The sequence below is a fragment of the Gemmatimonas aurantiaca T-27 genome, from assembly GCF_000010305.1.
Taxonomy (GTDB): domain Bacteria; phylum Gemmatimonadota; class Gemmatimonadetes; order Gemmatimonadales; family Gemmatimonadaceae; genus Gemmatimonas; species Gemmatimonas aurantiaca.
Window position 1 is genome coordinate 402,216 of record NC_012489.1, and the last position, 57,507, is coordinate 459,722.

Consider the following 57,507-nt stretch of genomic DNA (forward strand, 5'->3'; position numbering starts at 1 on the left):
CAGGGATGCTGCTTGCTCGAACGTCATGGCGGCACTGCGCACATGGCCGCGCTGAAGCGCATCCGCGACCAGTTGCGGCAGCAGAGCGGCCAGGGCGTCAGCGGGTTGTTCGGACGGCTGGTCCGTCCAGGATGCAACCACCGGTTCGATGAGCGATGAATCCGTAGCGAACAGTGACATGGCGGCACGTAAAAGAAGTCATGGGCCGAGAGGCCGGCAGCCGCTGAAAAGCATTAACTGTGCCATCTGTAAGTCATTGCATTAAAACAACTTGAAAATCACGCCCTCGTGTACTGCTTCCCCGAGGGCGGCAAGGCATGGTCAGTCGCGGCAGGAATTGCCGGTGGTGTGACGACTCAGGCCAAGGTGTTGGAGGGAGAAATGTTCGGAGGGCTGCTCAAGGCAGCGCCCAAGGCCGCGATCGCGCCGCCCCAGTCCCCGGGGGACGGCTGTCGGATCAGGGTGGCCGTTGGGTACCAGGGGGTACGATTGGAGCGCAGACCCCAGCGCCAGTCGGGTGAATACGGGAGCAGGACCCAGGTGGGCAAGCCCAGTGCACCGGCGAGATGCGCCAGGCCGGTATCAACGGTCACGATGCCATCGATTGAAGACAGCAAAGAGGCAGTTTCAAGCCAATTTACGCTCAGTGCTGGTGCTTCAAATGATTCTGATGGTGTTTCCTCTCCCAACTGCATCCACACCCAATCGACATCGCGGATCCCCTCGATCGCTGACACCCACTCGTTCCCGATATCGCGCAGGTTGGTGGCCAGGAAGTTCGGGTTCCCCCGCAGTACCAGCCCCAACCGTCGGCGCGCGGATGCCACGCGAGGCGTCAACTCCATGTCGGTGCGCAGATAGGGCACCCGGTCACTCCCGGTCTCTCGATCGGCACCGAGCAGCAGGGGCAGCGACAGCACCGGCACCGCGTAGTCGGTGGTCGGGGCCTGACCCACCGGCACCGCATCCAGCCCAGAGGCCTGCAAGAGTGAGACAGCCGATTCCGGCGCCTCCACAATGACCCGTGCCGCGCCGCGTTCGGTCAGCAGCGGCACATAGCGCACGAAATGGAAGAGGTCGCCTATCCCCTGTTCGAACACCACTACTATAGATGAGCCAGCCAGCGGCTCACCACGCCACGCCTTGCTGCCGGCGGGAATCGCTGGCAGTCCGCGGTGTTCGAAGTCGCTCCAGCCATGCGCGGTCGCGCCACCCAAAAGCCGAGTCAACGCCCGCTGCATCCGGGTGGGACTGTGGGCTGGGCGGAGCGTTTCGGCCTTCTTGAGCAGCTTGAGGGAATCTTCGAGCTGCCCCTGGCTGTGACGCACCTGGGCCGCGGTCAGCCACAGGGCCGGGTTGTGCTTGTCGGCGCTGGTCGCCCGCTGGGCCAGGCGCCAGGCCTGGTCGAGATTCCCCATCGCGCGGTGTGCGCCCGCCTGGGCTCCGAGCACGGACGGATGATTCGGCAGCGTGCGGGCCACCAGGTCGAAGCAGTGCAGGGCCGCATCCGGTGCGCCCACATCGAGTAGTTGCGCGCCCAGGGCATGGGCGTCGTTGGGAGAGAGACGTTCGAGATTCTGGGCGTCCAATGTCGCCAGGGCGGCTCGCGCCCGACTCCGCTGACCGGCTAGCTGCCAGGCGGTCGCCACCATGCGGGCCACCGGTACCTGGTCCGGCAATGCCGCAGCCACCGGCTCGAGCAGTGTGGCCGCCTCACGATACCGACCGCTTGCCAACGCGGCTTCCCCCGCCGCGAGTTGTGCAACGAGTTGCTCGGTCAGCGGGGGCGTGTGTGGCGTCGCCAGGGGGCGATCGTCGCCGCGATGTGCGGTCTCGGTCATGCGCGGTGGTGGTGAAGGGCCATTGATGAAATGACGACGGCCCCCTGCGAAACGGCACATCCGGCGGCCCACGAACAGCATGTCAGCGGCGTGACATTTCGGGCCATTTGCGCCGTCAAGTTTTCAATGTCGCTCAAGTTCGTTTCCGCTGTGACGACACTGAGAACTGACCGCGATTCGATAGTCGAGTCCGGACGAGGCACGGATGCCTCAGCTTCATTATCAAGGAGGATAGTCTCATGCGTATCAACACCAACGTCGGCGCCCTGACCGCTTCGCGTAACGCGTTCGTCAACAACATGGCCACCGAGTCCAGCATGCGTAAGCTGAGCTCGGGTCTGCGTATCAGCCGTGCGGCTGACGACGCGGCAGGTCTTGCGATTGCGAACAAGCTCCGCGCGCAGCACCGTGGTCTCCAGGCTGCGTCGAACAACGCCGAGCAGGGCAATGCGCTCCTGCAGATCGCCGAAGGTGCAGCGTCGACCATCGAGCGTATCATCGAGCGTCAGAAGGAACTGCTGGTGCAGTCTGCTTCGGGTCAGAACGCGTCGGTGTCGTCGACGCTGACCACAGAAGTGAGCACGCTGAACACGGAAATCGGTCGTATCGTCAGCGCGGCCAAGTTCCAGGGTACGGCAGTGTTTGCGTCGCACAGCTTCGCGGTTGACGAAGATGGCGCCACGTTCGCGGTCAACGCCGCGTACACGGCTCCGGGCTCGGCTCCCACGTCGTCGACGGGCGCGGACACGAACCTGCAGTCGATCAACGACGTACTGGCCAACATCGGTGCTGGTCAGAACCGTCTCGACTACACGGTGCAGAACCTCAAGTCGGCCATCGTGAACGTCAAGGCCGCCGAATCCACCATTCGCGACGTCGACATGGCGGAAGAAATGGCCAACTTCACGAAGAACAACATCCTCACGCAGGCGGCGCAGGCGATGCTCTCGCAGGCGAATCAGGGCTCGCAGTCAGTTCTGAACATCCTCCGCTAATACCGAAGGACCCACAGCGTGATATGACCCCGGGGTCGGCGTAACAGCCGGCCCCGGGGTATGGCCTTAGGCAGACGTATCGAGGCGCCCATGACTACCCCGTTGAATTTTGGTGGCTTGAGTAGCGGCGTTCAGTGGAACGACATCGTCGACACGACGATCAAAGCCCTGGAAGCCCGTCAGGTCACACCCATCACCGACCGCATCACACTTCGCAACAAGCAGAAGGAAGCTTGGACGAAGTTGCAGGGGTTGGTGAACAACATGAACAGTGCCGCACTCGCGGTGCGTCGTGCCGGTTTCGGTGGCTTCCAGGCCACGGTTCCCACGAGCGCTTCGAGTGGGCGGAGCCTGCTCACTGCGTCCGCCACGTCAGCAGCGACCGCTGGTCGCTATCGCGTGGAAGTGTTGCAGACAGCAGATACCGCCAAGCTGGCCGGCGGTTCGGTCGCCGACACCACGGCGGCGCGCAATCTGTCGGGTTCATTCACCGTCAATGGCGCCACGATCTCTGTCGATGCGGCCGATTCACTGACCGCCATTCGCGACAAGGTCAACGGTGCGAATGCCGGCGTCACGGCCACTATCGTATCGGAAGGCGGTACGGCGGGTCGCCTGGTGCTCACGAACAATGCATCGGGTGCCACCAAGCTCGATATCGGCGATGGGGCAGAAGGTCTCGGGCGTGAGTTGGGTTTCCTCGACTCACGCTCGAAGCCCATTTCCTCTTCCACGGTGGCGGCCGCTGCCGCCATGGGGCTGGCGGTGTATCCGCAGCCGGCGTCCATTCGTGTCGGCCACGTCACCATCACTGCGGATCTGGCAACGGAATCGATCTCCTCGATTGCCGCCAAGATCAATGCGGCAGGTGGTTCGGCGTCCGTGGAATCGGAACAGTACGGCGACGAAACGCGCTATCGCCTGGTGACGGACGGCAATGTGTCCGCCGTCGGTGGTGATCCGAACTCGCAGGCCGTGATCGATGCGCTGGGGATGGCCACGGGTACCTCTGGCGCGGTGCGTCAGACGGTGCAGAGTGCCGCGTTCACCGATGGCAGCGATGCCCCGGTCTCGGCGTCCACCGCATTGACCTCACTCAAGGTCGATGGAGCTTCGGCCAATCTCGTCGTCGGCGATGCCATCAATATCCGCGGCACCCGTGGTGATGGCACCGCGGTGTCGTACGGTATCGTCATCGAGCCGGGCGACACCATGCAGTCGTTGCTCGACCGGATCAACGATGCCAGCTCGGGTTTTGGCTCCGGCAGCCGCACGGCGTCGGCCGAACTTGGGCCCGACGGGCGTATTCGCCTCACCGACGATACTGGCGGCGCCTCGCGCATGTCGTTCTCGATGAGCGTGACGCACGCCAACGGCACCACCGGTTCACTTGGCGCCACCAGCACCGCCGTCGCCGGACGCAGCCGCGAGCTGCAACAGGGTCGCGATGCCATCGTGCGCGTCGACGGACAGGAGTTCACGCGTTCGAGCAACACCTTCTCGGATGTGGTGAACGGCGTCGCCATCACGTTGCAGACAGCCGAACCCGGCACGACGATCGATCTGGCGGTGGAGCGCGATGAAAAAGGCGCGGTCGACGCGACCAAGAAGCTCGTGGATGCCTACAACGAGATCCGCAGCTTCTACGATGAGCAGCGTGCCACGGATGCGCCGCTCTACGGCGACGGCAACCTGCGTCGCGTGGTGAACACCTTCACCGAGGCCCTGCGGGCCGACGTATCGGGTACCAATGCGACCTACGGCCGCAGTGTGAACGTGGGACTGATGCTCGATCGGGCCGGCAAGCTCACGTTCAACGAAGCGGATTTCAAGAAGGCGTTTGCCGACAAGCCAGCGGAAATCGAGACCCTGTTCGGCATGTCGGGTATTGGCGGGGCCTTTGTGGTGGCCACCGACAATGCCACACGTTTCGGCGAAGGGCCGATCAGCACGTCGCTCAACAGCATTCTCGAGAACGTCAACACGCTGCAGAATCGCGAAGCCGAGCAGAAGAAGCGGCTGGAAGATCGACGCATGCAGTTGATCCAGCAGTACACGCGCATGGAAGAAGCCCTGTCCCGGCTGCAGCAGCAGAGTGGATCTTTGCTGGCTTCAGTGCAGGGACTTCAGGGAAGCAGTAACTGACCGATACTCCTACGTGTAGAGGCTGACGCCTCGCCACGATCAGATCACCGCTTCCCGTCTGCGCCGCATGTCATACACCACACTGCAGTCCAACTATCGCGAGATGGAAATCCATGCCGCCTCGCCGGAAAAGTTGCTCTGCATCGTCTTCGAGCAGTTGGTCGTCAATCTGGAACGCGCCCGCATCGCGATCGAACGCAAGGACGTCGAGCTCCGGGTCGTGGCGCTGCGCCGGGCCCGCGGCCTGGTGACCGAGTTGCTCACGACCCTCGATGTCGAAAAGGGCGGGCCGCTCGGTGTGGAGCTGGCCGGTATGTATCAGGTCATGTTGGTCGAGTTGGTGGATGTCGGGATGCGCGGTGATCTCAAGGTCATGCGCCAGCTCGTCAACATCGCCACACAACTGCGTGACGGATTTGTGGGCGCGGAGCGTCAACTGGCGGCGCAGCGTCTGAAGACCGCATGAACCGCCTGATTCCGTTCATGTCTCCCCGTGCGACTGCGGCCTCCGGTTCCGGAAGCCGCGCCGACCGCCGCGCAACGGCGGCGCGCGAAGCGCTCTCGCTGTGTGCCGACGCGGATGCGTTGGCGCGCGAAGCATCGCGCGTCTCGTCGGCCGAACAGCACCGACTGTTGGCGTTGCTCGAGCAGCGGGACGAGATCATGCAGGATCTGGCCGAACAGTTGGCCATCCTGCGGCACGAACGGCCCACGGCTGACAGCGCGCTCTTTGCCGCCACCGAACGTGTGGTGGATGAAGCGGACGCGCTGGTCGCCGAGGTCTGCGCGGCGGTCAGCACCACGCAGCGTGTCACGCTGGATCTGGCCGCACGGGTCGCCACTCGCGTCGAAGAAATTCGCGCCGAACTCGATGCCGTCCAGCGTGCCGCGCATGCCAATGTCGGCTACGCAGCGGCGTCGACCACGCGATTGGTCGACCGGGTGCGCTGATCATGTCGGCTGCCCCGGAGCGTTTTGGACAGCTTCTCCAGGAGAAGCTGGACGAACTGGATGCGGCGGCCGAACAGGAAATGCTGCTGGCCTTCGATGAGGTCGAGCAGTTGCGATTGCAGGCTGCGGCGCTGGTGACGCGGGGCGAACATCGCCCCTGGGCCACCGGCGCCAATACGAAGTACCAGCACGACCAGGTGGTGCCGGAAGCGCCACCGCCAACACTCGATATCCGTTTTCCGACCCGCCCGGCCGACAAGGACCAGGCAGGACCGGGGGATGGAGCTTCTTCGAAGCGACAGGGACGTCGCGTTCCGTAATTTGGAATATCTGGACCAGTAAAGTTACTGGCCCGGGCTGCCGATAGTCTCCTAGTGAGGAGGAGGATCCTTATATGAAGATCAACAGCTACATCGACACCCTTCGTACGACGCCGGCCAATCCCACGGCCGTTCCGCGTCCGGCGCAGGAAGTCACGCAGTCTCCGGCCACTCGGCCGGTCAAGTCGGATTCGGTCCAGATCTCGGACGCCGGTCGCCGCCTGAACGCAGAACAGCGTGAAGCGATCGACCCGGAACGGGTGGCTGAACTTCGGCAAAAAGTTCTGTCCGGCGCCTACAACACCCTCGATGTGGTGGATCAGGTCGCCCGACGCATTCTCACGCGTGGCGAGCTGTAGTCGTCGCGCCTCTCATTCCGGTCTGGTCAGGAGATTGGTGACATGAAGTTTCTTGTGGTCGACGATTCTGCGACGATGCGTCGCATCGTCATCAATTCGCTCCAGCGGATCGGGTTCAACGATACCGTCGAAGCCGGCGACGGGCAGGAAGCGCTGGCGAAGTTCGACAGTTCCATCAAGTTCATCATCACCGATTGGAACATGCCGAACATGACCGGTACCGAGTTCACGAAGGTGCTGCGGTCGCGCGATGATGGCCGGCACGTGCCGGTGCTGATGGTGACGGCACGCTCCGTGAAGGAAGACATCCTCACGGCGATGGAAGCGGGTGTCAACAACTACATCGTCAAGCCGTTCACGCCCCAGGTGCTGAAGGAGAAGATCGACGCGCTTCTGCCGGCTGCCGCAGCCTGAGGATTGACCAATGACCAGTGCTCGTGCACATGAAGTGTTGTATGAATCCGAGGCTGCGCTCCGCCTCGTTGATCAGGAGCTGACTGGACTTCACGACGTGCGTGACGTCAGTCCCGTTGTACCCACGATCTCCCTCGCCGACTTGCCGAACATTCTCGAGCAGGCGAACGCGCAGATTCTCAATGTGCTCGCGCGACTCCGCGAGAGCCGCGCCGCCCTGCAGACAACCGCTCTGGAGCGACTCCAGACCACGCACGAAAAGATCCGTGAAGTGACCACCGCGACCGAAGATGCGGCGATCAATATCATGGATGCTTGTGACCGCGCCACGCAGATGGTGGACGAACTCGATACGATCGATTCGGATGCCGCACCGGACCGCGAGAAGGCGGCGGGCATCCGGGCCACACTGCGCGATGAGCTGTTTCTCATGATGGGCGCGCTGCAGTTCCAGGACATCACGTCGCAGCAGTTGGCACACGCCTCGTCGGTGCTGGTCGATATGGAAGAGCGCCTGCTCGAGGTTGCCCGTCTATTCGATCACAACGTCGAAGACACGCAGGTGTTCCGCGCGGGCAGTGCGCCCGACGAGAAGACCTACGATCCGAATGCGACGACGAAAAACGCCGAAGGCCGTCAGGCGCTTGCCGACGAGTTGTTCACCAGCGTCAAGGCGCCAGCCGCGTAATCCCCCCGGTTGCGCGATGGTCTTTCACGGCCCGTTTCCTCGCTGAGGGAGCGGGCCGTGTGTGTTGGCGCACCGCCCGCCACCCGCGGTCGATACGTTCCGCGTCCACGAACAAGATCCGCACAAAGCGGTAAACCTGCGGACGGTCCCGACCGATACTCGATGAGGTCGCGAGTGCCATGACCGGTGCTCGCAAAAAATCAATGAGTCCTTCTACGGTCCTACCGTGTCTCCACTGAATCTCGATGATGCCGCCACGCTGCTGATGCAGCTCGAGGCGACTGACCTGGCCGACCTGGCCGTGCTTCGTGATGCGCTCACCGATCTCGCCTTCGAGAACCGGGTGCCGCTCCGGGCGCAACCGTTCGTCGCCCGTGCTGCACGTGTTCTCGGCAGTGTGGTCAATGGTTCTGCCGCCGACGCTCAGGCCGCATTCACCGAAGTGGGCCAGGCGATCGAAGAGGCCATGAAGGTGGTCGAAAAGGAAGGTGGTTCGCCCGCGCCTGTGGCTCAGGCCATGGCCAGCACGGTTGGTGGTGCGGTGGGCATCGCGATCGCTTCAGGTGCCAAGTCTTCGGTGCAGGAAACGGCAACGCCGGTCGCGGCGGTGTCCCCGACGCCGGAGCCGGTCTCAGTACCCGCACCAGTACCCGCACCAGTGGCCGCGCCGGTTGCCGTGGCGGCTGCTGCGCCGATTGCGGCTCCAGCGGCTGCCCCGGTTGCTGCCAAGCGCACGGCGGCTGAAGAACGATTGGCCGATGATGTGGACCGCGATCTGCTCTCCGATTTCATCGCCGAGAGTGGTGAATGCGTGACCAACTCAGAGTCCGCGCTGCTGCAACTGGAAGAAAATCCCACCGACGAAGAAGCCGTCAACACGGTGTTCCGTGCATTTCACACGGTGAAGGGTACGTCGGCATTCCTGGGGCTCACGCGTGTCGCCGAGTTCGCCCACGAAGCGGAGTCGTTGCTGAGCCGCGTGCGCGACAAGGAAATCTCGTACACGCGTGGTTGCGCCGATCTGTCGCTGCGGTCGGTCGATATGCTGAAGGATCTGTTGGCGGCGGTCGAGAAAGCGCTGGCCAGCGATGGTCGGTGCCTGTTGCCCGCCGGCTATGATGAATTGAAGGATGCGGTGGCCGGGTACGATCCGGCACGCGATGGCAATGGTGTGACGCTGGCGGTCGCGGCGAGTGAGGACATCTTCCCGGTGGCGCGTGACGGCGAAGCCGATGCACCGGCCGCCGCGGGACAACAAGCCAATGCCAAGGCGCGCACCGAGTCGAGTGGCGATGCCACGATCCGTGTGCGCACCGATCGCCTCGACCGACTCATCGACATGGTCGGTGAACTGGTCATCGCGCAGACCATCATCGCCGGCGACGACACGATCGACAGCACCACGCAGCATGAACTGCAGCGCAAGGTGACACACGCCGGAAAGATCGTGCGTGAGTTGCAGGACCTGTCGATGTCCATGCGCATGGTGCCGCTGCGCCCGACCTTCCAGAAGCTCGCGCGTGTCGTGCGTGATACCGCCGCCAAGGCCGGCAAGACCGTGCAGTTCATCACCGAAGGCGATGACGTCGAAATCGATCGCAACATGGTGGATCGCCTCAGTGATCCGCTCGTGCACATGGTGCGCAATGCCGTCGATCACGGTGTCGAGCCCCCGCAGGAGCGTCAGGCCAACGGCAAGGCGCCGATGGGGATCGTGCGTCTGCGCGCGTACCACGCGTCGGGCAACGTCGTCGTGGAGTTGATCGACGACGGTCGCGGATTGCACCGGGAGAAGATCGTGAAGAAGGGGCTCGAGAAGAAGCTCATCGAGACCGACAAGGGCATGAGCGACAGTGATGTCTTCAACCTCATCTTCGCGCCCGGCTTCTCGACGGCCGAAAAGGTGACGGACATCTCCGGACGTGGCGTCGGCATGGACGTCGTGCGCCGCAATCTGGAAGTCATCCGGGGCCGCATCGACATCACGTCGGCGCCCGGACATGGCACCACCTTCGCCATTCGTCTTCCGCTCACGCTGGCCGTCACCGACGGCATGCTGGTGCGTGTGGGCCAGGAACGTTTCATCGTGCCGCTCACCCACATCCACATGAGCTTCCGCCCCGAGCCGTCGATGCTGTCGACAGTGGCCGGCAAGGGCGAAGTGGTGCTGTTGCGCGGTGAACTGATGCCGATCGTGCGCTTGCACCGACTCTTCGGCGTCGATGACGCCGTGCAGTCACCGCTGGACGGTCTGTTGATGATCGTCGGCGATGGCAATCGTCGCACGGCGCTGCTCGTCGACGATCTGCTCGGTCAGCAGCAGGTGGTCGCCAAAACACTCGGCGAGGGGCTCGGCAAGGTGCCGGGGGTCAGCGGCGGCGCCATTCTCGGCGATGGTCGTGTCGGGCTCATTCTCGACGTCAATGAAACGCTGTCGCTCGTGCAGACCGACGATGACAGCGCGCATCGCCGGACCGCAGCCTAAGGCGGTGCTGGGGCGCTTGGCGGCGGGTATCATGCCGCTGGCCCCCAATATCGCATCCGCAAATCCGTAGTGAAGCTCCGCCGCCGGAGCGCCGATACTCTCAGTTCCAGGGCCATGCGTGCCCTGGCTCTCAATCTCAATCGAGTTCGCCATGAGCACGCCGCTCTCGCAGTCCGACAATGCCACCGCCACGCTGTCGCGTGCCGGCAAATACCTGACGTTCTTTCTCGCCGGCGAAGAATACGGCCTCGAGATCCTGAAGGTCAGTGAAATCATCGGCATGCAGCCGATCACCCGGGTGCCCCGCATGCCGGAATTTGTGCGGGGAGTCATCAATCTCCGCGGCAAGGTCATCCCCATCACCGATCTGCGCAGCAAGTTCGGCATGGATGTGGAGAATGCGGGAGAGAGCTGCATCATCGTGGTGCAGATGAAGGGCGTGCAGACCGGCATCGTGGTCGACCGGGTGAGCGAAGTGGTGGCGATTGCCGAGAGTGACATCGAAGACGCGCCGACCTTTGGCGCTGGCATCCGCACGGAATTCCTGCTCGGCATCGGTAAGGCCGGCGGCCGTGTGAAGCTGCTGCTCGATATCGACAAGGTGCTGGCCACGTCCGAACTTGCCGCCCTCGAAGCGGCCCAGGCGCACGCCGACTGAGTGCGCGGTACTCACGCTGTTCGCAGGACATCCCAATAATGGCTGTGACCGAGTCGCCGACCGGTTTTCTCTCGGAGTGTGAACTCACTGCCGGGCAGTTTTCCCGGATCACGCGCATGCTCCATGAGCATGCCGGGATCCGGATGCGGGAAGGGAAAGAAGGACTGGTTCGTGCGCGCCTGACGAAGCGGCTGCGCAAGCTCCAGCTCCCCGATTTCGACGCGTATCTCACGTTTGTGGAACGCGATCCGACCCGTCGCGAGTTCGCCGAGATGATCGACGTGCTCACGACCAACAAGACGAGCTTTCTGCGCGAAGCCTCGCACTTCGATTTCCTGCGCAGCGAGGTGTTTCCGAATCTGGCAGGCACCGTGCGCATCTGGAGCGCGGGCTGCTCATCCGGCGAGGAGCCCTACACGCTCGCGATGCTGTGCAACGAAGGCATTCGGGATATCGCGTCACGGGATGTACGAATCCTGGCGACCGACATCAGTCATCGCGTCCTGGCGCAAGCCAAGGCTGGAGTGTATCCCGCCGAGCAGATGAATGACGTGCCGGATGCGTGGATGCAGAAGTACTGGTCGCAGAAGCAGGACACGGCGGGTCGCACCGTTTGTGAAGCAGATCGTTCACTGCGCAAGCTGGTCCAGTTTGCGAAGCTGAATCTGATGGAACGGTGGCCGATGCAGGGACCGTTCGATGCCATTCTCTGCCGCAATGTCATGATCTACTTCGACAAGGCCACGCAGCAACAGCTCGTGGAGCGCTACTGGGCGTTGCTGCGCCCCGGTGGCCACTTCTTTGTCGGGCATTCGGAGAGTCTCACCGGCCTCACGCACCGTTTTCGGTACGTGCAGCCCGCGGTCTATGTCAAGTAAACATGGGAATCATCGCGCCGGCGCGAGCCGTGGAGCGGGTGGTCGGCGTCGCCGACCTCAAGGTGTCGAATACGGCAGGTGAGCGCATCATCACGTACGCTCTGGGCAGTTGCCTGGGGATCGTGATCCACGATCCAGTGGTGGGTGTCGCGGGCATGTTGCACGTGATGCTACCGACGGGAACGATCGATCCGGTGAAGATGCAGGACAAGCCGGCGATGTTCGTGGACAGTGGGGTGCCCATGCTGTTCAAGGAGTGCTACAAACTGGGTGCGAAGAAGGAACGCATGCAGGTGAAGGTTGCGGGTGGGGCGCACGCCGGGGCCTGTGAAGAGGATGATCGCTTCCAGATCGGCAAGCGCAACATGATCGCGCTGCGCAAGCTCCTGTGGAAGAACGGTGTGATGGTGCACGCCCATGATACGGGTGGTGTTCAGACGTCGCGCACAATGTGGGTCGATGTGACCTCGGGTGAGGTCACGCTCAAGATCAACGGTACCGAAAGCAAGCTCTGAAGAGCGGACTGACGCATGGCCTTCAACGTTCTGGTAGTGGACGACAGTGCCGTCATGAGGCAGATGGTCGTCCGGACATTGCGAATGAGTGGACTTCCCCTGGGCCAGGTGCATGAAGCCGGCAATGGTGAGGAAGGACTCTTTACGCTGCAGGAGCAGTGGGTCGACCTGCTGCTGCTGGATATCAACATGCCCGTCATGAATGGCGAGGAGATGCTGCGGCGTCTGCGTGCCAATCCCGAGACGGAGCAACTGCCGGTGATCGTGGTCTCCACGGAAGGCAGTGAAACACGATTGCATGCGCTGCAGGAACTTGGCGCCGCGATCGTGCGCAAACCCTTCGCGCCAGAGACGCTGCGCGACACCATTCTGCGTATAACGGGAGTCACCGATGTCGAATACTACGGTCCGGTCTCTGTCGCGAGCGACGATAGCGACTTTTGAGGAGCTCGCGCTCCTCTTCCCCGAGACGGAGCCGACGCCCGAACAGGCTGCGGCGCCGCTCGATGTGGCGGTGTCCGTGGAATTTCGCGGTCCGCTGATCGGTCGTCTCGTGGTGCGTGCATCCAGCGTGGTGTTGCCGGCCCTCGCCGCCAACATGTTGGGCGCCGACCAGTCGCGGCACCTGCCGCTGCAGCGCGACGCACTCGGCGAAATTGCCAATGTCATTTGCGGAAACGTCCTGCCGCTCATCGCCGGCTCGGACGTGATCTTCAATCTGGCTGCTCCATTGGTGCATGAAGGCGGCGCGCTGCCGTCCCGTGACCGCGATGAGCCGTCGGCGCGTGTGGAGATCGGCGTGGAGGAAGGGCGGGTGGAAACGCTGCTCTATCTCTTCGGCGAGCGCCATGCGGATACGCCGTCGGCGCAGGCGGTCGCTGCGGCGTGAGCACGATCCTGACACCGGCCTTGAGCGGTCTGGCCGACACCCAGGGCCGGGTCGGCGAGCGATCGCCGTCGCTGCGCAAGCCCGGGGTGACGCGTGTACTGATCGTCGACGATTCGGCGCTGGTTCGGCGCATCCTCAGTGAGGCGCTGTCCAAACACGACGATATCGAGGTCGTGGGCACGGCCACCGATCCGTATGTGGCTCGCGAACGTATCGCACAGCTCAAGCCGGATGTCATCACGCTGGATATCGAAATGCCCCGCATGGACGGACTGTCGTTCCTGTCCAAGCTGATGCGGCATTTTCCGCTGCCGGTGGTGGTCTGCAGTTCACTGACACCACAAAACAGCGAGACCGCCTTGCGCGCACTGGCCCTCGGGGCGGTGGAGGTCATCGCCAAGCCAGGTTCTTCGCTGGGTGCCGGTGATATCGTGGAAGACCTCGCCCGGGCGGTGCGCACCGCTTCGCATGCGCGCGTGGTACGTCGTATCGAAAGTGCCGAACCACCCACGGCGCGTCCGGCCATTGCGACCTTCAATGCCACCAACAAGGTGATTGCGCTCGGCGCTTCCACCGGTGGCACGCAGGCCCTCGAGCAGGTGCTGCGACGATTCCCCGTCGATGCACCGGGCACAGTGATCGTGCAGCATATGCCGGAGCATTTCACGGCATCCTTTGCCAAGCGTCTCGATTCCGTGTGCTCCATCCGCGTGCAGGAGGCGAAGGATGGGGATTATGTCGTGTCCGGACTCGCGCTCGTGGCGCCGGGTGGCAAGCATCTGGTGCTGCAGGCCAGCGGGGCACGATGGGTGTGCCGGGTGAAGGACGGTCCCAAGGTGCATCACCAGCGGCCTGCCGTGGACGTGCTCTTTCAGAGTGTGGCCCGCAGCGCCGGTCGCAATGCGGTGGGGGCGGTGCTGACCGGTATGGGTGCCGATGGTGCCAAGGGACTGCTCGCCATGCGCGAAGCCGGTGCCTATACGGTGGCGCAGAACGAAGACACCTGTGTGGTATATGGCATGCCGCGCGAAGCGGTGAAGCTCGATGCGGCGGTCGATGTGCTGCCCCTGGGTGATGTCGCTGATGCGCTGTTGAACGCCGTGAAGTCCCGCAGTACGCACGTGACGCCGTAACGAGCTTCCGGAAGACCACCATAAAAACAGCACGCGGCGACCGGGTCTGGTCGCCGCGTGCTGTTTGTACGTCTGGCCTGTGGTGTTCGGCGGCCCGCGTCAGTTGGCGGCCGGCATCTCCAGGCGCACCGTGGTGCGGCCGTCCTCGCGCTCGAAGGCAATGGACCCGTTCACCACTTCGAGGAACGCGGCAACCAGTGCCAGGCCGATGCCCGCGCCGCGCACGCCCTGTTTGCCAGACACAAACGGCTCCATCACCTGATCGCCGAGCGATGTGGACACACCGCTGCCGGTATCGGTCACCGTGACTTCGACGCGATCACCGAGCGCCTGCACCGCCACCGTGATACGGGACTCCGGTGGCGCTGCCTCATGGGCATTCAGGAGCACCTCCGCCATGACATCCCGCCACCAGATCTGGTCGGCCAGGATGGAGACCCCGGGGGCGAGCGACATCGCGACCTCGCGAGTCGGATGTTCGCGGCCGAACTGCTCGACGGCTTCCGCGATACCACTGCTCACGTCCATCGGCACCCGACGCATCGCACCGGCCCGGGCGAATCGTGTCACCCGGGCGAGGTATTGCACCATGCTCTCTGCCGCCCGCTGGATCTCACTGACGTCAGCATACGTCGACGAATCCGGCGGCAGTTCCGACAGTAGCAGCTCGCTGTAGGTCCGCACGACCGTGGAAAAGTTGTTCAGGTCATGCGAAATCCGCCTCGCGAAACGCACCAGCGTTTCATTCGATGCGGTATTTGTGGGAGACGGCATAGAACCCGTAGAATATGGCATCTTGCAGTCCAACCAACAGCGTCGTCAGTCGGTCTCTTTTCTTCTTGGAGTTAAACGTGTCCGTTCCCGCCGCACGCCCCGCCTTTGGTCTTATCAGCGTCGCCCTCACGGCCCTGCTGCTGCCCCTGGCGACCGCCACAGCCCAAAAGGCTCCGCCGGTTGCCGAACAGATTGCTGCTGCCGTGTTGGCGCTGCCCACCGAAATGCGGGATGGCGCAGGAGTTCTCGGATATAAGACGGTCGGCAAGCTCGAAGTTCTCCGCCCCACCAAAAATGGCATGCTCTGTCTGGCCGACGATCCGGCCGAAGAGCAGTTCCATGTGTCCTGCTACGCCGACTCCATGGACCCCTTCATGGCCCGTGGCCGCTCTCTCCGTCTGCAGGGCACCACTGGCGCCCAGGTGGACACCGTGCGGTTTGCCGAAGTGAAGTCCGGCAAGATCAAGATGCCCACGCAGCCTGCCGCGTTGTATCAGATCTTCGGTGCGAAGGACGCCTATGATGCCGCGTCCAACACCGTGAAGAATGGCCGCAGCTTGTTCGTGGTGTACATCCCCTTCGCTACCCCACAGAGCACCGGACTCTCCACCACACCGTCAGACACCAAGCCGTGGCTGATGCTCCCGGGCACCGCCAAGGCGCACATCATGTTCACCTCGAAGATGTAATGTCTCCCGCAAAGAAGCGGACGAGTGTCTCCGTGCGGGACGTTTCAGCTCCCGCACCCGCTTCGGCGATTGCCAAGCCACTGACCACCCGTCGACTCACGCAGGCGATCGCCGAGCTTTCCGAGCGAGATACTCGGCTTGGCGCGGCGATTGCCGCCGTGGGGCCCTGCACGCTGCTGCCCCGTACCGAAGGGACACACTTCGGGCACCTCGCCCGCAACATCGTGTATCAGCAACTCTCCGGGTCCGCCGCTACGACGATTCACGGACGTTTCCTGAAACACGTGTCGGCGCATCTCGGTGTGGAAACCGAGCACCCGACGCCGGAGTCGGTGCTCGGGATCGACGATGACGCGCTGCGCGGATGTGGTCTGTCGGTGGCCAAAGTGCGGGCCATCAAGGACCTCGCGCAGCATGTCATCGACGGGCGGCTACCGCTCGATCGCCTCGATGTCATGTCGGATCAGGAGATCATTGACGCGCTGGTCCCGGTCCGTGGGATTGGTCCGTGGACGGCCCAGATGTTTCTGATGTTCCGACTGGGTCGCCCCGATGTGTTGCCGGTGCTCGATCTTGGCGTGCGCAAAGGAGCACAGCGCATCTATCGCACGAGGGCCCTTCCGGACGCGGCACGCCTCGAGAAGATCGCAAAGACCTGGCGGCCGTGGGCGAGCGTGGCCAGTTGGTATTGCTGGCGGGTGCTCGATCTCGAAGACGCTGGCGGTTGGTGACGGCACACACTCGGCACGGGAACATCGATGGACGACAGGCGCGACGAAACATCCAGCGAAGCGCACGGTGAGTTCGTTCGGCGGGTGCACACGCCGGTGTCCGTCGAAGAGCTCTTTGCCTGGCACGAGCGACCGGGCGCGTTTCAGCGACTGTCGCCACCGTGGGAAGACATGGAACTGCTGGTGCCGCATGAAGGCATTCACGACGGTGCACGCGTCACCGTGCGCATGCACACCGGCCCGGTGCCATCCACGTGGCGCATCGAACACCGCGACTATGTCGCCAATCGACAGTTTCGCGATGTGCAGCTCGAAGGTCCGTTCGACGAGTGGGTGCATACCCACCGTTTCGAAGCGGACGGACGTGGCAGTGTCCTCGAGGACCATATCCGCTATGCGTTGCCCCTTGGTGTCGTCGGTGAGATGGCCGCCGGATGGTTCACCCGGGATACCCTCGATCGGGTTTTCACCTACCGCCATCGTTTGCTCGTGAATGATCTGGCACGACATGCGGCCTACGCGGAACGGCCACGTCTGCGCATTGCCATCACCGGTGCGAGCGGATTCATCGGCACCCAACTGTCGGCGTTTCTGACCACTGGTGGTCACGAGGTTGTGCGCATTGGTCGTGGCGACGTACGGCCTGGCGTGGTGGATGTCGCCTGGAATCCCGAGCGCGGACAATTGGATCCCCGTGCGCTCGAGGGCATCGACGCCGTGGTGCATCTGGCTGGTGCATCCATCGCGGATCGGTGGACCAAGGCACATCGTGAGGCCATCCGATCGAGTCGGGTGGAGGGCACGTCGCTGTTGGCGCATACGTTGGCACAGCTCGATCGCAAACCGGCGGTGTTGCTCAGCGGGTCGGCCATCGGGTATTACGGCGACCGCCGTGACGAGGTGCTCGATGAATCGAGTGTGCCCGGCGACGACTACCTCGCACAGACGGCCGTCTTGTGGGAAGGTGCGACCGCACCTGCTGAACGCGCCGGTATTCGTGTGGTGCATTTGCGCACCGGCATTGTGCAGGGGGCTCGTGGAGGCGCTCTTGCCAAGCTGGCGCCCCTCTTCCGTTGGGGGGTCGGCGGGAAGCTCGGCGACGGTTCGCAGTGGATGAGCCCCATCGCGTTGTCCGATCACATGGCCGCGGTGCACTTCTGCCTCATGGAAGGTGCGGTGCGCGGGCCGGTCAATCTGGTCATTCCCGAAGCCGTCACCAACGACGAGTACACGCGTGTGATGGGGGAGGTGCTGCATCGCCCGACCTTGGCCACCGCACCGGCTTTTGCCTTGCGGATGGTGCTGGGGGCTGAAATGGCCGACCTGACCGTGTTGGCCAGTCAGCGGGTCCGTCCTGGCGTGCTCGAACGTGCGGGGTTCCGGTGGGACTTTCCAGAACTGGAAGGCATGCTGCGTTTCGAGCTGGGCGCGTAGGACAACGCGAACGCCGAGCGCCTCTCCATTCGCCACCGGTCAGCCTTCACGCCAGCGGACTCATGGGGAACATAGGGTGCACGGGCAGACGATGGTCTCTATCGTTCAGAGAGAGTGGGTGAATCCCAATAGCATGACCAGCGTCAATTGAGGTGGATCATGGCATGTTGTCTGCCGTTCGCGTACCCGCGAGTTCGCAGGATGCTGATTCCCGCATTCGCGGTGTGTGTTGCCATCCTCGGTGCACCCTCTGCGGCCATTGCACAGGCGCACATCCAGGGCATTGTGCTGGATTCGTTACGAACGCGCGCGCCGCTGGTCGGTGCCACCGTGGTGATCGTCGAGCAGAATCGCTACACGACGAGTGATTCACTGGGACGCTTTCGATTTGACGGTGTGCCGCTTGGGCGCGCCACGCTGGGCGTGTTGCACCCGTTGCTCGATTCGCTCGATTTGCAGTTGCCGCCCACGGCCGTCGACGTTGTGGCCTCGGGCGCCGTGGCCACGGTGACGATCCCACCGGCCGTGCGCATGTATGCGCAACTGTGCGCCGATGGACGCGACAACGATGGCGGGGTCATAGTTGGGCGGGTGCGTGATATCGACGATGGCACGCCGATCGTCGGGGCGGCCGTGGCCACCGAGTGGTTGGAGTACACGGTGGGGTCGAACGGCTCAACGCCGAAGGGCGTCGCGATGGCGGCACGCTCCGACGCCAAGGGCATGTTTGTATTGTGCAATGTACCGACGCAGGTGCCTCTGTCGGTGCGGGTACGGCACAATGGCGTGGTGGCCGGGCCGTCGCGTGTCGTGCTCGACGATCGTTTGCTGGGGCGGACCGAGTTGGGGATGAGCCTGCGAGACACGGCGGCGCGTCATGTGAGTGTGGTGGATTCCATCATATCGCGCGACAACGTCCGTGGTACGGCGATGCTGCGTGGTCGCATTCTTCGGGCGGACCGTTCGCCGGCTGCGTTCGCGGCTGTCGGTGTCATAGGCACGGGTCGGGTGACCCGCGCGGACAGTAGCGGCCTATTCAGCCTGGAAGGCATCGCCGCAGGTACTCGAACCATCGATATCCGTTCGGTCGGATCTTTGCCGACGCTGCAGAGTCTGGAGTTTGCCACCGGCGCTGTGCTGGATACCAGCTTCGTGCTCGCGCCATTGCCGCAGATACTGCCGACGTTGAAGACATCCGAGCGATACCGTGCCAGTTTCGAACAGGCAGGATTCTATGATCGGCGGCGGATGGGACTTGGTGCCTTCGTGACGGAAAGCGATATCCGTCGGCATGGCGCCGTGGATCTGACGAACGCTCTCATTGGAGTCCGGGGCATCCGGGTGGATGGAGGCGTAGTCCGTGGAATGCCGTACATGCGCGGCTTTGGCCAGTCGACCTGTATTCCGGTGTTCTTTGTCGACGGTCTGCGGTTCCTGGTGGATGGCCCGTGGCCGGGGCCTGGTGTCGTCTACCCATACAGTGATCTGCTCGGTGTCATACCCGGATCACAGATCAAAGGCATTGAAGTGTACGCCAGCGCCGGCAGTATTCCGCCGCAGTATCACGTGCCTGCCGAGGGATGCGGGTCCATCGTGATCTGGACCCGTTGATACGCTTGGGTCAGCGAAAGAACGCGTCCCGGTGCAGGTCGATGAAAGCATCATCGACAAGCTCCGGGTGCAGGGTCTGCAGCCGTGTCAGAAGGTCCGCCTGACCCGACGAGAGTTGCTCGTGCGTGTCGAAGGTCCAGGTGCCACGCACCAACCCCTGTCGGCGGAGCACCTCGAGAATACCTGGCAGGCAGCCACGATACCCGTTGGCGGCATCGAAGATCACGGCATTGGCCATTGTGAGCGCCGCTCCACGTGTCAGCCACGCATTCGGTAGCGAGGTGGCACCGCTGGCGCGCCAGGCCTGAATCTCGCGCAGCATTTCCACGGCACGCGAGGTCCACACGGCCCACTGCCCGAGCAGTCCGCCGACAAAGTGCCGAGTATACGCACGGCCTCCACTGGTGACCGGCACATCGGTCACCAGATCGGGCACGATGGCATCGTCGTTGCCGGTGTACAGCGCGATGTCGTCGCGTCCGGCGTCGGCCAGTGCACGCACCACGTCCAAAGTGGCATACCGATCGAACGGCGCCACCTTGATGGCCACTACGTTTGCGATTTCCGCGAACTCCCGCCAGAACGTGTAACTCAGTCGACGACCACCAACGGCCGGCTGGAGATAGAACCCGAACAGCGGAATGGCCTCCGCGACGCGACGGCAGTGCGCAATGATCTCGGCGTCGGTGTGCTCACGCCATGCACCCAATGACAACAGCCCGCAGTGATAGCCGAGAGACAACGCCATCTGGGCTTCGCGCAACGCCTGGGCCGTATCGCCGATGAGCCCTGCGACACGCACGAAAGGACGTGGATCATTGGTCAGTGCCGTCGCCGCCGTTTCTGCGGCCAACTCGAGCACCGGACGATACAGGCCGATCTTGGCATCGTGGATCGGAAAGCCGGTAGTGTGCACGCCAACGGCCATGCCGCCCGCACCGGCGGCCACGTAGTAGCGCGTCAACGCCCGCTGATGTCGCTCGTCCAACGTGCGCGAGGGCGTGAGCGCCAACGGATGGGCGGGGATCACCTGCCCCTGCTGCAAGTGCCGCCGCACGTTGAACACCGCGGTGCTGTCAGAAACGCCCATCACGCACCTCGAATTTGGTGGGCTTGGCCAGCAGGCGACCCCCATCGCGGATCCAGCGTACCGCCCATGCGCAGAGTGTCTCCAGCGGCAAGGCCTGGTGTGGCAATCGTTGCGTCAGTGCGGTCACATCCCCGATCAGCGCCTCGGTACCCTCTGCGCCACTGAAGGTCACGGGCACCTCAGCGTGGCGCGCCACACACTCGGCGATCGTCCGCACGCTGACCGTCGGGCCGGTGACATTGAGCGGCTGTTGATGGGCGTCGACCGAGGCTTCGCCAAGCGCGCGCAGCGCCAGGCGATTGGCGTCGCCCTGCCAGATGACGTTCACGTACCCGGTGTCCAGCGCCACCGGTTCGCCGTTCAGTACCTTGCGCGCCACTTCCGTGACCACACCGTAGCGCAGGTCGTTCGCATAGAACAGGCGATACAGCAACAAGGGCGAGCCCGTACGATGTGTCACGCTCTGAAACACCCGTTCGCGGCCGATGCACGAGGCGGCATACTCGCCGTCGGGGCGCAATACATCGGTTTCACGCGAACCATCGCTTGGCAGCACCACGCGCCCGTACACATTGCCCGTGCTGAAACACACGATGCGTGATCCGGCGTAGCGCTCGGCGACATGGACGGACGCCACCACATTCTGCGTCCAGGTGCCCACGGGGTCCCCTGATGTGCCGAACTTCTGTCCGGCCAGCCACAGCACGTTTGGTGCGTGGGGCAGCGCGGCGACCGCGTGCGGGTCGGCGAGATCCGCCCGAATCACCTGCACACCCAGCGCTTCCAGAGCAGTCGCCGCGGTGGCATCGCTGAATCGCGACACCGCGATCACACGTCGTGACGTGCCGTCGAGTGCGCGCCGTGCCATGCGTACCAGCGAGGGGCCCATCTTGCCACCCGCGCCCAACACCAGCACATCGCCATCGAGCGACGTCAGCGCACTGACGGTGGCATCATCGGGTTCGGAGAGCCGTGCCTCCAGCTCCGCTTCGGTGCGCGGCGCGTTCATGGCGGAGGGCTCAGGTCTCCGCGCTGTCGGTGGCGCACTTGGGCAGGCCCAGTTCGGCCGAAAGCCTACGACGCCCCGCATCGATACGTTCGCGGGTCATCTGCTTGAGCGTGCCGATATCGGCCATCGTCATGCCCTTGGTCTCGATGGGCTCCAGCATCTCGGCCAACGCCCGCGAGCGCAGGAAACGAAACGTGCCCTTGGCCATGGCGTTGCGTGTCCCGGCCACGGCGATGGGCAGGATCGGCGCGCCACTCTCGATCGCCAACCGGAAGGCGCCGTCTTTGAACGGCAGCATTTCCGATGTGCGTGAGCGGGTGCCCTCGGGGAAGATCATCACGCTCACGCGCTTTGCGAGGCGGTCCCGACACTGCGCGATGGCATCGAGCGTCGAGTCGCGATTGCCACGCACCAGCTTCACATCGCCGGCCATCTGCATCATCCAACCCATGCAGGGGATCTTGAACATCGTATCCTTGCTCAGCCACTTCATTTCCCACGGAAAGCAGCTGATGAGGAAGACGTCGGCATAGGACTCATGATTGGCGACCACGACATACGGACGTCGTGGGTCGGCCAGTCGTCCGCGGGTGTGGAAGCTCCAGAGGCCATTGATGCGGGTGGCGCAGACGGCCACGAGTCGGAATGCCCGTCCCGCCGCATACCGTCCCTTGTCGAAAGGCGCGGTGAAGGCGTACACGATGGCCACGATTGGTGTGCCGATAAGCACACACACCACGGTTTCCACCCACGCCCACCAATTCAGCACCGTACCGATCATATCAGGGAGTTCATCAAGGAGAGGGGGGCGATACAGCGGCAGGAGTTGGATCGGTGGCAAAGCGTTTGAGACGCGCCACCATGGCAGCCAGTCCCGCCTCCCGCGCGCCGAGTCCGATATCGGTCATGAGCAGCCGCACATAGTCCGACGGCAACGCCAGCGTCACCGACGGCGGCTGATCATTCACCGCCGCAAAGGTGATGGCTAGTACCGCCGCCACCGTGGGGGACTGGCGCGCGTTCACGTCGGCGTAGAAGTGCATCGTGCCGTCGGCCTGCCGTTCGGGAAAAATGTCCACCCGCGTCTGGCACTCCGGCACGGTGAACGCCGCGCGATCGAGCGTGGCGAAGCGCTCCGGCAGCGGCTCCAGCTTCTTCGACCAAGCCAGCAGCGCCTGCATCTTGTCTTCGCGGCCGAGCAGCCGGAATTGGCGCAGCGTCCTGGCAAGTGTGGGCGGGAGATCGGACGGGTCGGACATGGGGTGCAACCTAACGTCACCCGCAAATGTGGGTCGAAAGTCGGTCGATGCCGCTGGCAACGGATCCCCTGCGGGGTTGCCATCACTCGGGGGGCCTGACATGCTAGGGCCCATGGAGCACTCTCGCGCTTTTCGCCGTTCGATGACCGCCGTGCTGCTGGGCGTCAGTGCCAGCGCCTGCCGCTCCGCCACTTCGACCTCCACCGCTGTTGGGACCCTCGAGATGATCGAGGTCGATGTCGGACCGCTGCAGCCGGCGCGCGCGGTGCGTGTGCTGGTCAATGAAGGTGATGTGGTACGGGTCGGTGACACGCTGGCGGTGTTCTCCACCCCCACGCTGGCTGCCTCCACCGCACAGGCCGAGGCACGTGCCGACGCGGCAGGGCAGAATGCCCGTGACATTGCCCGCGGTGCCCGGCCGGAGGAGATCGCACGGGCGGAAGCAGAGTTGCGGGCTGCCGATGCCGATGCGGAGCGCACGGCCGCCGATCTGGCGCGTCTCGAACCACTGGCGGCCAGCAGTAATGTGAGTCGTGCCACCCTCGACGCGGCCCGTGCGGGAGCTCGGATGGCGGCGGCGCGACGGGACGCGGCCCGCGATGTGTTGGCGTTGCTGCGCGCCGGAGCCCGACGTGAGCAGCGTGAGGTTGCGGCCGCCGAGGCCCGCAGCGCCCAGGCCGCCGTGCAGGGAGCACGGGCATCGGCCAGTGATCTGGTGCTGCTTTCCACCGTCGACGGCGTGGTCTCCAGTCGGAACGTGGAACCGGGCGAGGTGCTCCAGGCCGGCCAGAGTGCCATCACGGTGGGGCAGCCGTCACGTCCCTGGGCTCGAATCTACGTGTCGCAATTTGTGCTGCCGCATCTCAAGCCCGGTGATTCGCTGACGGCCCGCCTCGACGGTGACACCACGCGCTACCGTGGTCGTATCGCGGCCATTGCCACCAAAGCAGAATTCACACCACGCGTGGCGCTCACCGAGCAGGAACGCGCCGACCTGCTGTTTGGTGTGAAGGTGGAATTTGCCGATCCCACGGCACGCTTGCGCGCGGGGCTGCCCGTCACCGTGCAACTCCCCACGGCACCGCGTGACCAGCCCTGATCGTTCCGCGGCGGTGGTGCGTACACAGGCGCTCCACAAGCGCTTCGGAACACTCGTCGCCGTTGCCGGTCTCGATCTCGAAATTGCCCGCGGAGAAGTGTTTGGACTCCTGGGTCCCAATGGTTCGGGCAAGACCACGACCATCCGCATGTTGTGCGGTCTGGTGTTGCCCACCAGCGGCACCGCGCAGGTGGCCGGGTTCGATATCACCACTGACGCCGAGTCGGTGCGCCGTCGTATCGGATACATGTCGCAGCGCTATGGTCTGTACGATGAACTCACGGTGTTCGAGAATCTGCGGTTCTACGCGTCGGTGTATGGACTCGTGGGTCGCGCACGCGAGCGTCGACTGGAACAGCACATCGAAGCGCTTGGACTCGGCGGACGTCTCACGCAGCGCGCCGGCACGCTGAGTGGCGGATGGAAACAACGCCTCGCCCTTGCCTGTGCCACGGCGCACGAACCGGATCTCGTGTTTCTCGATGAACCCACCGCCGGTGTCGATCCCGCAGCGCGGCGCACGTTCTGGGAGATCATCTACACCCTCGCCCGCGGCGGAACCACGGTACTGGTCACCACGCACTACATGGACGAAGCCGAACGCTGTCAGCGGCTCGCCTTTCTGTCGCGCGGTCATCTGATCGGTGTTGGGACACCCGCGCAGATCACCGAACAGTTTCACGCCAAGACGGTCGAAGATGTGTTCGTCATGCTGCAACAGCGTGACGAACAGCAAGGTGTGGCGGGATGATGGTGGCGCGCCTGTTCGATCGCATCCGACACTGGACCGTGTGGCCCATGCTGTGGAAGGAATTTCTGCAGCTCCGGCGCGACCGGCTCACGTTTGCCATGATGACCGGACTACCCGCCGTGCAGTTGTTGCTCTTCGGGTATGCCATCCAGACCGATGTGCGCAAACTGCCCACGGTGGTCGTGGACGAATCCCGTTCCAGCGAGAGTCGTCAGTTGGTGCAGGTGCTCGCCAATACCGACAATTTCCGCATCATCACCAGCGTACCTGATCGCCACGTGGCCAGGCGTTGGATCGAGCGTGGCGACGCGCGGGTGGCGCTGGTCATTCCGCCGGACTACCAGCGCAATCTGCGCAGCGGGAAGACGGGGGTCGCGCAGTTGCTCATCGACGCCGCCGATCCACAGTCATCGGGTGCGGCGATCTCCGGTGCGCAACTCGCTGCCCAGGCACGGGGCGCCCAGCTTCTGGCGACGCGCTACCAGTTGCAGCCGCCTGTCGAGATCCGCGTGCGTCCCTGGTACAATCCCGCGCAGAAGAGTGCGGTGTTCATCGTGCCGGGCATCGTGGGAGTGTTACTCACCATCACCATGACTCTCATCACCAGCACCGCCATCGTGCGGGAGCGCGAACGCGGCACGCTCGAGCAGCTCATCGTCACGCCCATCGGCAAGTCGAGCCTGATGCTGGGGAAGTTGATCCCGTTCATGCTGGTGGGCTATGTGCAGATGACGGTGGTGCTGTCGCTGGGGGTGTGGTTTTTCGACATCCCCATCCAGGGCAGCCTGCCACTGCTGTATCTGCTCTCCCTGGTGTTCATCGTGGCCAGTCTCGGCGTGGGGCTGCTCATCTCCACGGTGGCCCGCAGTCAGGTGCAGGCCATGCAGCTCAGTTTCTTCTTCTTGCTGCCCAACATCCTGCTGTCGGGATACATCTTTCCCCGCGCCGCGATGCCCGAGCCGGCACAGTGGCTCGGGCTGTTGCTGCCGCTCACCTACTTTCTGGACATCCTGCGCGGGGTGCTGCTCAAGGGCATCGGCGTGGGTGACCTGCTTCGCCAATTGGGCGCGCTGTCCCTGTTGGCATTCGTGCTCTTTACCGTGAGCGTGAGACGGTTCTCCAAGACGCTCGACTGACGGCGCTCAGTCGTGTCCGCGAACGGGCTGCGCCCGATACGGCGCTTCGAGTTGCGCGATCTCGTCGGCGGTAAGATCCACGTTGACGGCGGCAATGGCATCGTCGAGCTGTGCCAGCTTGGAGGCCCCGACGATCGGCGCCGTCACGGTCGGCTTGGAGAGCAGCCAGGCCAGTGCCACCTGCGCCATCGGAATGTCGCGGGCTTCGGCCACGCGGCGCACGGCGTCCACCACCGACCAACTCACCGTATCGTCATACAGCGTATGGCCATAGGTATCGGTGGCCGCTCGCGTGGACGCGCTGCGATCACTCACGCTGGCACGGGATCCGGCCAGCAGACCGCGCGCCAGCGGCGACCAGGGCATCACACCGATGCCTTCCGCGGCACACAGGGGCAGCATTTCCCGCTCCTCTTCGCGGTAGAGCAGGTTGTAGTGGTTCTGCATGCTCACAAAACGCGCCCAGCCACGCCGTTCGCTCGCGCTGAGCGCGCGAGCAAACTGCCACGCCCACCCAGAGCTGGCGCCGATGTAGCGCACTTTGCCTGACTGGACCAAGTGCTCCAGCGCCCCCAGCGTCTCGTCGATGGGTGTGTGGGGGTCGAAGCGATGGATCTGGTACAGATCGATCGTATCGATGCCGAGCCGTCGGAGACTGGCTTCGCACCCCTGCACGATGTGCTTGCGCGAGAGTCCGCGCATGTTGGGGCCGTCCGACATCGGGTAGTTCACCTTGGTCGCGATGACCAGTTCGTCCAGTCGGCCAAATTCCCGTAGCGCGCGCCCCGTCACTTCCTCACTCACGCCCAGGGAATACATGTCGGCCGTGTCGAAGAAGTTGACGCCCTGTTCGATCGCCCGTTGGAAGAACGGGCGGGAATCGGCCTCCGACAGCACCCACGGCCGCCAGTTTGGGGTACCGAAGGTCATGCAGCCGAGGCAGATCCGGGAGACGGTGAGTCCCGTAGTACCAAGCGTGGTATAGCGCATCGGGTCTGTGCAGTGAGGGAGCGACCCTGATCAGAAACCGAAGGGTCGGTGTACCGGCGATTCGAACGGGAACCGAATGCTGTGCGTCCTGATAAAATGTAGGTACCTGTCCGATTCCTTCACCTGACCGGCCATGCTCATTCGCAAGCCCGACGACATCGCCTCCTCGGAGATCACCCCCGAGGGGTTCTACCAGAACCGGCGTGCCTTCATGGGGACGGTCGGAGCTATCGCCCTTGGCAGCGCCGTGTTGCCAGGTGTGGCCCGTGCTGGCGCCATGCAGGACGATAAGGTCACGCCTGAAGAAGACGCGACGAGCTACAACAACTTCTACGAGTTCGGTACCGGCAAGGAAGATCCGAAGGAGCAGGCCAAGGATTTCCAGCCGATGCCATGGTCGGTGAACGTGGAGGGCATGGTGAAGACGCCGCGTCCCTACACCTTCGACGAATTGCTCGGCAAGCTGCCGGTGCAGGATCGGGTGTACCGTATGCGCTGCGTCGAAGCCTGGTCCATGGTGATCCCATGGCAGGGCGTGCAGCTCAAGGATGTCATCACCCGGCTGCAACCGTTGCCGAGCGCCAAGTTCATCGAGTTCACGACGCTGCTCGATCCCAAGCGCATGCCCGGGCAGCGCCGCGCGGTGCTGCCGTGGCCGTACAAGGAGGCGCTGCGCATGGACGAGGCGAACAACTCGCTCACCCTGTTGGCCACGGGCATGTACGGCAAGGCACTGCCCAATCAGAACGGCGCGCCGCTCCGTCTCGTGACGCCGTGGAAGTACGGCTTCAAGGGCATCAAGAGCATCGTGAAGATCCGTTTCACCGACAAGATGCCCAATACCACCTGGAACGACGCGAATCCCAGCGAATACGGTTTCTACGCCAACGTGAATCCGACCGTGGATCACCCGCGGTGGAGCCAGGGGAAGGAGCGCCGTATCGGTGAGTTCCTGCGTCGCAATACGCTGATGTTCAACGGCTACGCCGACCAGGTCGCGTCGATGTACTCCGGCATGGATCTGCGGAAGAACTACTGAGTCCCTGGTGAAATCCCGTTTTCCTGCGCTGGAGGCGCCGGTCCGCCGTTGGGTGCGACCGGCGCTCTGGCTTCTGGTCGTGTTGCCGGTACCGATGCTGGTGGCGCAGCTACTGCTCAACCAGCTCGGTGCCGATCCGATCGATAAACTCGAACGGCTCTCAGGGCTGTGGGCCCTGCGGTTTCTGGCGGCGTCGCTGGCGGTCACCCCGCTCATGCGCCTGACCGGGTGGGGATGGCTGGTGGCTCAGCGCCGATTCCTCGGCCTTGCCGCCTTCTTCTGGGCGCTCGGGCACCTGTCCGTGTATACGGTGCTCGACTGGTTCTTCGATTGGGCCGAGATCGGAAAGGACATCGTCAAGCATTTGTACATCACGTTGGGGATGCTGGCCTTCGTGTTGATGATCCCGCTGGCCCTGACGTCCACCAAGGCTTCCATCCGGCGTTTGGGCGGCGTCCGATGGAATCGTTTGCATGCGTTGGTTTATGTCTCCGCGATTGCCGCGTGCTTTCATTTCGTGTGGGCAGTCAAGAAGGACATAACCCAGCCGATCTTCTATGGCACGGTGGTCGCTGTCCTCCTGGCATTCCGGGTGGTCTGGCGAATCGACCGGCGCTCGTCATCCCGATCCGTGTCCGGCGACACACAATCCAAGCCGGTGGGGTGACGGTCGTGCCCGGTGGTCGTCCTGCTCTGGGACCAACCGCCCTACTTCACCGTCGCTCTGCCCATGTCACCAGTGTCCGACGCGCCGTCGCGTCGAGCCGAGACTCGATCTCGGTCTGATCGCCCTACGCCGGTCCGCGGCTTTTCGGCCGTACCTGCCGGGGCGCCAAATGCACGTTGGGAACACTACCTCATCGGATCCGCGGCCGTCTACGTCGCCATCGTGACGGTGTGGCTGGTGTCGCTCCATGGGCGTTCCATCGATTTCTTCGGCGTCATTGGTGTACTGCGACTCCTGTCGCCGTTCCCGGTCGCCGGCGTGGCACTGTATTTCGCGTGGCGCGCATCGCGTGAACTGTCACTGGATCTGGGCAGCCGGAAGTTTTGGCGGCTGCTGATCACTGTGTTGGTGCTGGTGATGGTCACGCCCTGGCTGCGCTTCATGCCCATCCTCCCGGTGGCGTGGCTGGATACCACGGTGCGTCTGAGTCTGACGCTGAGCGGGCCGCTCCTGATGCTGGTCGCCCTGCTGCAGCTTCCCAGTGCTCCGCACAGCGACACCGACAAGTCGAAATTGTGGCTCGACATCGCGACGGTGGTCGTCGGTGGCTTGCTGGTGGCGTGGTACAACCTCAGTACGGCACGACTGGCCGATGGGCCGCTCGTGCAGATCGCGTTTCAGCTCCTGCACGTGTTGTCGGTGCTGGATCTGGTGTTGGTGCTGGTGGCTTCGATCCTGTGGCGACGCACGGCGCTGATCCCCCGGGCCAACATTCTCGTGCTCATTGGTGGCGCACTGCTCGTGCGTTTCCTCGGCCACGTCGCGTCGATCAGTGAAATGCATGGTGGCGAAGGACTGCCCGATCTCGGTTTTGTGGTGCGGCCCGCGGCCTGTTTCCTGATGGCGGCCGCAGGCTGGTTGAGCAGTGCCACCGTGATGCGGCGCGATGTACGCCCGTCGCGCGACCGGGATGGACCTTCGGTCAGCATTCTGCCATATGCCGCCGTGGTGCCGGGGTTTGCGCTGCTCCTGCGCATGGCGTTCGAGGAGCGGCATCAGCCGCTGCTTGGCCTGGTGCTGGGGGCGGCCGCACTGACCGCCATCGCCTTCGTGCGGCAGTTCGCCGCGTCTCGTGAGGCCGTGAGCACACTGGCCGAAGCCAGCGCGCGCGACAGTGAAGCCCGGTTCCGCTCGCTGGTACAGCATTCCAGCGATGTCATCATGATTGTGGACCCGGATGGCACGCTGCGTTTTGCCAGCCCGTCCATGTCCACGGTGTTCGGTCATGAACCGTCACGGATCGTGGGCACCAATCTGTTGTCCCTGTTGCACGTGGAAGATCAGCAGCACGCCGTGCAGTTCCTCGAAGAACTGGCGCGATCCGGTGCCCGCACGGGTGCGGGTTCGCCGGGTGTGCTCAAGCGGGAGTGGCGTCTGGCGCACTCCGACGGTAGCTGGATGACCGTCGACAATGTGGGCACCAACCTGTTGCGGGAGCCTGTGGTGCGCGGCCTCGTGCTCAACTCGCGTGATGTCACCGAGCAGAGCATGATCAAGCAGCAGTACATCCACCAGGCGTTCCATGATCCTCTCACGGATCTCGCCAACCGGTCGCTGTTCCTGTACCAGGTGGGCCATGCGCTGGCACGCGGTGCTCGCCAGCACTCGCCGGTGACGGTGCTCTTCCTCGATCTCGACAACTTCAAGACGGTCAACGATTCGCTCGGCCATGCCGCCGGTGATCGCCTGCTCGTGGACGCCGCGCGCCGTCTGGCGTCGTGTGTGCGCTCGAGTGACCTGATCGCCCGTTTGGGTGGCGACGAGTTCGCCGTGCTGGTGGAAGACGCGCAGTCGGTGGAAGAGGTGTTGGTGGTGGCTTCCCGCATCGGGACGGCCCTGTCGCGGCCATTCATGCTGAGCGGCAAGGAAGTGTTCGTGAGCGCCAGCGTCGGCATCGCGCGTTCGTCACGCGGTGAATCGTCCGATGAGCTGGTGCGCAACGCGGACGTCGCGATGTACGTGGCCAAAACCCGCGGCAAGGGACAGCACGTCCTGTTCGAACAGGAAATGCATGACGCGGCGCTGGAACGGCTGGTGGTGGAGGCCGATCTCCGCCGTGCCATCGAACGGGAAGAGTTTTTCCTGGAGTTCCAGCCCATCGTGGAACTCGATACGGGCAACATCATCGGCGCCGAAGCGCTGGTGCGGTGGTTGTGCCGCGAGCGGGGCACGGTGCCGCCGGGCGTATTCATTCCGATCGCCGAGGTGACGGGGCTCATCGTGCCGATCGGCAAATGGGTCTTGCGCAGGGCCTGCCGTGAGGCGCAGCGGTGGACCCGCGAGCGTGGAATTGCGGCGCGGATCACGGTGAATCTGTCGGGTCGACAACTGCAGGATGCCGGGATCGTGGACGATGTCCGTCAGGCCCTGGAAGAGACGGGACTCGATCCGACGCAACTCGTGCTCGAGATCACCGAGAGCATGTTGATGCAAAACACCGATGTCTCCATGGCGCGTCTGACGGCGCTCAAGGAACTGGGCGTGTCATTGGCCATCGACGACTTCGGTACCGGTTATTCTTCCCTGAGTTATCTGCAGCGCTATCCGATCGACATCCTGAAGATCGACAAAGCGTTCGTGGACGTCATCGACAAGGGGGGCGAAGGACCGGTACTGGCCAGCGCGATCGTGGCGCTCGGGGATACGCTGCGGATGAACACCGTGGCGGAGGGGATCGAGACGGAGGCCCAGCGTGGGCATCTGCTCACCCTGGGATGTGAGCTGGGGCAGGGGTTCCTGTTCTCGCCGCCTCTCGATGAGGAGGAGTTCTGGCATCTCCTGCTCGCCCGTGGCTCACGCGTGCCGTTTGTCAGTCGCCGGCTTCGCGACAACGGTGAACAACAGGCAGCCTGATCGTCATCGCCGCACCACCATTTCGCAGCCACCGCTCGACGCGTTCCTGATTGCCGCACCGGGATTGGCGCCGTTGATTGCGGCCGAATGCACCACGCTGGGCATCACGCCGGTGGAGGTGACGGCGGCCGGTGTGGCGGTGCAGGTCACGCCCCGCGAGCTGTTCACGATCAATTGCTGGTCGCGGCTGGCCAGCCGGGTGATTGTGCGGCTCGCGCACTTCGATGCCCGGGATTTTGCGACGCTCGAAAAGCAGGCCGCCCGGGTGCCATGGACGCGGGTGATCTCGCCTGCAGTGCCGGTGCAGTTGCGGGTGACGTGCCGGAAGTCTCGGCTCTATCACTCGGACGCGGTGGCCGAGCGCGTGGCGCGTGGCATCGTGAATGCGGTGCCCAATGCGCAGATCCTCGGAGCTGCGGCAAAGGACGAGGACGATGAGTTGTCCGAAACGTTGGCACCGGATGCGCCAACGCAGCTCATCGTCGTGCGCTTCGAACGCGATCACTGCGTGATCAGTGCCGACAGTTCGGGCACGTTGCTGCACCGTCGCGGTTGGCGGCAGGCCATCGCCAAGGCGCCGCTCCGGGAGACACTGGCCGCGGTCATGCTGGCGGCGATGCCCTGGGACGGCGAAATCCCGCTGGTCGATCCGTTTGCGGGCTCCGGCACGATCGGTATCGAAGCGGCGTTGCGTGTGCGTCGCATCGCGCCGGGGCTGACCCGCTCTTTCGCCATGGAGCACTGGCCCGACGCCGATGCGAGCATGCACGCCGGTGTCCGGGAGAGCGCGCAGCAGCAGGTGCGTCCGAGCATCGGGGTGCCCATCGTGCTGCGCGACCGTGACGCCGGGGCGATCGTGGCAGCGCGCGCCAATGCGGAACGCGCTGGTGTGCTGGCCGATGTCACCATCGAGCAGGGAGCACTCTCGGAAACGGAACTCGCGCAATACGGCGCTCGAGGTCTGCTGCTCACCAACCCGCCCTACGGACACCGTATCGGTGACGGGGCCGATCTGCGCGGACTCTACGCGCGACTCGGCGACGTGTTGCGCGTCGGCGGACGCGGGTGGCGTCTCGCCATGCTGATGCCCAACGATCGTGCGCTGCTCGGTCAGTTGCGATTGTCGGTGTCGCCGCTGTTGCGCACGAGCAATGGTGGATTGCCCGTCGCATTGCTGGCAACGGCGCCTTCGAAAGGGTAGGCGGTACAGCGGGGGGAACACTGATGACACAAAAACAAAGCAGATAGTCGCAGATACGGCCTGACAACGATCAACAGCCGAACAGCACACACAATAAAGAGTGTTGTATCTGTGTCGATCTGTTTTGTTTTTGTGTCATCAGTGTTCCCCCCGCTGTACCCGTCAGACGCGGAACCGATCTCCCCGCCAGGCTTTGATCTGCTGCTTGATCTCCTTGGACGTGAGAGCCGGATTGGCAATCACCTGCTCAACGAGAGCCGGCAATTCGACATCGCTGGCAAAGCGCAGCGCGACGTAGTGTCGCGGGCGCAGCGTGGTGATGGCACGCGCGGTGAGCTCCGGTGACAACACACGCTGGAAGCGTACCTGCTCCTCGAGCCGGATCAGACGATCCTGCACGCGCAGGGGAGAGAGTCGCGAGACGGCCACCACGCCGATGAGGGCGAGGCTGCCGACGAGGAAGTAGCCGGTCTCCGCGCCTGGCGCCTTCACAAATCGGACGATTGTCCAGATCAGAAAGATCGCGGCCAGGGGGCTGGTGAAAAAATGGTAGTACGGCGTGAGCTGCGTGTGATTGGCGTAGTTCTGATTTTCACTCATGGTCTGCAAGGTTGAAGGGAGACGGTGGTGAAGACAGCAGTGTGTCGATGAGATTCGTAGCGATGGACAGGCGCTCAGGCCAGTCGCCTCGCACGATGGTGTAGGGGGCGCCAAGCCGATCCAGTGTGGTCACGAACAGCGTGTGCATCTCCTCTCGGCGATCCCCTCGATCGCGGACGCCGTCCGCAATCCACGGCACATCGATGTCGAGCAGGAGATAGTGGTCCGCACGTCGGGCAATGGCCAGCGCTTCGAGGGCGGGCGGGCAGTCGCCGAAATAGTGGTGACTGTAGGCCACATTGCTCACCAGATCCGTGTCGTGCAGCAGCAGAGTGTTGCCGAGTGCTCGCGAACGATCGATGTACTCGTCTTCGTAGGACGCCTGACCACGGGCCAATCCCTCACGATCGGCCAACACCGGCGGCGTGCCCTTCAGGCGCGTGAACTCGCGTACGTACTCGGGGACACACAGCACGTGGTAGTGTGCCGCCAACTGTAGGCCCAGGGTGGTCTTGCCGACACTCTCCGATCCGGTGATCACCACCCGTCGCAGTCGTGTCATGCGGGCTGCTCGTCAGCCTGGGCATTACGCCACGACGCGCGCCACTGCATGTGTCCCGATACGGCCAATGCAAAGAACACGGCATACAGCACCGCCGTGAGCGGCAACTGCCGGTTGATGAATACACCCACGTAGATGATGTCGACGACGATCCACACCAGCCAGTTCTCGGCCAGCTTGCGCGTCATCATCCACTGCGCGATGAGGCTGGCGGCGACGAGTGCTGAATCGATGTGTGGCAAAGCGGCACCGGGAATACGTGCCGTGATGGTCCACAACAACAGCCAGGTGATCACGCCAATGAGCGAGAGACGGAATGCCAGTGCGCGTGATGTGCGTGTCACCGGCAGTGTGTCCGCCGTCGGTCCACCGCGCCACCAATGCCACCAGCCATACAGTGACAACACGAAATACACGACCTGCAGGCCGGTGTCGGAATAGAGGCCCGTGCGCGCAAACACCACCGTGTAGAACAGCGCGTTGGCCACCCCGATCGGCCAGCTCCAGATGTTCTGGCGCGTGACCAGCCACACGTTCACGACACCGGTCAGGAAGCCGGCGACCTCCATGCAGGACGACCCGTGGGCGTCGAGCCAGTGGCAAAACGCGGAGAGGCTGGTCATGACGGGCAAAGCTAATTAGGGTTGAGGCACATGACCGGGGTGCCGGCGCCGCCAGTGTGCGCAGGCTGAGAGAGTCCCGTAGAACCTGATCCGGTTCGTACCGGCGTAGGGAGTCCAATCTGATGTCTCGTCGCAGCCTCGTGCGCCATGGGCGCACGCCGCGGCCTGGCCGTCTTCGCACGGCCGCCGCATCTCTGTCCATCGTGGTGCTTACGCTCGCGCCCGTAGCGCTTCATGCGCAAGGCACGCGACCCACACGTCCGGACACGGCCACGTCCGACACCACGGCCCGCCGCATTGAAGGGGTGCTGGTCAACGCCATCCGCGCCGGCAATGAAGCGCCGATCGCGCAAAAGACCATCGGGCGTGCGGCCATCACCGCGCGGCATTTCGGTCAGGATGTGCCGATGCTGCTCATGCAGGCTGCCCCCTCGATGACCGCCCACACCGAGACGGGCACGCAGTGGGGCTACAGCTACCTGCGTTTGCGTGGTCTCGATCAGACGCGCATCAACATCACCATCGACGGTGTGCCGCTCAACGATCCGGAAGACCAGGTGTTGTACTTCGCCAATCTGGCCGATCTGATGAGCAACGTGCAGAGCGTGCAGGTGCAACGTGGTGTGGGCACCAGCACGGCCGGCACGGCGTCGTATGCGGGTTCGATCAACTTCGAGACCATGCCGGTGGCGCGGAAGCAGCGCAGCGGCGACGTCGAAGTGCAACTGGGTTCTTTTGGGGCACAGCGGGCCAGCGCGTCTTTCAATTCTGGTCTTGGCGACAATCGCCTCGCCGCGTATGGCCGCGTGAGTGCCCTGCGCACCAACGGCTATCGTGATCACTCGGGTGTCATGGGGCGCTCGGCATTCCTTGGCGCGGGCTGGTTCGGTGACCGCGACATTGTGAAGGTGACGGCCATCGTGGGACAGCTCGCCGATACGCTCTCGTATACGGGTGCCACACTGGCCGAGCTCGCGGAGAATCGCCGCTACAACCCGTTGTATCCGAACGAACGCGACAAGTTTGGCCAGCAGATGGTGTCGCTCGCCTACACGCACGCACGTGCCGACGGTGGCAGCTTCAACACCACGCTCTATCGCAACTCGGCCAGCGGCAACTACGACTATTTCGACCTGCCTGATCGGTACCGCTACAATCTGGCTCACACCTGGTATGGCGTGACCAGTGCGTACAACGTGGAGCGGGGGGCGGTGCGCCTCAACACGGGTGTCAATGCGAACACCTACCAGCGGGCGCATCGGGCGTACTTTCAGCCCGATACCGAGTTGTATGACAACACCGGCCACAAGCAGGACGCCAGCGCGTTCGTGAAGGCCTCCGTGGACGTGGGCCGCGCACGCTGGTTTGCCGACGTACAGGGACGATGGGCGCAATTCCGCTACGACCCATCGGAGAATGCCGGTATCACGGAGCGCAGCATCGATTGGGCATTCCTGAATCCCAAGGCCGGCGTGACGATGACGTTGCGTCCCGGACTGTCGGCCTTCGCGAGCTATGGCATCACCAGCCGAGAGCCCGCGCGCAGTGACATGTTCGCCGGTGAAGATGACCTCAACGCGGACAATGTGGCCGGCTTCGGTGATCTCTCGCGCGTGAAGCCGGAACGCCTGCACGACACCGAACTGGGTCTTACGTACACGCATTCCGCGCTCGACGTGTCGGCCAATCTGTACAGCATGGATTTCCGGAACGATCTGGCCCGCATCGGCGCGCCAACAGCATCCGGCGCCATCCCACGCCGCAGTGTGGGCAGCAGCTATCGCCGTGGCGTTGAACTCGATGCCACCTATCGCGGTGTCGACAAACTGGTCTTCGCCGGCAACGCCACGTGGAGCGACAATCGCATCAAGCAGTTCACCGATTCGTCGCGTGGAACGCCGGTGGTGCGCCGGGATGTAGAGCCGATGCTCACGCCGCGCTTCATCACCACGCATCGTGTGGACGTGTTGCCCACGCCGCGACTGGGTTTCAGCCTGGAAGGCCGCTACCAGTCACGCGCATTCCTCGACAACACCAGCAGCGCTGATCGTATTCTTCCCGACTACTACACCGTCGATGCATCGGCCCGCGTGGCCGTGCGGGATTTCACCGTGATGGTGCGCGGTGTGAACCTCGGCGACACTCAGAAGTTCGGCAGTGGCGCCGTGTCAGGCTCTGGGCGCGTGCGGTACTTCGTACTGCCGGCCCGGGCTCTGTTCGTCACGCTCGGCTACGCGTTCTGAGTCTGGCGCGGGAAAAGCCTTGCCGCGGATGACGCGGAAAAGCGCGGAAACCACACGGATCAAACAACAAAGCTGTTCTGTTTCCGTGAGTTTCTGCGCTTTCCGCGCGTTTCCGCGGCAAAAAAGAATGACCTACAGTAGCCCTGCCGCTTCCGCCGTCAGCTTCACCGAGTGCAGTCGCGCCGCATGGTCGTAGATCATCGACACGACAATGAGTTCGTCTGCACCGGTCTCCTCGACCAGCGCCTCGAGCCCCGCTCGCACGGTATCCCGTGAGCCGACGATCGAGCGGGCCAGCATGCGACCCGCCTGCGCCTTCTCAATGGGTGTCCAGTAGGTCTCGATGTCGTCGATGGGCGGCTGTCCGAGGCCACGCGCACCACGAAAGATGTTCGTGAAGGCCATCTGCTGGGTGGTGGCCAACCGGTGCGCTTCGGCATCGGTGTCGGCCGCAATGACGTTCACGCCGACCATCGCGTACGGGCGATCGAGCTGATGCGACGGCTTGAACCGATCGCGATAGAGGCCGAGTGCCGGCAGCAGATCGGCCGGTGCGAAGTGCGAGGCAAACGCATACGGCAGCCCGAACTCGGCGGCCAGCATCGCGCCAAAGTGGCTCGAGCCCAGAATCCAGAGTGGGATCTCGGTGCCGGCGGCCGGCACCGCGACAATGCGCTGACCAGGCGCCACCGGAGCCAGCCACGACTGCAGCTCCATCACGTCCTGAGGGAATTGCTCGGCCGCATCCGGTGTGCGGCGCAACGCACGCAGCGTGACACCGTCGGTGCCCGGCGCACGACCCAGTCCAAGATCGACACGCCCTGGGAAGAGCCGTTCGAGCGTCCCGAACTGCTCGGCGATGACATAGGGCGCATGATTGGGCAGCATGATGCCACCCGCGCCGATGCGGATGGTGTTCGTGCCGGCGGCGATATGGGCCAGCACCACGGACGTCGCCGCGCTCGCGATGCCCGGCATGTTGTGGTGTTCCGCCACCCAAATACGGTTGTAGCCCCAACGCTCCGCGTGGGCGGCGAGATCCCGAGCATTGTCCAACGCGCCCCGGGCATCGGTCTGCTCGGTGATCGACACGAGTTCGAGGATGGAGAGCGGAATGTTCATCGCTCACATCCGTGTAAACAGAATCTCATTTCTTCAATATAGTAGATTCGCAAGCATAGAGGAGGAGGGCATTCACTCCCTCAGCGTCTCCCAACAGCTAAACTCTCCCCATGTCCGCCCCCCACGATCCCGCGAACTATCCGGCCGTCTCCGACGACCTGCTGTACTCCGATTATCGGAAAACAGAAGAGCTCGGTAGCATCCGCCAAGTGGCTCGGGCGCTGGCCGCCGAGACCAGCTCGCAGCAGGTGCTGCAGACGCTGTGTCGGTTGTCGATGTTTCGTGGGCGAGCAAGTGGCGCTATGGTGACTCAAGTAAGTGGTGATAATGGTATATATGTTGCCTGCTCCGGTGTCGCGACGCCGCTCCTTGGCATGACCTTCCCATTGGCCGGTACCTTCATCAACCGCGCGGCGGCCGAGAAGCGGGCGGTGCTGTTGCCGTCGCCGCATGAGGCCACGCCGGTGTTCGCCGCGCTGCTCCCACAACTCGGCATCGGGCCGATCCTGTTCCTGCCTCTCGTCGCCAACGATCAGCTCTTTGGCGTTCTGGCGATTACGCGCGATGCCGGGCACCCGACGTTCGACGAAACGGACGAGGAACGTCTGGCCGTCATGGCCGACCTCGCGGCGCTCGCACTGTGGAAGGCACGGCTGCTCGAAGACGCACAGTCGGCCGATGCCGCCAAGACCAGCCTGTTGGCTACGCTGTCTCATGAACTGCGCACACCGCTGACCGCGCTCGAAGGCTATGGCGAGCTGCTCGAGGACGAAATCCTGGGGCCACTTTCCCATGAACAACGGGATGTCATCACCAGGCTGCGCACCGTTGGTCGCCACCTCGGCTCCCTGATCGAGGACATTCTCACGTACGCCTCGCTGGAGGCCGATCGGTTGACCGCACGCCCCAGTGCTGTGCGTCTCGACGAGCTGCTGGATTCCCTGCACCCGTTTCTCGAACCGCTGGCCCGCGAAAAAGGCATCGACTTCGTGATCGATCCGGAAGGCGGCCTGCCGGGTATGCACACCGACGAAGCCAAAGTGCGGCAGATTCTGCTGAATCTGTGCCAGAACGCCATCAAGTTCACCGAGAGCGGCAGCGTCACCCTGCGGGTCTCGCGTGGGTCTCCCATGCCGGATGGCGGCGTCAGCCTGCGGTTCGCCGTCAAAGACACGGGAATCGGTATCGCGACCGCCGATCTCCAACGTCTCTTTCGCCCCTTCTCCCAGCTAGAGGACGTCCCGACCCGGCGACGGGGGGGAACCGGGCTCGGTCTGTACATCGCCCGTCGGCTGGCCACGCTGCTCGGTGGACGTATCGAAGTGGTGTCGCGCCCCGGCGAAGGGTCGGTGTTCACACTGGTGCTGCCCGTGCAGGCGTGAGTGCCGTCCGGCGCGAACAGGCCCCGGTGTGAATACCTGAGTGCCTAGGGCGCCAAACGCCGTTTACATTCCCATTTTATGTCAGCCATCACGAGCGTTTTCAACGACGGCATCTTTGCCGAGCAGTTCGAGCGGTATCGTCGCGACCCGGCGAGTGTCGACGAAACCTGGCGTCAGTACTTCCGCATGGCCGAGTCGCTGCTCGGTCAGTCGGCCGCGAGTGCACCGGCCGCCGCAGGTGCGACGACCGATGTGGCCTATCTGCAGAAAGTCGCGGGCGCCGCGTCGCTGCAGCAAGCCATTCGCATGTACGGGCACTACGATGTGCCGCTCGATCCCCTTGGCGCGCCGCCGATCGGTGCCGACGAACTGGCGCCGGGCTTCCATGGGCTGACCGAAGACGATCTCGCCACGATCCCCGGTGCGGCGATCGGCGATGATCGTTATGCGACGGCCAAGGATGTCATCGCGCGCAAGCGTGAGGTCTACACCACGCGCATCGGCTACGAAGTGTGGCACCTCGAGGTGAACGAGGAGCGTAACTGGTTCCGTCATGCGTTCCGCGCCGGCGAACTCACACGCCCGCTCACCGTCGACGAAAAGAAAGCCGTGCTGCGTCGCCTCAACGAGGTCGATGGGCTCGAACGCTTCCTGGGTCGCGCCTATCAGGGCTACAAGCGCTTCTCGGTCGAAGGCAACGACACGCTTGTGCCCATGCTCGACGAGATGATCAATGCCCTCGGCAAGTCGGGTGCCGAAGAGATCGTGATCGGCATGGCCCACCGCGGCCGCCTGAACGTGCTGACCAACGTGATGGGCAAGCCGTTCGAAACCCTGTTTGCCGAATTCGAAGGACGTCACGATCATGCCGACGAAACGGCAACGGGTGACGTGAAGTATCACGCCGGCTTCACCGGTGTGCGTTCGGTGGATGGTCGCGAGGTGAAGTTGCGCCTCGTGCCCAATCCGTCGCACCTCGAAGTCGTGAACCCCGTCATCGAAGGGGTGGTGCGTGCGCGGCAGCGCGTGGCCGGCAAGCCGGGCGAGCGCAACGAGCATGCGGTGGTGCCGGTGGCCATTCACGGTGATGCCGCCTTCCCGGGTGAAGGCATCGTCGCCGAAACGCTGAACATCTCGCATCTGAATGCGTATCGCACCGGCGGCACCATTCACATCATCGTGAACAACCAGGTTGGTTTCACGACCGACCCGGGTGATGCGCGCTCCACGTATTACTCGTCGGATCTCGCGAAGGGCTTCGAGATCCCGATCTTCCACGTGAACGCCGACGACGCCGAGTCCTGCATCACGGCGATGCGTCTGGCGTGCGCGTACCGCACGATGTTCAAGAAGGACGTGCTGATCGACCTCGTGGGCTACCGCCGTCATGGGCACAACGAGGGCGACGAGCCGATGTACACGCAGCCCACGCGTACGACGGCCATCCGCAAGCATCCGACGGTGCCGCAGGTGTGGGCCACCCGTCTGGTGAAGGAAGGCGTGCTCACGGCTGACGAAGCGGCGGCCGTCGAGAAGGACGTGTCGCAGCGGTACGCCGACATCCACAGCGCGTTCAAGCAGTCCTTGCTGAGCAGCGAGAAGCATGCGCCGTGGCCTGCTGAACCGTCCCCGGCGTCGCGTGTGGTGCAGACCAACGTGGCGGCGGAACGCCTGCAGTTCGTCAACGAGTCCCTGTTGCAGTGGCCGCAGGAGTTCACGCCCAATCCGCGTCTGGCCAAGCAGCTCGAGCGTCGTCGCGAGACGATGGGTGAGCAGGGCGGCATCGAGTGGGGTCATGCCGAAGCGCTGGCGTTCGGTACGTTGTTGCTCGATGGCATGTCGGTGCGCATCACTGGCCAGGACGCCGAGCGTGGCACGTTCTCGCATCGTCACTCGGTGCTGAACGACGCCAACTCGGGTCGCAAGTACGCGCCGCTCGCCAACATCCCGGGCTCCAAGGGCATCTTCGAGGTCTACAACTCGGCGTTGTCGGAAACCGCCGTGCTGGCGTTCGAATACGGTTTCAGCACCGTGGCGTCCGATACCCTCACGCTGTGGGAAGCGCAGTTCGGCGACTTCGTGAACGTGGCGCAGCCGATCATCGACCAGTTCATCGTGGCCGACCGCGCGAAGTGGGGGCAGGACAGCGGCCTCGTGATGCTGTTGCCGCATGGCTATGAAGGACAGGGCCCGGAGCACTCGAGCGCTCGCCTCGAGCGGTTCCTACAGCTCTGCGCGGAAGGCAACATGACCGTGGCCTATTGCAGCACGCCGGCGCAGTTCTTCCATCTGCTGCGCCGCCAGGCGCTGCGGCCGAATCGCCGTCCGCTGATTTGCATGCAGCCCAAGTCGATGCTGCGCCTGCCCCAGGCGTCGTCACACCTGGACGATCTTGTGCACGGTGGCTTCCAGTCGGTGATCGACGATCCGATCGCGTCGCAGCGTCGTGATGACGTGCGCCGGATCGTGTTCTGCACCGGCAAGGTGTACTACGACATGGCGCTGGCCGCCAACCGCAATCCCAATGTCGCGCTGGTGCGTGTCGAGGAGCTGTACTCGTGGCCGCACGAGGAGATCCAGCGCATCATGGATCTCTATCCGGCTATCGAGCAGGTGGTGTGGGCGCAGGAAGAGCCGAAGAACCAGGGCGCCTGGACGTATGTGCAGCCGCGTCTTCGGGCTTCGGCGGGTGCTGCGGTGGGTGTGCGCTATGTGGGACGTCCCGAGCGTGCCAGCCCCGCGGAAGGGTATGCCGATGCGCACCAGCAGGAACAGGCGCGTATCATTGCGATGGTGATGGACACCGGCGAGGTCGCGGAAGAGCGTCCTGCCATGACAATCTCAAAGTGAGATGATGATGACGCGGCAGCTCTTGCAGAGCGGCGCGCGCCTCATGGGAAGGATGGGTGTCACGAACGCCGCGGCCATTGCCGCGGCGTTCGTGTTAAGCGCCCCCATCATGAGTGCTCGTGCCCAGTCGAATGGCAATGGGGGGCCCGATCGTGGCGCCGCCAAACTCGGATCCACGCTGGCCGGCATCGGCACCACAGGTCGTGTGTTGACCATCGCCGCACATCCCGATGACGAAGACACGCCGATCATCGCTTGGCTTGCCCGCGCCCGACACGTGGAGACCGCATACCTGTCGCTGACCCGCGGCGATGGTGGCCAGAATCTCATCGGCAACGAACTCGGTGAACCGCTGGGTGCCATCCGCACACAGGAGCTGCTGGCCGCACGCCGCATCGACGGTGGTCGGCAGTTTTTCACGCGCGCCTACGACTTCGGCTTCAGCAAGAATGCCGAGGAGACCTACCTGCATTGGCCGAAGGATTCCATTCTCGGCGACGTCGTGCGTGTGGTGCGCGCGTATCGTCCGCAGGTGATCGTGGCGTTTTTCAGTGGCACACCCCGCGATGGACACGGACATCATCAGGTGTCTGGGTTGCTCGCGCGTGAGGCATACGATCTGGCTGGTGATACGGTGCGTTTTCCGGTGCGTGACTACGGCTTGCCGTGGACACCACAGAAGTTCTACCGCAGTGCCCGTCAGGCCCCCGACAGTGCCTCGTTGCGTGTGAACACCGGTGAGTATGATGCGTTGCTGGGGCGCAGCTACTACGAAATTGCTGCCGAGAGTCGGTCGCAGCACAAGTCGCAGGGTTTTGGCGTGCTGCAACGGAAGGGTGTGATGTGGGCCTATCTGTCGCGCGAAGCTTCGCGTGTGGGTCCGGATGATGCGCGCAGCGAGCGTTCCGTGTTCGATGGGATCGACACCACATGGACGCCACTCAGGGCCAAATTGCCCACGGCCGTCGTACCCACGCTGGACTCTGCTCTTGCCGCGCTGGCAATGGTGCGTGGTGTGTATCGGGCCGACAATCCTTCCGCACTCGTGACGCCGCTGGCCGCGGTGCTTCGGCAGCTCCGCGCCGTACGCAATACTCTGGGCAGTGGTCCGGCGTTGCTCATCGGCGAAGGAATTGGACGTCCGGCGCAGGTGCGCGCGCGTCCTGCGCAGCAGGCAGATCCCGCATTGTGGGATGCACTGTCACTGACCATCGACCGCACCAGCGACGCGTTGGTGGAGGCGGCAGGCATTGCCGTGGAAGCCTCAGCTCCGCAGGGCACCTTCCCCGTGCGCGAAGCCGAGAAGGAGAATGTCAACGACTCGTTGCCGGTGACCATCAGCGTGTTCAATCGCGGGCGGGCGACCGTTCGGGTGACTGGTGGATTCATCAGCGGGCTCGGGATGCGCGCCAACGAACGCGGGTCGATCGACGTCGCTCCCGACAGCACAGGCGTGCTGCAGCGATACGCGGTGGCATTCGGTCCGAACTCTCCGTGGTGGCGCCAGCAGGGGCGGTCGGGCAAGGACTGGTTCCTCATGCCCATCGATGCCCGTGATGAAGTGCAGCAGGAAGCGCGCGTATCGACCATGGCCGAGGTGGCGCTGCTCATCGCCGAAGTGTCGGTGTCGGTGACCACGCCGATCGTGTATCGGTTTGCCGACCCCATCAAGGGTGACCAACAGATCCCGGTGGCGGCCGTGCCCGGAATTACAGTCAACCTGGCCAGTGCGATCGAATACATCCGCGCCGGAGTGCCCGTCGATCGCCTGGTGAATGTGCGGGTGCAGTCTTCCTATCCGCACGAGACGTCGGTGCGGGTGCGTCTCGAAGTGCCCAAGGGCCTCCTGGCGGACTCGGTGCAACGTGTACGCACGTTGCCCGCGCAGGGCGGGACCATGGTGTCGTTCCGGTTGCGCGGTGTGTTGCCTGAGGGAGCGCATCAACTGTTGGTGGCCGGATTCCACGAAAATGTGCCGGCCATGCGAGGGGTGTATCCCATCAGCTACGATCACATCACGCCGATGCGATTGTATGGCACGTCGGCCATGGCGTTTTCAGCGGTGTCGGTGAAGCTGCCCGCGCGGGCGCGCGTGGGATACATCGCCGGTGTGGCTGATGCTGGCATCGATGCGCTGCGTCAGCTCGATATCACCGTGGAAAAACTCGAGCCCTCGATGCTTGGCAGCACCGACCTGTCACGGTTCAGCAGCATCGTGGTGGGCCCGCGTGCATACGAAGCGAGCGAAGAGCTGGTGAAGCAGAATCCACGATTGCTCGAGTATGCCAACCGTGGTGGTACGCTGGTGGTGCAGTATGGGGCGCAGGACATGAGCCGCTTTGCGAACGTCATGCCGTATCCGCTGCAGTGGACGCGTCCGGCGGCTCGGGTGACGATGGAGCAGGCACCGGTCAACATGCTGCAGCCCACGCATCCTCTGCTCACCACCCCAAACCGTCTCACTGCCAGTGACTGGGATGGTTGGGTGCAGGAGCGCGCGACGTACATGCCGAGCACGATTGATCGACGGTATACGTCGTTGCTGTCGATGAACGATCCCGGTGAGCCGGCCAACACCGGCGCCCTGCTGGTCGCTCCGGTCGGCAAGGGACGCTATGTCTACGTGACGCTGGCGCTGTTTCGCCAATTGCCCATGGGGGTGCCGGGCGCGGCGCGCATTCTGACCAATCTCGTCAACGGGCAGGCGCCGGTCGTGATGCCCAAGATGTAAAGCGTCCTCAAAAAGGCACATTCATGAAATACACTGTAAAAATGGTCCAACTTTACAGTGTATTGGATGGAGGGTACGTTCTCGGCGCTGTTCATCAGCGCCGGTGTTTGACACCACCCTCAATCCCGCACCCTCATGCGTCAGCGAATTGTTCGCGCCTCCGCGTCGCTCGCACTAATGGCTGGAGCTCTGCTTTCCGGCTGCTCCGAGAGCTCCAGCCCGGCACCCACCCCCACGCTCGCTTTGGCGAACACGGGAGCGACGACGGCCACGGCCGCGCGAGGGTCCAGTGCCACCTATGCGTTCACCATCACGCGCGGCGGCGGATTCAGCGCGCCCGTGCAACTGGCGGCCGAGGGCGTACCGGCTGGAGTGACCGCGAGTTTTGCCCCTGCTTCGCTCACGGGTACGACGACCGCCTCGACGATGACGCTGGCCGTGGATGCCGCCGCGGCGCCTGGTACGTTCTCCGTTACCGTCCGCGCGACGGGCAGTGGCGTCACGGGACAGAGCGCGGTGGTGGAGCTGGTGATTCCCAATCCGACGATTGGTCTTCAGGGCGCAGCCACCGCGCTGACGGTGGTGCAGGGCGGCTCTGGCACGGTGAGCTACACCGTGACCCGGGGTGGAGGTTTTGCGGGGGCCGTGAGTCTGGCCGTGGAGGGTTTGCCCAACGGGGTGACGGCGGCATTCGCACCGACCTCGTTGGCGGCCGGTGTCACGACCAGCACGCTGACACTGACGGCTGCAGCCGGCACATCGGCAGCGGTCACCAACCTGACCGTGCGGGCGACCGGCACCGGGGTCACGGCGCAGACGGCTGCGTTGGCGCTCACGGTATCGGAAGCACCCGGCATCGTGCTGAGCAACGCTGGTGAGGCCTTGAGTGTCGTGGCCGGTCAGAGCGGAACGCGTACGATCGGTATCGCGCGGCGTGGTGGTTTTGCGGGCGCCGTCACGCTGGCCCTCGAAGGCGCGCCGGCCGGTGTCACGGGGACCTTCGCACCCGCCGCGCCGACCACGAATGAATCGGTGCTCACGCTGAACGCGGCAGCGACGACCGCGGTGGGTAGCTACACGCTGACCGTGCGTGGTACCGGAACCGGTATCACCGCCGTCACCACAACGGTGACGCTGGTTGTGACCGAAGCGCCGGGCATCACACTGAGCAACAGCGGTGGCGCGCTGAGTGTGGCGGCGGGGCAGAGCGGCACCCGCACCATCAGCATTGCGCGTCGGGGAGCATTTGCCGGTGCCGTCACGCTGGCCCTGGAAGGTGCGCCCACCGGTGTGACTGGCACTTTCGCGCCGGCCGCGCCCACGGCCAATGAATCCGTGCTCACGCTGAACGTGGCGCCGACCACGGCGGTGGGGAACTACACACTCACCGTGCGCGGCACGGGAACGGGTGTTGCGGCCTCGACGACGACGCTCGCGCTGACAGTGACGGAAGCGCCAGGGATCACGGTAATAGGAACGGGCGGTAGAACGTGGAATCTCCCTGCGGGTACAAGTGGCACACGCACCATAGGCATTGAGCGACAGGGTGGATATACCGGTGCCGTGACGCTGACTCTCGAGGGCGCACCTCTCGGCGTCACTGCGGCCTTTGCACCTGCGGCGCCAACAACGAATGAGTCGGTGATCACTTTGACGGCGGCCGCGTCGACCCTCCCGGGTCTCTACACTCTCACTGTGCGAGGTACGGGTATCGGAGTCTCGCCCGCCACAGGGGTCATCTTTCTCTCCGTGACCACCGGTCCGTCGCTCAGCGTTACGTGGGCCGTTCCAAGTGTTTCCGTGGTGCAGGGGCAAGCGACGCGCGCGCAGATGCTGATTCAACGGACAGGTACATTCCCGGATCGGGGTCGACTGGTTATCGAGGGTCTACGCGAGGGATTGAATGTGCTATTCCCCGTGCCATTGGACTCTCTGACGACGGTCAACACGTACATTGCCACTATCGATGTCGGTCCTGTGTTGCTTCCGGGAACGTATCAGTTGATCGCGCGGGCCACGGCTGGGGAGCTCAGCAGCACAGCGACCTTGACTGTGGTGGTGACGGCGGCGGCGAGCGGATTCGCATTGTCTACCCCGGTTACCTTGCGGACAATTGAGCAGGGAGATTCGGCGTCGATTCCACTCAATGTGACGCGATACGGCGGGCACTCGGCAGCAATCGCCGTGGGCAACTTTACTCTTACCTGTCTGGCGACTGTTGGTGGATGTCCCAGCACGACATTTGGTAATTTGGTCAGTACCGCCTTCGTGTCACCGCAAACGGGCAATACCGGCCGCGTGCAGCCCAATCTTCATGCGGATATCCCAGAGGGAGAGTATCGATTCCGGATGGTGGCGACGGGATCAGGTGGTGGGCCTGATACGCTGCATGTACCCGTGCGTGTTGTTTCAGCTACGCAAGCCAGGCATTCGCTCAGCACCATCACGCTCCCGAACGCCGCTGGTGGGGAAACGATCGACTATACGGTTCGCGTACACCGCACACCTGGCAACAGCGCGAACGTTACGTTCTCCGTATCCAGCTGCCAAAGCGGTCTGACCGCGTCGCTGCCGACGCCGGGGACGACAGGCAACTCACTGACGCTGCGTATCTCGGTCAGCAGAACGGCAACACCAGGATCGTTGTACTGCACCCTTGTGTCTTCCGCACCCGGTCAACGCAGCCAGAACGTGAATACGTGGGTCAACGTGACCCCCTGAACGAGAGTGGCCTACATCCCACTACGACGCCGGGGCGTTCGTTTCGTCGCCCCGGCGCCGGTCTGACCGGCTTCAAGCTGCAGCAGGTGTTTCGCGGCTTCTTCGATCGCCTGCCGCGCCTCCGCTACGCGATCCAGCGCGGGGCGCAGCAGGTCTGTTCGTTCACGCTCGTGCTGGTCGCCCGGCGTTCGCGTCGAGCCGGCCGTATCGGCGGAGCGCGGTGTATCCTCTGCGGAACCCTCCATCTCCTGAAACAACCCGGCGATGGTGATGCGCAGGCCACGCGCAATGCGATGAATGTTCTCGATCGAGATATTGGTCTCACCTCGCTCGACGGTGCCGATGTAATTGCGATGCATGCCCACCAGGTCTGCGAAAGTCTCTTGCGAGAATCCCGCATTCGTGCGCAGTCGCCGCACCGTCTTGCCGAAGCGAACAAACAGATCCATCCGCCAACGGTGTCATCACACCGGGGTGCGATGCTACACCGTATTAGCGGACCATGTATAGCGGTCTACGCGTTCGTCATTGATGGCTGCGGCCGATTGCCGAGGCTGAGCACCGTACCCACCACGACCACCACCACCGCGCCGATCACATTGTGCCACAGGAAGCTGATCTGCGGTGCACCGAATGACACGGCCGCCACAGCGCCCATGCCCGTGAGCAGGCCCGCGAATGCACCGAAGGCGGTGGCGCGTTTCATCATGGCCAGCATGAACACGCCCAGAATCGAGCCGTAGAAGAACGAACCGAATCGGTTCACCACTTCGATCAGCGAGCCCAGAGTGGCGGCGTAGAGGGCCACCACGCAGGCGAATACACCCCAGAGGGCCGTGGCCAGCTTGCCGGCGTTGAGCAACTCCGTACTGCCGGCGCTCGGCCGGTACCAGCGTTGATAGAAGTCCACGACCGACGCCGTCGACAGCGAGTTCAGTTCGGCCGCGATCGAGGACATCGCGGCTGCCAGCACCGCCGCCAGGAAAATGCCCGCAAACCCCATCGGCAGATGGTCGAGCACCAGGCGCGGGATGATGTAGTTCACGTCGCGGGAGCTTTCGCCGGTGGCCTTGGCCGCAGCGGCGAGCGCTTCCTTGCGCACCGATTCCACCGAGGCGTTCTGCTGCGTGAAGTTGGTCAGCGCGGCCGGTTCCGATGAGGCCGCGGCCTCGCGTGCCGCCTGGTCACGAGCGGCCAGCGCGGCGGTGTACCGGGACTCGAGCATCGCATATTCGGCCGGCTGCCGCTCGCGCAGTTGCGCGTCGTGGCGCGGATTGTACAGGAGTGGCGCCGGCGAGAAGGTGTAGAACAGGAACACCAGCACGCCGATGAGCAGGATCAGCGCCTGCAGCGGGATCTTCCAGTACGCGCTCATGAGCAGCGAACTGCGGGCTTCATCCACCGAGCGCGCGGCGAGGTATCGCTGCACCTGGCTCTGATCAGTGCCAAAGTAGGACAGCATCAAGAACGTGCCGCCGAGAATGCCAGACCAGAACGTGTACGTCTCGGTCAACGAGAAGGAGAAGTCGAACACCCGCAGTCGGCCCGTGGAACCGGCCACGCGCAGCGCGTCATCCAGTGGCACCGGCAGCCGGATGATCAACACCACCACAATGGCCAGCAGGGCCCCCACGATGATCACCATCTGCTTCACGTCTGCCCACGCGATGGCTTCCACACCGCCCAGCACCGTGTAGATGATGGTGGGCAAGCCAATCAACAGCACACACCAGATCAGATCCCAGCCGAAAATGGCCGACAACACCACGGCCGGCGCGGCGATGATCGTGCCACAGGACATGCCGCGCGAGAGCAGGAACAGCAGGCTGGTGAGCGACCGGGTCTTGGGATCGAACCGCCGCTCGAGGAATTCATAGGCGGTGTAGACCTTCGCCTTGTGCAGGAACGGCACAATGGTGACACCCAGCAGCACCATCGCGATGGGCAGTCCAAAGTAGAACTGCACGAACCGCATGCCGTCGGTGGCACCCTGCCCGGTCGTGCCGATCAGGGTGACAGCCGAGATCTGCGTGGCCATCACGCTGAGGCCGACCGCCCACCATGGGAGCGAACGGCTGGCGAGGAAGTACCCCTCGATGTCTTTGGTACCGCGGGTGCGCCGCAGGCCGTCGACAATGACGACGGCCAGATACACCACGACAATGACCCAGTTGATCCAATGCATGAGCGTTTCGGGTCAGACGGTGTATCTGGATTGCAGCAGCCACAGGAGGATCAGCGCGACCACCTGGATGACCAGGACGCGCAGCAACGTCGATCGGAATTGGCTGGACATGACATCAAATTACAGGCGGGACACGGACGCTGCCGAATCTTCGGCGCTCCGGTCTTCGATAGGGGGCGCATCGTCCCCGCGAGATATCCCCGAAACGTTGACCACGGAATGACGAACTCTCCGAGCGTTTCACGAAACGGCGCGCATGGCGCGTCGCAGCACGAACCACATGTCGTGATCATTGGCGGCGGCTTCGCGGGGCTGGCGGCAGCCCGGGAACTGCGGAAAGCCGCCGTGCGGGTGACCCTGCTGGACCGGTCCAATCACCACACCTTCCAGCCGTTGCTGTATCAGGTGGCGACGGCCGGACTGGCGCCCAGCGACATTTCGGTGCCCATCCGCTGGCGTCTGCGTCACCAGGCCAATGCCACGGTGCTACTGGCAGAGGTGGTGGGCATCGATGCCACCCGGCAAATCGTGCGACTCGACGATGGCACCGAGATCCCCTACGACTTTCTCATCGTGGCCACTGGTGCCCGACATGCCTACTTCGGGCACGATGAATGGTCGGCGTTTGCACCGGGGCTCAAGAGCATCGAGGACGCCACCGACATGCGCCAGCGTCTGTTGCTGGCCTTCGAGCGGGCGGAGCGCACCGATGATCCTGCGGTGCGCGATGCCAATCTCACCTTCGCCATCGTCGGTGGTGGCCCCACGGGCGTGGAGCTGGCCGGTTCGATTCCGGACATCACCAAGCGTGCGCTGCGCCAGGAATTTCGGCGCATCGATACACGCCAGACGCGGGTGCTGCTCATCGAAGCCGGGCCACGCATCCTCTCCACGTTTCCCGAGGCGCTTTCCCGTGCGGCCCAACAGGACCTCGAAGGACTCGGCGTGGAGGTCCGGCTTGGCGTGCCCGTCACGCACATCGATAACGACAGCGTCACGATCGGCGAGGAACGGATCCCCACGCGCACGGTGTTTTGGGCCGCCGGAAATGTCGCATCGCCCCTAGGGCGTATGCTCGATGCAGACACTGATCGAGCGGGACGTGTCAAAGTGGCGACGGATTGTTCGGTACCGGCGCATCCGAACGTGTTCGTCGTGGGCGACCTGAGCATCGTCATGCGCGAGAACGGACAGCCGGCGCCGGCGGTGGCACCAACGGCGAACCAGACGGGACAACATGCGGCACGCATGATTGTCGCCAGCATGAATGGGCGCCCTCGCACACCGTTTCAGTACTGGCACAAAGGCGATCTGGCCACCATTGGCCGGCACAAGGCCGTGGCGGCGTTTGGCCGTCTGCACCTGAGTGGCTACTTCACGTGGTTCCTCTGGCTCTTTGTGCACCTCATGTACCTCGTAGGCTTCCGCAACCGGGCCAGTGTGCTGCTGCAATGGGGATGGGCGTATGTGACATGGCAACGGGGCGTGCGACTCATCACCCGCAACACCGTGAGTGGGAACATGGTGACGGGCAACTCCACAGGGAGTCGCTCGGCCAGTGCCAGTGCCCAGGTGGCAGCTCCTGAAGCGGTCTCTCCCGCCGCGGTTTCTTCGAATGCTCCGGCTGAGAGGGACCTAAGGCTGGTTTGACCGAGGGGACGAACGGGCGCTAGGTTATTCCACCGCACGTCGCTCCTCGCGCCTCGGGAATCCGAATGGCCGCGACGTCAATGCCGACGCTGGCAGCGCGTGGTGGTCGTCCAGATGCCCATCCCTCCATTAGTGGTTTCGTCGGCAACACCCAGCATTGCACTGGACGTCGCTCGGCTTGCTGCCGTGCTGGGGGCCTTGCCCGTACCTGCCGTGCTGTTTCGCACGGAAGGCACGGCCGCGGCCATCAATGCCGATGGAGAGGATCTGTTTGTCTTCGACACCATCGCGCCGCTGTCTTCGCAACACTGGCGCGTGATGTTGCATCCGTTCGGCGATGTGGCACGTGACATCATGGCCGCGGTGCAGGCCACCAACACCACGGTGTCACGTCAGGTGACGCTGCCGGTCGATGGAGCCGTGTTCACGCTGCGCGCGGCGCCATTCGATGAAGCGTTCGTGCTGGTGACGGCCACCGATCACAGTGAGGAGCAGCAGCGACGGATCGCGCTCGAACGGGCCGAACGCGAGCGGCGCACGTTGTTCATGCTGGCACCGGCCGTGGTGCATGTGGTGGATGTGTCGGGTCGTATCATCCGCACGAATGGGGAAGCGGATCGACAGCATGGCGATCGGGCCCCGACCACGCTGCGGGAGCTGTGGGAGCGAGAGGCGCCGCACGACCTGTCCGAAGAGGGGCGTCCCGCACGTCCGCTGACATTCCTCGACACACCGGGCATGCGCGCGCTCGCCGGTGTGTCGGTGCGGCAGCAGCGGCTGCAATGTCGACGTGGCGATGGCACGCGTATCATCGAGGCGAGCGCGTCGCCGATGACCGATGCGAGCGGCGCACTGATCGGCGTGATGCTGGTCGACCATGACATCACCGATCGTCATCGTCGCGAACGTCCGTCGCCCACCGCCGCGACCACCGCCGTGGACGCGGCACAGTTCGACCGTCTGGTGGAAGAGCGATCGCGAGAGGTGATCGCGTCGCACGAAGAACATGTGCGCGAGCGACGTCTCGCCGCGGTGGGGCAGTTGGCCGCCGGGGTGATGCACGATGTGAACAACGCGCTCAATCCCATCATGGCGGCAGCGTACCTGCTTCAGCATCACGCCGAGTCTCCGGCGGCGGTGCGCGATTACGCGGAACGCATTCGCGCGGCGGCCGAGATCGGTGCAGCGACGGCGTCCCGTGTGGGGCGTTTCATTCGGCAGGAACCACTGCACGCAGGCGGAGACGAAGAGATCGATCTGTCCGTCCTGGTGGCGGAGGTGCTCGATCTGACCGAGCCGATGCGGCTGCGTCGTTCCGTGGGCAGCCATGCCGTGCGTGTCGCGACAGAACTCGAGCCTGGAGTCCAGGGACGCGGACTGCCGGGCGAGATTCGTGAGGCGATGCTGAATCTCGTCCAGAATGCCATCGATGCGATGCCGGAAGGTGGCACGCTCACGGTACGCTGCTGGGGCGAGGGGACCGATGCCTGCCTGTCCGTTCAGGACACCGGGGTTGGCATGAGCGAGGAAGTGCTCGAGCGCGCCTTCGAGCCATTTTTCACCACGAAGGGGGCAAAGGGGTCGGGGCTTGGTCTGGCCGAGGTGTACGGCATCGTCCGGCGGCACCGCGGTCAGGTGACACTGTCGTCATCGGCTGGAAAGGGGTCCACGGTGACCCTCCGTTTGCCCCGTGTGGCACCACAACCGGTGGTGGCAGCGGTTGTGCCTCCTGCCAAAGCCGTGCCGCAGCGCATCCTCGTTGTGGAGGATCATGACGACGGACGCATGCTGCTGCGTCGTATCCTCGAGGGCGATGGTCATCAGGTGGACGCGGTTGCCAGTGTCACCGAAGCCAAGTCGAGGCTCGCGGTGGAGGGCGGTATGCCGTACGATCTGATGTTGACGGATGTCGGGTTGCCCGACGGCAGTGGCTGGGATCTTGCACGGGAGAGTCGTGCATCATGGCCTGCGCTGCGCGTGGGGGTGATCACGGGATGGGAAGCAACCGCCGGCAGCGAAGAAGCACGCGGCGTGGAATTCGTGCTTCGCAAGCCGTTGCGGGCACAGGAACTGAAGGCTCACATTGCGGGGCGAACGCCCCCGTCCAACAACGAGTAACCCATGTCGGAACAACCATCGACCCTGCGTGTGCTGGTCGCTGAGGACAATGCTCTCGAGCGTTCGACGCTCGTGGATCTCCTCGGCGTACTCGGTCACGTGGTCGTGGCAGAGGTGGAATCAGGCACCGATGCCATCGCGAAGGCGCAGCAGTTCACGCCGGATGCGGTGCTGCTCGACATGCACATGCCGGGCGCCACAGGTGTTCAGGCCGCGGAAGAAATCGCCAGTGCGTTGCCCGGCACGGCGGTGGTGCTGATCACCGGAGACCTGTCTCTCACGCTCTCCACGGCCGATGTGCTGCGCAGCACGGCGGTGGCGCTGTTGCCCAAGCCCACGCCACCGACCACGCTCGATGCCACGTTGCGCATGGCCGTCACGCGTGCGCGCGAACTCATCGAAGCCCGTCGGGAAGCGGCGGAGGCCAAGCAGCAGCTCGAGGCCCGCAAGCTCATCGAACGGGCGAAGGGCATCCTCATGCGTCGCACGGGCAGCAGCGAACAGGAAGCCTATCGCATCATGCAGCGCAGCAGCCAGGATCGCTCGGTGCGCATGGTGGATATCGCGAAGGCCGTGATCGACAGCGAACCCGGCATGAAATCCTGATTCGCTGTCGATGTGCAAGACCGTGCGCGGGGCTCAGGACACAGGCTGTCCGGGCCCCGCGACTTGTTTCACCAGCTCGTACAGGAAGGCCAGTCCGTCGTAGAATGACTTGACACGCAACTTTTCGTTGCGGCCATGCGCGTTGGTTTCGCCAGGCGCCGAGAAGATGCCACTCACGCCGTACGTGGGAATGCCGGCGTTGCGCAATCGATAGCCGTCAGTGGCGCCGGTGCTCATGGTGGGGATGACCGGGATGTCGCCGAACATCTGCCTGGTGAGCGATTCGGTGGCTTTGAGCAACACCGGGTGAATGGGGGCCGGTGCGCCATCGGTGCGATCGGGACGTTCACCGACGATGGCCACGGCCGTGTCGTTCACGATGCGCTGCAGGGTCGCACGTACCTGCGATGCCTTGCTCGACGGCGCGATACGGCAATTCACGTTGGCTTTGGCCGTCTGCGGCAATGCATTCGGCGCATGACCACCATTCAGCATGGTGGCCACGCAGGTGGTGCGCAGCATGCTCGCATAGCGCGGGTCGGTGGAAATCACGCGCGCGGCCGCGGTGTCTGCCGGATTGGCGACGAGTGCGCGCATGGCCGTGGCGAGCGAGGGCATCTCCACCTTGGCGGTCTGCGTGAAGAACGCCGTGGTCACCGCGTTGAGTTCCACGGGAAAGGCGTACTGCTGCACCTTGAGCAACGCCTGTGACAGCGAGTAGATGGCGTTGTCCTTGCGCGGCACGCTCGAATGTCCACCGGTGTTTTTCACCGTGAAGGTGAAGTCCTCGTACACCTTTTCGGCGGCCTGAATGGAATGGAACAGCGGCTTGTCGTCCTGCAGGGTGCCGCCGCCGCCTTCGTTGATGGCGTATTCGGCATCGATCAGATCGCGGCGATTTTCGATGAGCCACGACACGCCGTTGGAGTTGCCACCTTCTTCATCGGCGGTGAGGGCCAGAATGAGATCCCGTTCCGGTACCCAGCCTTCGCGCTTGTAGCGCAGCAGGTTGGCGATGAACATGGCGCACATCGACTTGTCGTCGGAGACGCCGCGGCCGTAGAACCAGCCGTCTTCTTCCACGAGTACGAACGGGTCGCGGGGCCAGTCGGCGCGCAGGGCCTGCACCACGTCGAGGTGGGCCAGCAGCAAAATGGGCTTGCCGCGTGTCTTGCCGCGCAGGCGCACCACGAGGTTGTGCTTGGCGGGCGCATTGGCCGGGCCGACGATGTTCACATCGGCCGCAGGAAATCCGGCGGCCCGGAATCGCGCCGCCACCACCTGCGCCGCACGCGTGACGGAGCCCACGGAGTCGGCCGTGTTGATCTCGACGATCTCTTTGTAGATCGCGCGGGCGGCCTGCTGTTCCGCCGTGAGCGTGGTCGGCGCGCCCGGGGCGCGGGTGCCAGGCAGTTGCGCGTCGGCAGCCACCGGGGCGGCAAGGAGCAGGACGCCAGTGAGAATGCGGCGAGCTGTCATAGATAAACGAGAGATTAACGAGCGTGGGACAACGTGGGCTTGATAAGGTGGCTTCCAGATCTCGCGTTGACCATGGCTCCCGAACGGCCTTGCCGCGTGTTTCCGTGTGTTTCCGTGTGTTTCCGTGGCAAAAAATTGGGCATTCCGGTCTGGTTCGTGGCGAGGCGCAACCGGTGTCCCGGCAGGTATATTCCGGCTCCTCCCTCACCGCCTTCAAATGCCAAGCAACCGTCGAGATTTTCTCAAGGTCGGGGCAGCGGTTGCGGCCGGTTCACTGGTCGCATCCTCGCCGCTCCTGGCGCAGACCCCTTCGGGGCTGCTCGTTCCCCACGATGACCTGCCCAAGGTCGACGATCCGGCCATCAAGGCCCTCATGGAAGCCGCGCTGAACACGGCCAAGGCCGGCGGCGCTTCGTACGCCGATGTGCGCGTGGCCGCCCGCCGCCAGCAGAACGTCAACACGCGCGATCGCATCGTGCAGGGTGTTTCCGATACCGACACGTTCGGACTCGGCATTCGCACCCTGGTCGACGGCGCGTGGGGTTTTGCCGCCACGAGCAAGCTGGACAAGGACTCGGTGGCCAAGACCACGCAGCTCGCACTGGGGCAGGCCAAGGCCAACCGCGCCAGCCAGCTCCGTCCGGTCGTGCTGGCGCCGACGCCTGGCAATCAGGTCGGTGAGTGGAAGAGCCCGATCGAAGTCGATCCCTTCAATGTGGCCATCACCGACAAGGTGGCCTTCCTGCTCGCGGCCAACGAAGCCGCGCTCAAGGTGAAGGGCATTCGCAACGTCACGTCGAGCATGTTCTTCCTGCGCGAAGAAAAGTCGCTCATGACGACCGACGGTTCGTACGTGGTGCAGACGATCTATCGCACGTCACCCAGCATGGGCGTGACGGCGGTGTCGGCGGACAACCGCGACTTCCAGTCGGTGCAGAGCAACGAAGTCGCGCCGATGGGCCTGGGTTACGAACACGTCACCAACAGCCGGCTCGCCGAACGCGCCCCCGAATGGGCCGAGCTGGCAGTGCAGAAGCTGAGCGCCAAGCCGGTGGAGCCGGGTCGCTACGACCTGCTGCTGCACCCGTCCAATCTGTGGCTCACCATTCACGAAGTGATCGGTCACCCCACCGAACTCGATCGTGCGCTGGGCTTCGAAGCCAACTACGCCGGTACCAGCTTCATCGCACCGCCCGACGCGATGCTGGGCAAGATGCAGTACGGTTCGGAACTCATGAACATCGTGGGTGATCGCGAACAGAAGGGATCACTTGGTGCCATCGGCTGGGACGACGAAGCCGTGAAGCCGGTCAAGTTCGACATCGTGAAAAACGGTGTGTTCCAGGACTATCAGACCACGCGCGAACAGGCCACGATGATGGCCGACTACTACAAGCGTGTGGGCAAGCCAGTGCGCTCGTATGGCTGCTCGTACGCGCAGAGCTGGTCGGACGTGCAGTTCCAGCGCATGCCGAACGTGAGCCTGCAGCCGGGCAACAACGACGACACGTGGGAGTCGATGATTGCCAAGATGGACCGCGGCATCGCGATCGTCGGCGACGGCTCGTTCTCCATCGATCAGCAGCGCTACAACGGTCAGTTTGCCGGTCAGGTGTTCTACGAAGTGCGTGGTGGCAAGATCGTCGGCCAGCTCAAGGACGTGGCGTACCAGTTCCGCACACCGGAGTTCTGGAAGGGGCTCAAGGCTATTGGCGGTCCGCGCAGCTATCACCTCGGCGGCGCGTTCGGCGACGGCAAGGGTCAGCCCGCGCAGTCCAACTCCGTGAGCCACGGTTGCGTGCCGGCGCTCTTCTCGCAGGTCAACGTCATCAACACCGGGAGGACGGCATGAGCGCGCCTCGCTCCCTGTTTGCTCCGGCGAGCGTGCTGTCGCGCGCCGAAGCGCAGGAGATCGCGCAGCGTGTGCTGCGCAATTCGCCCGCCGAAGAAACGCGTGTGTCGATCAACAGC

The 57,507-nt window shown here is 63.9% G+C and carries 51 protein-coding genes and 1 riboswitch (2 of these 52 running past the window's edge); of the genes, 36 read left to right on the forward strand and 15 right to left on the reverse strand.

Annotated elements, in window-relative coordinates:
• Positions 1-180 carry the start of a hypothetical protein gene (locus tag GAU_RS01795; protein ID WP_012681840.1) on the reverse strand. The gene continues 777 nt to the left of window position 1, outside the view, so only the first 180 of its 957 coding nucleotides appear in the window; its start codon is at positions 178-180; its stop codon lies beyond the left edge, outside the window.
• 176 nt (positions 181-356) lie between these two features.
• Positions 357-1,841 carry a tetratricopeptide repeat protein gene (locus GAU_RS01800; RefSeq protein ID WP_012681841.1) on the reverse strand — a complete coding sequence of 495 codons (1,485 nt, stop codon included), beginning with the start codon at positions 1,839-1,841 and terminating at the stop codon, positions 357-359.
• Positions 1,842-2,080: 239 nt separating this feature from the next.
• Between GAU_RS01800 and GAU_RS01805 the strand changes: the two genes are divergently transcribed.
• The 15 genes from GAU_RS01805 to GAU_RS01875 all read left to right on the forward strand — a co-directional run bounded on the left by GAU_RS01805 (position 2,081) and on the right by GAU_RS01875 (position 14,271).
• Positions 2,081-2,836, forward strand: coding sequence for a flagellin (locus GAU_RS01805; RefSeq protein ID WP_012681842.1), 756 nt, complete (start codon positions 2,081-2,083; stop codon positions 2,834-2,836).
• 90 nt (positions 2,837-2,926) lie between these two features.
• Complete coding sequence (gene fliD / locus GAU_RS01810; protein ID WP_012681843.1) at positions 2,927-4,981, forward strand: flagellar filament capping protein FliD; 2,055 nt, start codon at positions 2,927-2,929, stop codon at positions 4,979-4,981.
• Between the two features lie 67 nt (positions 4,982-5,048).
• On the forward strand, positions 5,049-5,447 hold the full coding sequence (gene fliS / locus GAU_RS01815) for a flagellar export chaperone FliS (protein ID WP_012681844.1): 399 nt from the start codon (positions 5,049-5,051) through the stop codon (positions 5,445-5,447).
• Positions 5,444-5,932: a hypothetical protein gene (locus GAU_RS01820; RefSeq protein WP_012681845.1), complete on the forward strand. Its 489-nt coding sequence runs from the start codon at positions 5,444-5,446 to the stop codon at positions 5,930-5,932. The genes fliS and GAU_RS01820 overlap by 4 nt, the downstream gene beginning before the upstream one ends.
• Positions 5,933-5,934: 2 nt before the next feature.
• Positions 5,935-6,252 (forward strand): hypothetical protein, encoded by a 318-nt coding sequence (locus tag GAU_RS01825; protein ID WP_012681846.1) that lies wholly within the window; start codon positions 5,935-5,937, stop codon positions 6,250-6,252.
• Positions 6,253-6,326: 74 nt separating this feature from the next.
• A complete protein-coding gene (locus GAU_RS01830) occupies positions 6,327-6,611 on the forward strand; it encodes a flagellar biosynthesis anti-sigma factor FlgM (protein ID WP_012681847.1) in 285 nt (94 codons plus the stop codon).
• Between the two features lie 42 nt (positions 6,612-6,653).
• Entirely contained in the window at positions 6,654-7,025 is a 372-nt protein-coding gene (locus GAU_RS01835; RefSeq protein WP_012681848.1) for a response regulator, read from the forward strand.
• A 10-nt stretch (positions 7,026-7,035) separates the two neighbouring features.
• Entirely contained in the window at positions 7,036-7,713 is a 678-nt protein-coding gene (locus GAU_RS01840; RefSeq protein WP_012681849.1) for a hypothetical protein, read from the forward strand.
• Between the two features lie 226 nt (positions 7,714-7,939).
• Positions 7,940-10,198 carry a chemotaxis protein CheA gene (locus GAU_RS01845; RefSeq protein ID WP_052574184.1) on the forward strand — a complete coding sequence of 753 codons (2,259 nt, stop codon included), beginning with the start codon at positions 7,940-7,942 and terminating at the stop codon, positions 10,196-10,198.
• A gap of 151 nt (positions 10,199-10,349) precedes the next feature.
• Positions 10,350-10,856, forward strand: coding sequence for a chemotaxis protein CheW (locus GAU_RS01850; protein ID WP_041265161.1), 507 nt, complete (start codon positions 10,350-10,352; stop codon positions 10,854-10,856).
• 38 nt (positions 10,857-10,894) lie between these two features.
• Positions 10,895-11,734, forward strand: coding sequence for a CheR family methyltransferase (locus GAU_RS01855; protein ID WP_012681852.1), 840 nt, complete (start codon positions 10,895-10,897; stop codon positions 11,732-11,734).
• Between the two features lie 2 nt (positions 11,735-11,736).
• The gene (locus GAU_RS01860) at positions 11,737-12,249 is read left to right on the forward strand and encodes a chemotaxis protein CheD (protein ID WP_012681853.1); all 513 of its coding nucleotides are present in this window, start codon (positions 11,737-11,739) and stop codon (positions 12,247-12,249) included.
• 15 nt (positions 12,250-12,264) lie between these two features.
• Positions 12,265-12,693 carry a response regulator gene (locus tag GAU_RS01865; RefSeq protein WP_012681854.1) on the forward strand — a complete coding sequence of 143 codons (429 nt, stop codon included), beginning with the start codon at positions 12,265-12,267 and terminating at the stop codon, positions 12,691-12,693.
• Entirely contained in the window at positions 12,641-13,138 is a 498-nt protein-coding gene (locus tag GAU_RS01870) for a chemotaxis protein CheX (RefSeq protein WP_083765382.1), read from the forward strand. Before GAU_RS01865 ends, GAU_RS01870 begins: the two co-directional genes overlap by 53 nt.
• Before the next feature lie 86 nt (positions 13,139-13,224).
• Positions 13,225-14,271: a protein-glutamate methylesterase/protein-glutamine glutaminase gene (locus GAU_RS01875; protein WP_012681856.1), complete on the forward strand. Its 1,047-nt coding sequence runs from the start codon at positions 13,225-13,227 to the stop codon at positions 14,269-14,271.
• 99 nt (positions 14,272-14,370) lie between these two features.
• Here the strand turns inward: GAU_RS01875 and GAU_RS01880 are convergent, their stop codons facing one another.
• Positions 14,371-15,045: a sensor histidine kinase gene (locus GAU_RS01880; protein WP_041265163.1), complete on the reverse strand. Its 675-nt coding sequence runs from the start codon at positions 15,043-15,045 to the stop codon at positions 14,371-14,373.
• A gap of 77 nt (positions 15,046-15,122) precedes the next feature.
• Between GAU_RS01880 and GAU_RS01885 the strand changes: the two genes are divergently transcribed.
• The 4 genes from GAU_RS01885 (at position 15,123) to GAU_RS01900 (ending at position 19,510) form a co-directional block, all read left to right on the forward strand.
• A complete protein-coding gene (locus GAU_RS01885) occupies positions 15,123-15,734 on the forward strand; it encodes a hypothetical protein (protein WP_012681858.1) in 612 nt (203 codons plus the stop codon).
• Between the two features lie 32 nt (positions 15,735-15,766).
• Positions 15,767-16,465 (forward strand): DNA-3-methyladenine glycosylase family protein, encoded by a 699-nt coding sequence (locus tag GAU_RS01890; RefSeq protein WP_169307563.1) that lies wholly within the window; start codon positions 15,767-15,769, stop codon positions 16,463-16,465.
• 27 nt (positions 16,466-16,492) lie between these two features.
• Complete coding sequence (locus GAU_RS01895) at positions 16,493-17,899, forward strand: TIGR01777 family oxidoreductase (protein WP_012681860.1); 1,407 nt, start codon at positions 16,493-16,495, stop codon at positions 17,897-17,899.
• 201 nt (positions 17,900-18,100) lie between these two features.
• Positions 18,101-19,510: a carboxypeptidase regulatory-like domain-containing protein gene (locus tag GAU_RS01900; protein ID WP_012681861.1), complete on the forward strand. Its 1,410-nt coding sequence runs from the start codon at positions 18,101-18,103 to the stop codon at positions 19,508-19,510.
• 10 nt (positions 19,511-19,520) lie between these two features.
• On the opposite strand, the gene GAU_RS01905 is transcribed toward GAU_RS01900, so the two are convergent.
• Genes GAU_RS01905 through GAU_RS01920 form a run of 4 tightly spaced genes read right to left on the reverse strand, consistent with a single transcriptional unit; the run spans position 19,521 to position 22,868 of the window.
• Positions 19,521-20,600: a dihydrodipicolinate synthase family protein gene (locus GAU_RS01905; protein ID WP_041265164.1), complete on the reverse strand. Its 1,080-nt coding sequence runs from the start codon at positions 20,598-20,600 to the stop codon at positions 19,521-19,523.
• Positions 20,587-21,609: an NAD-dependent epimerase/dehydratase family protein gene (locus GAU_RS01910; RefSeq protein WP_012681863.1), complete on the reverse strand. Its 1,023-nt coding sequence runs from the start codon at positions 21,607-21,609 to the stop codon at positions 20,587-20,589. The genes GAU_RS01905 and GAU_RS01910 overlap by 14 nt, the downstream gene beginning before the upstream one ends.
• A gap of 10 nt (positions 21,610-21,619) precedes the next feature.
• On the reverse strand, positions 21,620-22,390 hold the full coding sequence (locus GAU_RS01915) for a lysophospholipid acyltransferase family protein (protein ID WP_012681864.1): 771 nt from the start codon (positions 22,388-22,390) through the stop codon (positions 21,620-21,622).
• A 13-nt stretch (positions 22,391-22,403) separates the two neighbouring features.
• Complete coding sequence (locus GAU_RS01920; protein WP_012681865.1) at positions 22,404-22,868, reverse strand: SufE family protein; 465 nt, start codon at positions 22,866-22,868, stop codon at positions 22,404-22,406.
• A gap of 142 nt (positions 22,869-23,010) precedes the next feature.
• Between GAU_RS01920 and GAU_RS01925 the strand changes: the two genes are divergently transcribed.
• The 3 genes from GAU_RS01925 to GAU_RS01935 are packed head-to-tail and all read left to right on the forward strand — an operon-like array spanning position 23,011 to position 25,854.
• Positions 23,011-23,967, forward strand: coding sequence for an HlyD family secretion protein (locus GAU_RS01925; RefSeq protein ID WP_041265165.1), 957 nt, complete (start codon positions 23,011-23,013; stop codon positions 23,965-23,967).
• Positions 23,954-24,718, forward strand: a complete 765-nt coding sequence (locus GAU_RS01930; RefSeq protein WP_012681867.1) for an ABC transporter ATP-binding protein — start codon at positions 23,954-23,956, stop codon at positions 24,716-24,718. The genes GAU_RS01925 and GAU_RS01930 overlap by 14 nt, the downstream gene beginning before the upstream one ends.
• A complete protein-coding gene (locus tag GAU_RS01935; protein ID WP_197526031.1) occupies positions 24,715-25,854 on the forward strand; it encodes an ABC transporter permease in 1,140 nt (379 codons plus the stop codon). The genes GAU_RS01930 and GAU_RS01935 overlap by 4 nt, the downstream gene beginning before the upstream one ends.
• 6 nt (positions 25,855-25,860) lie before the next feature.
• On the opposite strand, the gene GAU_RS01940 is transcribed toward GAU_RS01935, so the two are convergent.
• A complete protein-coding gene (locus GAU_RS01940) occupies positions 25,861-26,844 on the reverse strand; it encodes an aldo/keto reductase (protein WP_012681869.1) in 984 nt (327 codons plus the stop codon).
• A 133-nt stretch (positions 26,845-26,977) separates the two neighbouring features.
• On the opposite strand from GAU_RS01940, the gene msrP reads away from it, so the two are divergent.
• From msrP to GAU_RS01960, 4 genes are all read left to right on the forward strand, one after another.
• Positions 26,978-27,883: a protein-methionine-sulfoxide reductase catalytic subunit MsrP gene (msrP, locus tag GAU_RS01945; protein WP_012681870.1), complete on the forward strand. Its 906-nt coding sequence runs from the start codon at positions 26,978-26,980 to the stop codon at positions 27,881-27,883.
• 7 nt (positions 27,884-27,890) lie between these two features.
• The gene (locus GAU_RS01950; RefSeq protein ID WP_012681871.1) at positions 27,891-28,550 is read left to right on the forward strand and encodes a sulfite oxidase heme-binding subunit YedZ; all 660 of its coding nucleotides are present in this window, start codon (positions 27,891-27,893) and stop codon (positions 28,548-28,550) included.
• A 222-nt stretch (positions 28,551-28,772) separates the two neighbouring features.
• Positions 28,773-31,463: a putative bifunctional diguanylate cyclase/phosphodiesterase gene (locus tag GAU_RS20205; protein WP_156798860.1), complete on the forward strand. Its 2,691-nt coding sequence runs from the start codon at positions 28,773-28,775 to the stop codon at positions 31,461-31,463.
• Positions 31,444-32,664, forward strand: coding sequence for a THUMP domain-containing class I SAM-dependent RNA methyltransferase (locus GAU_RS01960; protein ID WP_012681873.1), 1,221 nt, complete (start codon positions 31,444-31,446; stop codon positions 32,662-32,664). The genes GAU_RS20205 and GAU_RS01960 overlap by 20 nt, the downstream gene beginning before the upstream one ends.
• A gap of 162 nt (positions 32,665-32,826) precedes the next feature.
• On the opposite strand, the gene GAU_RS20210 is transcribed toward GAU_RS01960, so the two are convergent.
• From GAU_RS20210 to pnuC, 3 genes are read right to left on the reverse strand one after another with little or no spacing between them, the layout of a single operon-like run.
• Entirely contained in the window at positions 32,827-33,264 is a 438-nt protein-coding gene (locus GAU_RS20210; RefSeq protein WP_012681874.1) for a DUF6526 family protein, read from the reverse strand.
• Entirely contained in the window at positions 33,257-33,826 is a 570-nt protein-coding gene (locus GAU_RS01970) for an AAA family ATPase (protein WP_012681875.1), read from the reverse strand. The genes GAU_RS20210 and GAU_RS01970 overlap by 8 nt, the downstream gene beginning before the upstream one ends.
• Positions 33,823-34,449, reverse strand: coding sequence for a nicotinamide riboside transporter PnuC (gene pnuC / locus GAU_RS01975; protein WP_012681876.1), 627 nt, complete (start codon positions 34,447-34,449; stop codon positions 33,823-33,825). The genes GAU_RS01970 and pnuC overlap by 4 nt, the downstream gene beginning before the upstream one ends.
• A gap of 25 nt (positions 34,450-34,474) precedes the next feature.
• Positions 34,475-34,578: riboswitch (TPP riboswitch) on the forward strand.
• On the opposite strand from pnuC, the gene GAU_RS21710 reads away from it, so the two are divergent.
• On the forward strand, positions 34,572-36,692 hold the full coding sequence (locus GAU_RS21710) for a TonB-dependent receptor (RefSeq protein ID WP_012681877.1): 2,121 nt from the start codon (positions 34,572-34,574) through the stop codon (positions 36,690-36,692). (Overlaps the previous riboswitch by 7 nt.)
• Positions 36,693-36,824: 132 nt before the next feature.
• Here the strand turns inward: GAU_RS21710 and GAU_RS01985 are convergent, their stop codons facing one another.
• Positions 36,825-37,814 carry an LLM class flavin-dependent oxidoreductase gene (locus GAU_RS01985; RefSeq protein ID WP_012681878.1) on the reverse strand — a complete coding sequence of 330 codons (990 nt, stop codon included), beginning with the start codon at positions 37,812-37,814 and terminating at the stop codon, positions 36,825-36,827.
• A gap of 110 nt (positions 37,815-37,924) precedes the next feature.
• On the opposite strand from GAU_RS01985, the gene GAU_RS20215 reads away from it, so the two are divergent.
• The 4 genes from GAU_RS20215 (at position 37,925) to GAU_RS02005 (ending at position 47,498) form a co-directional block, all read left to right on the forward strand.
• Positions 37,925-39,196, forward strand: a complete 1,272-nt coding sequence (locus GAU_RS20215; RefSeq protein WP_012681879.1) for a sensor histidine kinase — start codon at positions 37,925-37,927, stop codon at positions 39,194-39,196.
• A 78-nt stretch (positions 39,197-39,274) separates the two neighbouring features.
• Positions 39,275-42,046, forward strand: a complete 2,772-nt coding sequence (locus tag GAU_RS01995; RefSeq protein WP_012681880.1) for a 2-oxoglutarate dehydrogenase E1 component — start codon at positions 39,275-39,277, stop codon at positions 42,044-42,046.
• A gap of 1 nt (position 42,047) precedes the next feature.
• Positions 42,048-44,777: a PIG-L family deacetylase gene (locus GAU_RS02000; protein ID WP_041265167.1), complete on the forward strand. Its 2,730-nt coding sequence runs from the start codon at positions 42,048-42,050 to the stop codon at positions 44,775-44,777.
• A 177-nt stretch (positions 44,778-44,954) separates the two neighbouring features.
• Positions 44,955-47,498 (forward strand): beta strand repeat-containing protein, encoded by a 2,544-nt coding sequence (locus GAU_RS02005; protein ID WP_041265168.1) that lies wholly within the window; start codon positions 44,955-44,957, stop codon positions 47,496-47,498.
• Between the two features lie 11 nt (positions 47,499-47,509).
• Here GAU_RS02005 and GAU_RS21595 read toward each other — a convergent pair whose 3' ends face one another.
• Both GAU_RS21595 and GAU_RS02015 read right to left on the reverse strand, forming a co-directional pair.
• A complete protein-coding gene (locus tag GAU_RS21595) occupies positions 47,510-47,947 on the reverse strand; it encodes a helix-turn-helix domain-containing protein (RefSeq protein ID WP_012681883.1) in 438 nt (145 codons plus the stop codon).
• A 65-nt stretch (positions 47,948-48,012) separates the two neighbouring features.
• Complete coding sequence (locus tag GAU_RS02015; RefSeq protein WP_012681884.1) at positions 48,013-49,683, reverse strand: sodium:solute symporter; 1,671 nt, start codon at positions 49,681-49,683, stop codon at positions 48,013-48,015.
• A gap of 219 nt (positions 49,684-49,902) precedes the next feature.
• Between GAU_RS02015 and GAU_RS02020 the strand changes: the two genes are divergently transcribed.
• From GAU_RS02020 to GAU_RS02030, 3 genes are all read left to right on the forward strand, one after another.
• Positions 49,903-51,333, forward strand: a complete 1,431-nt coding sequence (locus tag GAU_RS02020) for an NAD(P)/FAD-dependent oxidoreductase (RefSeq protein WP_012681885.1) — start codon at positions 49,903-49,905, stop codon at positions 51,331-51,333.
• A gap of 114 nt (positions 51,334-51,447) precedes the next feature.
• On the forward strand, positions 51,448-53,451 hold the full coding sequence (locus GAU_RS02025; protein ID WP_156798861.1) for an ATP-binding protein: 2,004 nt from the start codon (positions 51,448-51,450) through the stop codon (positions 53,449-53,451).
• 3 nt (positions 53,452-53,454) lie between these two features.
• Positions 53,455-54,057: an ANTAR domain-containing response regulator gene (locus GAU_RS02030; RefSeq protein WP_012681887.1), complete on the forward strand. Its 603-nt coding sequence runs from the start codon at positions 53,455-53,457 to the stop codon at positions 54,055-54,057.
• Positions 54,058-54,090: 33 nt separating this feature from the next.
• Here the strand turns inward: GAU_RS02030 and GAU_RS02035 are convergent, their stop codons facing one another.
• Positions 54,091-55,536 (reverse strand): M20/M25/M40 family metallo-hydrolase, encoded by a 1,446-nt coding sequence (locus GAU_RS02035; RefSeq protein WP_012681888.1) that lies wholly within the window; start codon positions 55,534-55,536, stop codon positions 54,091-54,093.
• A 217-nt stretch (positions 55,537-55,753) separates the two neighbouring features.
• Between GAU_RS02035 and GAU_RS02040 the strand changes: the two genes are divergently transcribed.
• Both GAU_RS02040 and GAU_RS02045 read left to right on the forward strand, forming a co-directional pair.
• Positions 55,754-57,388, forward strand: a complete 1,635-nt coding sequence (locus tag GAU_RS02040; RefSeq protein ID WP_012681889.1) for a metallopeptidase TldD-related protein — start codon at positions 55,754-55,756, stop codon at positions 57,386-57,388.
• Positions 57,385-57,507 carry the beginning of a TldD/PmbA family protein gene (locus tag GAU_RS02045; protein ID WP_012681890.1) on the forward strand. It continues 1,266 nt past the right edge of the window, so 123 of the gene's 1,389 nt are visible here — the first part of the coding sequence; it begins with the start codon at positions 57,385-57,387; the stop codon falls past the right edge of the window. Before GAU_RS02040 ends, GAU_RS02045 begins: the two co-directional genes overlap by 4 nt.

Bases quoted from the DNA above. Each gene is read 5' to 3' on its own strand.
- GAU_RS01860 (WP_012681853.1), top strand. From the start codon at position 11,737: ATGGGAATCATCGCGCCGGCGCGAGCCGTGGAGCGGGTGGTCGGCGTC.
- GAU_RS20215 (WP_012681879.1), top strand. From the start codon at position 37,925: ATGTCCGCCCCCCACGATCCCGCGAACTATCCGGCCGTCTCCGACGAC.
- GAU_RS21595 (WP_012681883.1), bottom strand. From the start codon at position 47,947: ATGGATCTGTTTGTTCGCTTCGGCAAGACGGTGCGGCGACTGCGCACG.
- GAU_RS01805 (WP_012681842.1), top strand. From the start codon at position 2,081: ATGCGTATCAACACCAACGTCGGCGCCCTGACCGCTTCGCGTAACGCG.
- GAU_RS01970 (WP_012681875.1), bottom strand. From the start codon at position 33,826: ATGACACGACTGCGACGGGTGGTGATCACCGGATCGGAGAGTGTCGGC.
- GAU_RS02015 (WP_012681884.1), bottom strand. From the start codon at position 49,683: ATGCATTGGATCAACTGGGTCATTGTCGTGGTGTATCTGGCCGTCGTC.
- GAU_RS02025 (WP_156798861.1), top strand. From the start codon at position 51,448: ATGCCCATCCCTCCATTAGTGGTTTCGTCGGCAACACCCAGCATTGCA.
- GAU_RS02035 (WP_012681888.1), bottom strand. From the start codon at position 55,536: ATGACAGCTCGCCGCATTCTCACTGGCGTCCTGCTCCTTGCCGCCCCG.
- GAU_RS01840 (WP_012681849.1), top strand. From the start codon at position 7,036: ATGACCAGTGCTCGTGCACATGAAGTGTTGTATGAATCCGAGGCTGCG.
- GAU_RS01920 (WP_012681865.1), bottom strand. From the start codon at position 22,868: ATGTCCGACCCGTCCGATCTCCCGCCCACACTTGCCAGGACGCTGCGC.
- fliS (WP_012681844.1), top strand. From the start codon at position 5,049: ATGTCATACACCACACTGCAGTCCAACTATCGCGAGATGGAAATCCAT.
- GAU_RS01895 (WP_012681860.1), top strand. From the start codon at position 16,493: ATGGACGACAGGCGCGACGAAACATCCAGCGAAGCGCACGGTGAGTTC.
- GAU_RS01855 (WP_012681852.1), top strand. From the start codon at position 10,895: ATGGCTGTGACCGAGTCGCCGACCGGTTTTCTCTCGGAGTGTGAACTC.
- GAU_RS01935 (WP_197526031.1), top strand. From the start codon at position 24,715: ATGATGGTGGCGCGCCTGTTCGATCGCATCCGACACTGGACCGTGTGG.
- GAU_RS02040 (WP_012681889.1), top strand. From the start codon at position 55,754: ATGCCAAGCAACCGTCGAGATTTTCTCAAGGTCGGGGCAGCGGTTGCG.
- msrP (WP_012681870.1), top strand. From the start codon at position 26,978: ATGCTCATTCGCAAGCCCGACGACATCGCCTCCTCGGAGATCACCCCC.
- GAU_RS02020 (WP_012681885.1), top strand. From the start codon at position 49,903: ATGACGAACTCTCCGAGCGTTTCACGAAACGGCGCGCATGGCGCGTCG.
- GAU_RS01995 (WP_012681880.1), top strand. From the start codon at position 39,275: ATGTCAGCCATCACGAGCGTTTTCAACGACGGCATCTTTGCCGAGCAG.
- GAU_RS01850 (WP_041265161.1), top strand. From the start codon at position 10,350: ATGAGCACGCCGCTCTCGCAGTCCGACAATGCCACCGCCACGCTGTCG.
- GAU_RS01820 (WP_012681845.1), top strand. From the start codon at position 5,444: ATGAACCGCCTGATTCCGTTCATGTCTCCCCGTGCGACTGCGGCCTCC.
- GAU_RS01825 (WP_012681846.1), top strand. From the start codon at position 5,935: ATGTCGGCTGCCCCGGAGCGTTTTGGACAGCTTCTCCAGGAGAAGCTG.
- GAU_RS01865 (WP_012681854.1), top strand. From the start codon at position 12,265: ATGGCCTTCAACGTTCTGGTAGTGGACGACAGTGCCGTCATGAGGCAG.
- GAU_RS01905 (WP_041265164.1), bottom strand. From the start codon at position 20,600: ATGGGCGTTTCTGACAGCACCGCGGTGTTCAACGTGCGGCGGCACTTG.
- GAU_RS01925 (WP_041265165.1), top strand. From the start codon at position 23,011: ATGACCGCCGTGCTGCTGGGCGTCAGTGCCAGCGCCTGCCGCTCCGCC.
- GAU_RS01940 (WP_012681869.1), bottom strand. From the start codon at position 26,844: ATGCGCTATACCACGCTTGGTACTACGGGACTCACCGTCTCCCGGATC.
- pnuC (WP_012681876.1), bottom strand. From the start codon at position 34,449: ATGACCAGCCTCTCCGCGTTTTGCCACTGGCTCGACGCCCACGGGTCG.
- GAU_RS02005 (WP_041265168.1), top strand. From the start codon at position 44,955: ATGGCTGGAGCTCTGCTTTCCGGCTGCTCCGAGAGCTCCAGCCCGGCA.
- fliD (WP_012681843.1), top strand. From the start codon at position 2,927: ATGACTACCCCGTTGAATTTTGGTGGCTTGAGTAGCGGCGTTCAGTGG.
- GAU_RS01800 (WP_012681841.1), bottom strand. From the start codon at position 1,841: ATGACCGAGACCGCACATCGCGGCGACGATCGCCCCCTGGCGACGCCA.
- GAU_RS01915 (WP_012681864.1), bottom strand. From the start codon at position 22,390: ATGATCGGTACGGTGCTGAATTGGTGGGCGTGGGTGGAAACCGTGGTG.
- GAU_RS01900 (WP_012681861.1), top strand. From the start codon at position 18,101: ATGCTGATTCCCGCATTCGCGGTGTGTGTTGCCATCCTCGGTGCACCC.
- GAU_RS01910 (WP_012681863.1), bottom strand. From the start codon at position 21,609: ATGAACGCGCCGCGCACCGAAGCGGAGCTGGAGGCACGGCTCTCCGAA.
- GAU_RS02030 (WP_012681887.1), top strand. From the start codon at position 53,455: ATGTCGGAACAACCATCGACCCTGCGTGTGCTGGTCGCTGAGGACAAT.
- GAU_RS01870 (WP_083765382.1), top strand. From the start codon at position 12,641: ATGTCGAATACTACGGTCCGGTCTCTGTCGCGAGCGACGATAGCGACT.
- GAU_RS21710 (WP_012681877.1), top strand. From the start codon at position 34,572: ATGTCTCGTCGCAGCCTCGTGCGCCATGGGCGCACGCCGCGGCCTGGC.
- GAU_RS20210 (WP_012681874.1), bottom strand. From the start codon at position 33,264: ATGAGTGAAAATCAGAACTACGCCAATCACACGCAGCTCACGCCGTAC.
- GAU_RS02000 (WP_041265167.1), top strand. From the start codon at position 42,048: ATGATGATGACGCGGCAGCTCTTGCAGAGCGGCGCGCGCCTCATGGGA.
- GAU_RS01835 (WP_012681848.1), top strand. From the start codon at position 6,654: ATGAAGTTTCTTGTGGTCGACGATTCTGCGACGATGCGTCGCATCGTC.
- GAU_RS01880 (WP_041265163.1), bottom strand. From the start codon at position 15,045: ATGCCGTCTCCCACAAATACCGCATCGAATGAAACGCTGGTGCGTTTC.
- GAU_RS01985 (WP_012681878.1), bottom strand. From the start codon at position 37,814: ATGAACATTCCGCTCTCCATCCTCGAACTCGTGTCGATCACCGAGCAG.
- GAU_RS01830 (WP_012681847.1), top strand. From the start codon at position 6,327: ATGAAGATCAACAGCTACATCGACACCCTTCGTACGACGCCGGCCAAT.